General features: G+C 49.1%; 43 protein-coding genes (1 of these 43 only partly in view). 19 read left to right on the top strand and 24 right to left on the bottom strand.

Annotated elements, in window-relative coordinates:
- Positions 1–451: 451 nt before the first annotated feature.
- The 5 genes from PJI16_12750 to PJI16_12730 form a co-directional block, all read right to left on the bottom strand.
- Entirely contained in the window at positions 452–2047 is a 1596-nt protein-coding gene (locus tag PJI16_12750) for a DUF262 domain-containing protein (protein MDT3778430.1), read from the bottom strand.
- Positions 2048–2358: 311 nt separating this feature from the next.
- Positions 2359–3357, bottom strand: a complete 999-nt coding sequence (locus tag PJI16_12745; GenBank protein MDT3778429.1) for a hypothetical protein — start codon at positions 3355–3357, stop codon at positions 2359–2361.
- 221 nt (positions 3358–3578) lie between these two features.
- Positions 3579–4262 (bottom strand): DUF4145 domain-containing protein, encoded by a 684-nt coding sequence (locus PJI16_12740; GenBank protein MDT3778428.1) that lies wholly within the window; start codon positions 4260–4262, stop codon positions 3579–3581.
- A gap of 587 nt (positions 4263–4849) precedes the next feature.
- Entirely contained in the window at positions 4850–5131 is a 282-nt protein-coding gene (locus tag PJI16_12735; GenBank protein ID MDT3778427.1) for a hypothetical protein, read from the bottom strand.
- Positions 5132–5609: 478 nt separating this feature from the next.
- The gene (locus PJI16_12730) at positions 5610–6089 is read right to left on the bottom strand and encodes a hypothetical protein (protein ID MDT3778426.1); all 480 of its coding nucleotides are present in this window, start codon (positions 6087–6089) and stop codon (positions 5610–5612) included.
- Between the two features lie 333 nt (positions 6090–6422).
- Between PJI16_12730 and PJI16_12725 the strand changes: the two genes are divergently transcribed.
- From PJI16_12725 to PJI16_12715, 3 genes are all read left to right on the top strand, one after another.
- Entirely contained in the window at positions 6423–7292 is an 870-nt protein-coding gene (locus PJI16_12725) for an OmpA family protein (GenBank protein ID MDT3778425.1), read from the top strand.
- Positions 7293–7392: 100 nt separating this feature from the next.
- A complete protein-coding gene (locus tag PJI16_12720) occupies positions 7393–9510 on the top strand; it encodes a marine proteobacterial sortase target protein (GenBank protein ID MDT3778424.1) in 2118 nt (705 codons plus the stop codon).
- A complete protein-coding gene (locus PJI16_12715; protein MDT3778423.1) occupies positions 9480–10091 on the top strand; it encodes a class GN sortase in 612 nt (203 codons plus the stop codon). The genes PJI16_12720 and PJI16_12715 overlap by 31 nt, the downstream gene beginning before the upstream one ends.
- 155 nt (positions 10092–10246) lie before the next feature.
- Here the strand turns inward: PJI16_12715 and PJI16_12710 are convergent, their stop codons facing one another.
- The 5 genes from PJI16_12710 to PJI16_12690 all read right to left on the bottom strand — a co-directional run bounded on the left by PJI16_12710 (position 10247) and on the right by PJI16_12690 (position 16478).
- Positions 10247–10720 carry an isoprenylcysteine carboxylmethyltransferase family protein gene (locus PJI16_12710; protein MDT3778422.1) on the bottom strand — a complete coding sequence of 158 codons (474 nt, stop codon included), beginning with the start codon at positions 10718–10720 and terminating at the stop codon, positions 10247–10249.
- Between the two features lie 514 nt (positions 10721–11234).
- The gene (locus tag PJI16_12705; protein ID MDT3778421.1) at positions 11235–12368 is read right to left on the bottom strand and encodes an acyl-CoA desaturase; all 1134 of its coding nucleotides are present in this window, start codon (positions 12366–12368) and stop codon (positions 11235–11237) included.
- Positions 12369–12531: 163 nt separating this feature from the next.
- Complete coding sequence (locus PJI16_12700) at positions 12532–14121, bottom strand: radical SAM protein (GenBank protein ID MDT3778420.1); 1590 nt, start codon at positions 14119–14121, stop codon at positions 12532–12534.
- A gap of 289 nt (positions 14122–14410) precedes the next feature.
- Positions 14411–15808 (bottom strand): ATP-binding protein, encoded by a 1398-nt coding sequence (locus tag PJI16_12695; GenBank protein ID MDT3778419.1) that lies wholly within the window; start codon positions 15806–15808, stop codon positions 14411–14413.
- The gene (locus tag PJI16_12690) at positions 15801–16478 is read right to left on the bottom strand and encodes a response regulator transcription factor (GenBank protein ID MDT3778418.1); all 678 of its coding nucleotides are present in this window, start codon (positions 16476–16478) and stop codon (positions 15801–15803) included. The genes PJI16_12695 and PJI16_12690 overlap by 8 nt, the downstream gene beginning before the upstream one ends.
- 540 nt (positions 16479–17018) lie before the next feature.
- Between PJI16_12690 and typA the strand changes: the two genes are divergently transcribed.
- Together typA and dapF are read left to right on the top strand one after the other, a co-directional pair.
- The gene (typA, locus tag PJI16_12685; protein MDT3778417.1) at positions 17019–18857 is read left to right on the top strand and encodes a translational GTPase TypA; all 1839 of its coding nucleotides are present in this window, start codon (positions 17019–17021) and stop codon (positions 18855–18857) included.
- A 446-nt stretch (positions 18858–19303) separates the two neighbouring features.
- The gene (dapF, locus tag PJI16_12680) at positions 19304–20173 is read left to right on the top strand and encodes a diaminopimelate epimerase (GenBank protein MDT3778416.1); all 870 of its coding nucleotides are present in this window, start codon (positions 19304–19306) and stop codon (positions 20171–20173) included.
- Between the two features lie 418 nt (positions 20174–20591).
- Here the strand turns inward: dapF and PJI16_12675 are convergent, their stop codons facing one another.
- Positions 20592–21617 carry a cytochrome c peroxidase gene (locus PJI16_12675; GenBank protein MDT3778415.1) on the bottom strand — a complete coding sequence of 342 codons (1026 nt, stop codon included), beginning with the start codon at positions 21615–21617 and terminating at the stop codon, positions 20592–20594.
- Between the two features lie 306 nt (positions 21618–21923).
- Here PJI16_12675 and hrpB point away from each other — a divergent pair, with 306 nt between their 5' ends.
- Positions 21924–24446: an ATP-dependent helicase HrpB gene (gene hrpB, locus PJI16_12670; protein ID MDT3778414.1), complete on the top strand. Its 2523-nt coding sequence runs from the start codon at positions 21924–21926 to the stop codon at positions 24444–24446.
- Between the two features lie 173 nt (positions 24447–24619).
- Here the strand turns inward: hrpB and PJI16_12665 are convergent, their stop codons facing one another.
- On the bottom strand, positions 24620–25378 hold the full coding sequence (locus PJI16_12665) for a DUF547 domain-containing protein (protein MDT3778413.1): 759 nt from the start codon (positions 25376–25378) through the stop codon (positions 24620–24622).
- Between the two features lie 246 nt (positions 25379–25624).
- Here PJI16_12665 and PJI16_12660 point away from each other — a divergent pair, with 246 nt between their 5' ends.
- The 3 genes from PJI16_12660 to PJI16_12650 all read left to right on the top strand — a co-directional run bounded on the left by PJI16_12660 (position 25625) and on the right by PJI16_12650 (position 28263).
- On the top strand, positions 25625–26431 hold the full coding sequence (locus PJI16_12660; GenBank protein MDT3778412.1) for a hypothetical protein: 807 nt from the start codon (positions 25625–25627) through the stop codon (positions 26429–26431).
- Positions 26428–27441, top strand: coding sequence for a hypothetical protein (locus tag PJI16_12655; protein ID MDT3778411.1), 1014 nt, complete (start codon positions 26428–26430; stop codon positions 27439–27441). The genes PJI16_12660 and PJI16_12655 overlap by 4 nt, the downstream gene beginning before the upstream one ends.
- 255 nt (positions 27442–27696) lie before the next feature.
- Complete coding sequence (locus PJI16_12650) at positions 27697–28263, top strand: hypothetical protein (protein ID MDT3778410.1); 567 nt, start codon at positions 27697–27699, stop codon at positions 28261–28263.
- A gap of 82 nt (positions 28264–28345) precedes the next feature.
- Here PJI16_12650 and PJI16_12645 read toward each other — a convergent pair whose 3' ends face one another.
- The 6 genes from PJI16_12645 to PJI16_12620 all read right to left on the bottom strand — a co-directional run bounded on the left by PJI16_12645 (position 28346) and on the right by PJI16_12620 (position 37736).
- Entirely contained in the window at positions 28346–28738 is a 393-nt protein-coding gene (locus PJI16_12645) for a hypothetical protein (protein ID MDT3778409.1), read from the bottom strand.
- Positions 28739–29118: 380 nt separating this feature from the next.
- Positions 29119–29562, bottom strand: coding sequence for a response regulator (locus tag PJI16_12640; protein MDT3778408.1), 444 nt, complete (start codon positions 29560–29562; stop codon positions 29119–29121).
- Between the two features lie 20 nt (positions 29563–29582).
- Entirely contained in the window at positions 29583–31235 is a 1653-nt protein-coding gene (locus PJI16_12635) for an ATP-binding protein (GenBank protein ID MDT3778407.1), read from the bottom strand.
- Between the two features lie 744 nt (positions 31236–31979).
- Positions 31980–34304 carry a DUF2791 family P-loop domain-containing protein gene (locus PJI16_12630; protein MDT3778406.1) on the bottom strand — a complete coding sequence of 775 codons (2325 nt, stop codon included), beginning with the start codon at positions 34302–34304 and terminating at the stop codon, positions 31980–31982.
- 181 nt (positions 34305–34485) lie between these two features.
- Positions 34486–36762 carry a DUF2791 family P-loop domain-containing protein gene (locus tag PJI16_12625; GenBank protein MDT3778405.1) on the bottom strand — a complete coding sequence of 759 codons (2277 nt, stop codon included), beginning with the start codon at positions 36760–36762 and terminating at the stop codon, positions 34486–34488.
- Between the two features lie 80 nt (positions 36763–36842).
- Positions 36843–37736, bottom strand: a complete 894-nt coding sequence (locus tag PJI16_12620; GenBank protein MDT3778404.1) for a hypothetical protein — start codon at positions 37734–37736, stop codon at positions 36843–36845.
- A gap of 218 nt (positions 37737–37954) precedes the next feature.
- Between PJI16_12620 and PJI16_12615 the strand changes: the two genes are divergently transcribed.
- Both PJI16_12615 and PJI16_12610 read left to right on the top strand, forming a co-directional pair.
- The gene (locus PJI16_12615; GenBank protein ID MDT3778403.1) at positions 37955–38779 is read left to right on the top strand and encodes an SDR family oxidoreductase; all 825 of its coding nucleotides are present in this window, start codon (positions 37955–37957) and stop codon (positions 38777–38779) included.
- 34 nt (positions 38780–38813) lie between these two features.
- A complete protein-coding gene (locus PJI16_12610) occupies positions 38814–39245 on the top strand; it encodes a cell envelope biogenesis protein OmpA (protein ID MDT3778402.1) in 432 nt (143 codons plus the stop codon).
- A gap of 118 nt (positions 39246–39363) precedes the next feature.
- Here PJI16_12610 and PJI16_12605 read toward each other — a convergent pair whose 3' ends face one another.
- Positions 39364–40221: a hypothetical protein gene (locus PJI16_12605; GenBank protein ID MDT3778401.1), complete on the bottom strand. Its 858-nt coding sequence runs from the start codon at positions 40219–40221 to the stop codon at positions 39364–39366.
- Positions 40222–40422: 201 nt separating this feature from the next.
- Here PJI16_12605 and pyrE point away from each other — a divergent pair, with 201 nt between their 5' ends.
- Positions 40423–41016: an orotate phosphoribosyltransferase gene (gene pyrE / locus PJI16_12600; protein ID MDT3778400.1), complete on the top strand. Its 594-nt coding sequence runs from the start codon at positions 40423–40425 to the stop codon at positions 41014–41016.
- Between the two features lie 306 nt (positions 41017–41322).
- Positions 41323–41742: a rhodanese-like domain-containing protein gene (locus PJI16_12595; protein ID MDT3778399.1), complete on the top strand. Its 420-nt coding sequence runs from the start codon at positions 41323–41325 to the stop codon at positions 41740–41742.
- A 26-nt stretch (positions 41743–41768) separates the two neighbouring features.
- Here the strand turns inward: PJI16_12595 and PJI16_12590 are convergent, their stop codons facing one another.
- The 3 genes from PJI16_12590 to PJI16_12580 are packed head-to-tail and all read right to left on the bottom strand — an operon-like array spanning position 41769 to position 43952.
- Positions 41769–42644 (bottom strand): HD domain-containing protein, encoded by an 876-nt coding sequence (locus PJI16_12590; GenBank protein ID MDT3778398.1) that lies wholly within the window; start codon positions 42642–42644, stop codon positions 41769–41771.
- Positions 42641–43018: a response regulator gene (locus PJI16_12585; GenBank protein MDT3778397.1), complete on the bottom strand. Its 378-nt coding sequence runs from the start codon at positions 43016–43018 to the stop codon at positions 42641–42643. The genes PJI16_12590 and PJI16_12585 overlap by 4 nt, the downstream gene beginning before the upstream one ends.
- A gap of 34 nt (positions 43019–43052) precedes the next feature.
- A complete protein-coding gene (locus PJI16_12580) occupies positions 43053–43952 on the bottom strand; it encodes a tRNA (adenine-N1)-methyltransferase (protein MDT3778396.1) in 900 nt (299 codons plus the stop codon).
- 359 nt (positions 43953–44311) lie between these two features.
- Here PJI16_12580 and PJI16_12575 point away from each other — a divergent pair, with 359 nt between their 5' ends.
- The 4 genes from PJI16_12575 (at position 44312) to PJI16_12560 (ending at position 48880) form a co-directional block, all read left to right on the top strand.
- Positions 44312–45001, top strand: a complete 690-nt coding sequence (locus tag PJI16_12575) for a TrkA family potassium uptake protein (protein MDT3778395.1) — start codon at positions 44312–44314, stop codon at positions 44999–45001.
- Positions 45002–45414: 413 nt separating this feature from the next.
- A complete protein-coding gene (locus tag PJI16_12570; protein ID MDT3778394.1) occupies positions 45415–46554 on the top strand; it encodes a sigma-70 family RNA polymerase sigma factor in 1140 nt (379 codons plus the stop codon).
- Between the two features lie 706 nt (positions 46555–47260).
- Positions 47261–48211, top strand: coding sequence for a UDP-3-O-acyl-N-acetylglucosamine deacetylase (lpxC, locus tag PJI16_12565; protein MDT3778393.1), 951 nt, complete (start codon positions 47261–47263; stop codon positions 48209–48211).
- Positions 48212–48340: 129 nt separating this feature from the next.
- A complete protein-coding gene (locus PJI16_12560; protein ID MDT3778392.1) occupies positions 48341–48880 on the top strand; it encodes a hypothetical protein in 540 nt (179 codons plus the stop codon).
- 112 nt (positions 48881–48992) lie between these two features.
- Here the strand turns inward: PJI16_12560 and PJI16_12555 are convergent, their stop codons facing one another.
- Complete coding sequence (locus PJI16_12555) at positions 48993–50636, bottom strand: pyridoxal-dependent decarboxylase (GenBank protein ID MDT3778391.1); 1644 nt, start codon at positions 50634–50636, stop codon at positions 48993–48995.
- Between the two features lie 155 nt (positions 50637–50791).
- Here PJI16_12555 and PJI16_12550 point away from each other — a divergent pair, with 155 nt between their 5' ends.
- Entirely contained in the window at positions 50792–51565 is a 774-nt protein-coding gene (locus PJI16_12550) for a DUF6445 family protein (protein MDT3778390.1), read from the top strand.
- 412 nt (positions 51566–51977) lie between these two features.
- Here the strand turns inward: PJI16_12550 and PJI16_12545 are convergent, their stop codons facing one another.
- Positions 51978–53324: a POT family MFS transporter gene (locus tag PJI16_12545; GenBank protein MDT3778389.1), complete on the bottom strand. Its 1347-nt coding sequence runs from the start codon at positions 53322–53324 to the stop codon at positions 51978–51980.
- Between the two features lie 122 nt (positions 53325–53446).
- On the opposite strand from PJI16_12545, the gene PJI16_12540 reads away from it, so the two are divergent.
- Positions 53447–53814 carry the beginning of a TonB-dependent receptor gene (locus tag PJI16_12540; GenBank protein MDT3778388.1) on the top strand. Its footprint extends 1600 nt past the window's final position, so only the first 368 of its 1968 coding nucleotides appear in the window; its start codon is at positions 53447–53449; the stop codon falls past the right edge of the window.

Raw genomic sequence — 53814 nt, 5'->3', positions numbered from 1 at the left:
GGCAGCCGAGGTCCTTTTGTTTCGGCAAAAGGACCCAAAACCATTGACGCCCCGTTCCGCCTCACCAGATTGATCGGACGCGAAGGAGGGGGAGACGGGCTAACTCGCGGGGCTCACACAAGCCCGTCAAGAACAAGAGCGTCCGATTAGGGGCCGAACGGCAGGCGTCGGTCAGGGGAAGGGAGGGGGAGGGGAAATTAATTGGAATGCCTGAAACCCATCAAGGAAAGTTCCTGTATCCTCGATACATTCGTCATGGCTGACAGGTATTTTAATAACACAATTCTCATTCGGTTTAATTAATCTGCATATTTTATTATATTGCAAGACCCAATCTATTTAGGTTCGCGCCATGCTAGGCTACAAGCTTGTAGTTACCCAGAAACACTAGCTTGGCGTTAGCTGTTTGTATGAACTAAGGCAAGAGTTCGCCGTTATGCAGAGCCGATCATCACCCCGAGATCAGTCCAGCGACATAGTCGGATATGATCTTCCCTCGTGCTGCAAGGAAGTCGGAGTAATTCGCCTTTTTGTAACTGAAAGACGAGGGCTTCGGTAGGAGGTTTGAAGTGAAAACTTCGTCAGCGTCCTTGCCAAGCGCTGCGACAATTGTCGGAACATACTTCGAGGGGGGACTATCACTTATGGTCTTATTGGACGTAGAGGTGAGCATGACGATGTTTCCCAAGGCGTTAGACTCAAGCGTTTCTCCGATGGCTTTCAGATACGCTCTTGGGTAGATATGGTGGTACTCTTTCTTGTTGTATCCTGAAAGAGCACTTTGAACGTCAATGGACATACCATTGGTGAGGTTACGCGGGGGAGCAGATGCCAAAGCCAAGATGTATGCCCTTGACCTAGCCACATTGCTTTTAAACTGAGTATTTCCCCAATCATTGGGATTCGGCACACGGCCAAACTGTTCACCATCCCCTTCACCATTGAGGACGTACGTCTTGACAACCTCTAGGTCACGCGAAACAAAGTTCTCTCCGCCGATTTTATAACGTTCTCCGAACGAGGCCCGCCAGAACCATTGCTTCAGGCGATTGGCCTGCAACGCGGATAATTCCTTAGCATCTCTGAAAATGTATGTCGCTACAAGCAATACGGCTTCGTAGGACAAGAAATCCCAACTGTGAATTAGGAACTGGGTACTAAGTGCATCTACTGCAGACCTAAGTGCGGATTCGGTACGCGCTGCCAAGCTTTCAATCTGTGATGTCGAAAGGTTTCGAAGTTCGCGAAGCGATTTATCTTGAATAGATCCAGAATGTACGGCGGAGAGTGCCTTAAGGATTGTAGAGCGTTCCGTACTACCGTAACCCTTTGAATCAAGCGCAGATAGCACACCGGCTACCTTCTCGTTCAGGTCGAAGTCTTCAGCCCATGTGGCTGCAACCATGAGGTCGTATGTGGATAGTCTTGTACCTGAACTATTGATTCTTTCGAAGATTGGGCAAACCTCCTCAATGGTTAGATCCTTGAGTGTAACTACTGGAAGTTTGTACTGAGTGAATGCGGAAATAATATCGTCGAGTCGCTCTTGCAGGATGGCAGCATTGGGCAGATTTAACAACGAAGTTCGGTAGTTCAATAAGCTGGTGGTGTTGAACATCTTTCGGAGAGGAAATATGTCTGGTCTGGATATGGGCCCTTTGATTTCAATGAAAATTTCGCTTGTGAGATCATAAGCCGCGGTATAACCGCCTTCCTTTTCACTCGCTCCAAGGCACGAGTACATAACTGTTAACCTCTGTTGCCCGTCCAATACGTAATTCGTCGGCGTGATTTCGTCTGTGGTAGGCAAACGGAAGCTACCTATGTCCCTCGCTGCATTGAGCTTTTCAACAGTTTTCCAGAGCAGAACGCTGCCAATCGGATATCTATTTGCCACAGAATCGAGCAGGTCTAACGCTTGATCGTCTTTCCAGACGAACTTTCGTTGAAACTGAGGTATCTTGATTTCCCCCTTTTTGATGTCTGCGATTAGTTGTTGGAAGTAAGCTGTTTCGGTTGCTAGCTTTGTAGATATATCGGACTTCATGCTGTACCTTTATTCCTTGGGTTGTCACGTACAAACATTACTAGGGTTTCTAATGTTTCGAGACACAGGTATTTCGCCACCTAGCGTTAAGCATCAACGACACCCGGATTCATGCGAGTCTGCTGCATCCTGTTGTTATGCAAATCTGTCATTGTCACTGGATCAAGACGGGAGAAGTACCCCAAAATAAAGCTCTGATACTTTACCTTCGACTCTCAACAGCAGATTTAACCCGCTAATACACGCCAAAGTTCATCGTCGGTAATGGAGCACAGCGGAATTGTCGTCTGGTGCATTGCCATTTTGTGCAATCATCTAAAGGTATTCTTGCATTCTTTAAATAGCTTTTCCGCCTCAAATTCCGACAGTGTTACTAATGAATTCGGAAAATAGAAATCTCGCTGCAGAAGCTCTTTAATCGCACCAGGTGAAAGGCACGTAGTGATATCTGCTGTGGCAAGGTCAACGCCACATATAAAGTTGCTCAATTTAATGGATCTCTCCTCTTCTTGCAATTCGTCATTGTAGAATTCCTGTATTGTTGCTGTACCCCTTCCAACCCCAATAACTCCAAAGCCATTGTGATAAAGGAATATATACGACTTATTCATCCACGATCCGATAATACTACGGCGATCTCCATAAGTGGCCGCCTTCCGTCCCCTAACCATATCCAAATATGCCTTGGGGTTGTATTTCCTGTTGGTATTGATCCAACAATTGTAGGAATTTTTCTGGAACCACAGTTCATTTGATAGTTCAAAATACCTCTTTCCAGACACCTCATAGAACCGATAGAAGTATTCTTCTATATCGACACCCAATCCCTTCCAGTAGCTAGAAACCCTTCCCGTATCCTCTGACGACGAATGAGAAATTACAATGACCTTTTGTTTCTTGTTGAATTCCGTAGGATCGACCCGAAAACCGAAGTGATCCTCAAAGGCATCTATTAATTCGTTTCGCTCGGGATAGCATTTTTGGGAATGGTCGTTCATTTCTTTGTAGCGCCAGAATGAAAAATGCTGTGCATAATCCAACGCTTGATAAATTTTTCCGCGGTCATAGTGCCCTTTTACCTTAAGCTCAAAAATTACTAGGTCCCCGCTACTATTGACCGCAAACAGGTCTGCTTCCTTCTGAAAACTGCGTTCATTGCCAAACACCAGGTATTCTGGGAAAAGAAGGTCTCCAATGATCCCCTTTAGATAGTTTTCGAGGTCCTTCTCGTCCCCATCAAGCGAATCGACTATACTCATTCCAGTTACAGGCTTGAATCCTTTTACCTCTTCTTCCCATTCAAATAGCATATTTTCAATCCTTTACCGCATAACACTCAATGTTTAGGAGAATCCCCATAAGAATCGGATTTGCTCATTTCTTTCCGTAGAACACACCATAGATGATTTTTCTGAGCAAAAAACTTAATTTTGACCCCGATACAATGAGTTGCAGGTCGTAAGATCTGACTCCAAGCACAAGCTGGCCAAGCTGGTTGGTGGTAGAGTCCTGCTTATCGTGGGTAAAACATTTATTTCATAGGTGGCTTGCCAGCAGCAGCAAGTTTGACATTAAGTCGCTTTCGGAGTTCCTCTAGTCGCTTTGGTTGAACGAATACAAAATCGAACATGGCCTCAATTGTGCCAATAAGCCATTCTGCCTCTCCGGGTTCGACATCAATAATTTCTCCTGTGCTGGAGTCTTTCAAAGGATGTGCAGCAAAATTTCCGATGTTTCGAACAGCGTCAACTTGGGATGAGAGCGCTTGAGGAACTCCTGGTAGCTCTAGGAACAAATCGATTTCTTTGTCGAGGCTCCGAGCCTTCAGATTAAAATGGTTGTGCAGAATATCCTGAAGCAGTCGACGACTGAGGGCCGCGCTTGCCTTCGGACTGATCTCCTGTACCGCGCAGGCCTCAACGTATTCGTTTTTGAACCGTTCGGGTACTTCTGGATCCACGGGTTTAGAACGCCGAACCACAGGATAGAGAATCTCCTCGCTCTCTGAAAAAAGTTCCCGCGAACTCTCAAATTCGTCGTCGTGTTGCCAATAGGTGCCGTAACGTCGCAAAACAATGAGTTGTTCGCACTGCGGACAAAAACCGTGGGCAAGGTCAAAACCCCATTGTTTTTTAGCCTTGTGTTCAGCAGGATAAACATTACTTGTTCCACTGAAGTCAAGCTTTATGCCGGTTTCACAATGTGGACAAAGCATTATTGATCCCGCAATCTAAAAATAATTAGGCAGGTCCACAAAAGAGCCGAAACTGCCAGCTCTTGAATAAGATCAAATTTCTGACAACGCCTTCATAAGCCATTCAAGGCTCATTTAACGTCCCCGCCAGGAGATAATTTAATAATCGTCGAGATAAGTCAAGGAAAGATTCGTGTTTATTCGGAAATTATTCGAGGCCGAAACCAAAGACTCAAATCTACTCGGTCTCTTTTCAAGAACAAAAACAATCGTCGGGCTGGGCACAGATTCTTCGCCGGTGGCTCAGAATGACAATTCGGTTGAGAACTCCGACGCCTGCCGCCCGTCCCATGATCGGACGCTCTTCTTCTTGACGGGCTTGTGGGAGCCCCGCGAGTTAGCCCGTCTCCTCTCCTTCGCGTCCGATCAATGTGATGAGCCGGGCGGGGCGTCAATGGTTTTGCCCACTTTTGCCGAAACAAATGTGGGTCGGCCGCCGGGACGAACCCCGGCATTTATCGTTTTTAGGAGTCGGCAGGAATTTTTTCTAAGACTTCTTGAAAGAGGCGCTCCACCCGCTCACTGGGCAAGACAACTTCATAGGCCATCTAGACGTCCATTTTTTTGAAGAGGCGCTCGGCGGGTACGGCTTGGCCCTGAGCATAGTCTTTCCGGGCTTGTTCGATTTCCCCAAGGAGTTTTTTGTCCTTTAATTCGTCAAGCGTTTCGACAAGATCCACCATATCTGCATAGGGCACGAGGAACGAAACCGGTTTGCCATGGGAGAGGACCATGGAGGGAGACTTTGACTTGATCAGCTTGGATAATTGAGCTTGGGCTTCTCGCACATTGACAGGCTTGGCTTTTCGTAACAGGTTATTGACGCTCATGATGACTTCTCCTTATGTATGGCACTTGTATGTACATTAACGGAGGCCTTTTCCGATGACAAGGTAAGAGGCCTGGAGAACACCAATAAAAGATCGATTTATTCCGCGATCGCATCTATGTCATTAAAAGCAGATGGAGACCATATTACTTGACCCATTCTTGCAGACTCTGTTTGGCTGCTTCATGGGGAACCCCTTTTTCCTTCGCGGACTTCACGCTCAGCATGTTCAAATTTTGTTTTCACGTAAACGGCATGGATAACATCATCCATTGTGCCCTCATCAGGTAATGCGTCAGTCAATGACTTGTCTGGCAATATCTTTGACAGCCATTTCACTCCTCCTTTTTATAGGAATAGATGTAGATTTTATGCAAGAAAAAGTAGGACAGAGTGTAGGCCATGTCAACTAATGCCATACTACCTAAACACCATGGGTGGTCTGGGCACAGATTCTTCGCAAAACTCAGAATGACAATTCAGTTGAGAACTTCGACGCCTGCCACCCGTCCCATGATCGACGCTCTTTTTCTTGACGGGCTTGTTCGAGCCCCGCGAGTTAGCCCGCTTCTTCCTCCTCCTCGTCCGATCAATCCGATGCGGCCAGGCGGGGCGTCACTGGTTTTGCCCACTTTTGCCGAAACAAAAGTGGGTCGGCTGCCGGGACGAAACCCGGCATCACAGAACATCACGACAATGCCAACCCTGCAGTTATGACGAAGTCTCGACTGAGGTTGTTCCCTTGGTCCGACGCCTGCCGGCTGGCCCACGGGAGGACGCTCTGATTCCCTGGCGGACCTTGTTTGAGCCAGGTGAGTTGGTCCGCCCTCCTCAACCTGGCGTCCGTCCCCTCTCATGAGGCCAGACGGGGCGTCACTTGGTTTTGGGTCCTTTTGCCGAAACAAAAGGACCTCGGCTGCCGGGCCGAAACCCGGCATTACAAAAAATCGCAATAACACCCACCCTGCTGATACGGCGGAGAAATAACCCCAGAGCCTCCTCTCTCTTAATAGACGATGCGGGGATATCCCCGCATCCACTCATTCGTCCCCGCAATCCCCGCAAAACCACCACTCCCACATCACGCATAAACCACTGTTTTACAACATCTTTTTCTTTTCATCGTCATGGCAAGCCCCTTGCGATAGGACCTTTTCAACAATCGCATTCGCAACCGGAAAGGAGGTGAACAGTTACAGGGGCCAAAGGGCGGATTATCAAAAGAGATCGCGAAACAAAACGATCGGACATACCAACGACTACTTCTTAACGACTTAACCAAGGAGACAGACATGAACGTGAAAATTTCTCAGCCACCCGCATCACAGAAGCACACGGAAACCCCAAACCCTGAGACCGGAGCCGGTCCAACGGATACCAAGGAAATTGTCTATCTGGCCTCCGGCTTACTCATTCTGGTCATTGGTATAGGCGGCCTCTTGATGTATTCCGAGGATGTCCCGCTGCCTGCCACGGCTTCTCAGGGAATTGATAAAGGGCAAATGGCGGGTGCGTTTACCTCCACCGAACGGCAACCCGCTTCTTACGAACCGATGGCAGTGAGCCAGGCCTCGGGTGAAGAGCCGTTGACCGAGGAGATCACCCCGATCCCCGGACCGGGTGAGAACCCGCCGATGGCAGAGACGGATGTCTATTTCGCATTTAACGGATGGACCTTATCCGACGAGGCCAAGGACAATCTTAAAATCCAGATGGAGAGCAGGCCGGAAGGATGGAGCGGCACCCTTCAGATCGTGGGACATACTGACGCTCAGGGGCCGGATGTCTATAACCGTGCGTTGGGGCTCAAGCGAGCCCAGTCCGTGAAAACCTACCTGCTGTCGCTTGGCATTCCTGAGGACGACGTCCAGGTGGACACGTTGGGGAAAGACGGAGCGATCTGCCAGGAAGAGACGCCGGAATGTTTTGAACAAAACCGGCGGGCCCATGTGGCGTTACTCCCTGCTTCAACCACAGAAGGAGAAGAACTCCAACTGTCGATGATTCCTGCGGACACGGACAGCCCGGCTGCGGAAGAACTAGTTCTGACAACTGACGAACCACAAATCGCTTCTACGGACACCGAAGTCTCCTTGCCGGAAGACATTCAGGAGGAATTTGTCTCTTCCGATCCACTCATCACGGTCGAGTCCCTTCCCTAAGACTCTCACCCCGGGTTGGCCCACCACGCTGTGGGTCAGCCCGGGCCCGCCCTGACGGACAGTTTTCACAAGGACCTCTCACGACCATAAAGGAGCAGGTATGAATTACTGGAAGCAACTTCTTCTGCCTCTCGCGTTTTGGCTCACCGGCAGTGTGGTGGATTGCCTGGGCCTTCCTCCTGTTTTTGCTCAACCTCTGGAATCTCAAGTCACGGCACCAGCTCACAAGGCCGGACCGGACCTGCAACCGGGCTTGATGATTCGCCCGATGTCCGGGGAAACAACTCTCCCCGCCCCCACCGTCTCCACCCATGTCACCACCACCATCAGCGGGCTGATCGTGCGCACCACCGTCTCGCAAACCTTTCACAATCCCAGTGCGGAATGGGCCGAGGGCATCTATGTCTTTCCGTTACCCGAACAAGCGGCCGTCGATCACCTGCGTATGCGGATCGGCGACCGGGTGATTGAAGGAATCATTCAAGAACGGGCCGAAGCCAGGAAAACATTTGAACAGGCCAAGCGCAAGGGACAGCGCGCCAGTTTGCTGGAGCAGGAACGACCCAATGTGTTTACCGCATCCGTGGCAAATCTTGCACCGGGGGAACCCATCATTGTGGAGATTGAAATTCAGGATACGGTCCGGTACGACCAGGGCCGGTTTTCTCTCCGGTTTCCGATGGTGGTCGGGCCCCGCTATATCCCGGGCACTCCCCTGTCTATGGTCGAGGCACAACTGCATACAACCGGTTTGGGATGGGCCGTCAACACCGACCAGGTTCCCGATGCGTCACGGATTACGCCACCGGTCCAACATCCTGGCCAAGGCCCCATCAATCCCTTTACCCTTCATATCGATCTGGCACCCGGCTTCCTGCTTGATCAAGTGGAATCCCCGACTCACCCCATTCATATTGAAACCCATTCCAACGGACGCACGCACATAGAGTTGACCGACTCTTCCACATTTGCCGATCGCGACTTCGAATTAGCCTGGACCCCGCAAGCCACCCATGAAGCCCAAACCCAACTGTTTCTAGAGGAACACGACGGTGACACCTACGGTCTGGTGTTTTTCTTTCCCCCACAACTCATCGAAGACGGCCCGGATGAACTGAGCCGCGAAGTTATCTTTGTCATCGACACCTCAGGCTCCATGGCAGGCGCATCCCTTGTGCAGGCCAAAGCCGCACTCACCCTAGCCGTGTCTCGTCTGACGCCTAAGGACCGCTTCAACATCATTCAATTTAATTCCATCACAAAACATTTATTTCCGCAGGCCGTGCCGGCTGACACCCGCGCTATTCAACGCGCGATTTTGTATGTGAACAGCCTTCAAGCTGAGGGCGGGACGGAAATGCTTCCGGCTGTGGTTCAAGCATTGTCTCATCAAAAAGAAATACAGAAATCTCTCAGGCAGGTCATTTTTATCACCGACGGATTGATCGGCAATGAGGAGGAATTATTCGCGACCCTTCAACGTCTCCTCGGCCAGACCCGCTTGTTTACCGTCGGCATCGGCTCCGCACCCAACGGACATTTTATGCGGAAGGCCGCGCGACATGGCCGCGGCACCTTTACCTACATCGGCACCACGAAAGAGGTGCAAGACAAGATGCATCGCCTGTTTGTGAAACTCGAACAACCCGCATTTCTTAATCTCGCACTGGAAGGTTCCACCGATGGGGCATGGGATCTTCTTCCTGCTCCACTGCCGGATGTGTATGCCGGGGAACCGCTCATGGCCGCGTTTCGATCAAAAACCCCTCCCGCCCATCTGACCATTTCCGGGACGCACGGAACCGTTCCCTGGAAAAGAATTCTGCCTTTCACAGCCGGACTTTCCCGTTCAGGCATCGCGGTGCATTGGGCCAGGCAAAAAATATCCCAACTCATGGATCAACAGGCTTCATCGTTCCAACCTGATCAATCCGAACAGGAAACGGAACTCCGACAGGCCGTCATTGACCTGGCTCTCCGGCATCATCTCGTGAGCAAATACACAAGCCTGGTCGCCGTGGAAACCAATCCGGCGCGGCCTGAACATCGCCCACTCCAATCCCATGCGATGAAGACCAACCTTCCGCATGGCATGCAATACGAGGCAATCTTCGGCTGGCCACAAACAGCCACACCCTCCACACTTTATCTTCTGTTAGGAATCTTCATGGTCGGGATTGGATGGTTATGGACGCGACAACAAGCCGCACGGACGTAATACCGCGTGTGCGTCGAGTATTGGGAAGCCTGATGTTGGTCCTGGGAATCTGTTTGATCGGTCAGGGGCTGTGGATGCCCATGAAGGCTATTGCCGCACAATGGCTTTTGCAACAGGCGTGGAGTACGACTCTCAAGACACAGCAGCCAGCCAAGCCCTGGCCATGGGCCGACACCTGGCCGGTGGGACGACTGATTGTTCCGCGACATGGCATCGACCAGATTATCCTGGCCGATGCCAGCGGACCATCGTTAGCCTTTGGGCCTGGGCAGCTTTCCAAAAGTATAAAGCCTGGTGAACCTGGCAGCATCGTGGTGAGCGGACATCGCGATACACACTTTCAATTCTTACAATATCTTCTGGAAGACGATCTCATCTATGTGGAATGGCCGACCGGCCATCGATCGGCTTTTACCGTTCAGGAACTCACCGTGGTGGATAGTCGACACACTCGTCTTGGCAATTATGACCAGGCGGAAACTTTGATCTTAACGACCTGTTACCCCTTTGATGCCCTCATACCCGGAGGGCCGCTCCGGTATGTGGTGAAAGCAGAAAAAGCGTCAGCGGTAGAGAATTGAAATCGAGTAGGAGTATGAACAGTGAATTCTCATAACAGAATATGAAGCATAGCATGAGAAACAGACAGGTGTGGCAAACCTAACGGAAGTGTTCCAGCACATGACGTGGCGTAAAAACGGCGTAGAAAAAATCCTCACATCGCTCATCGATGAGATCACAGCCAGCGTCTGACGCTCGCTTTATACTGCACATAGGCCTCCCCGAATTTTTGTTCAAGATAGGCCTCTTCGCGTGCGATGACGAAATGGTAGAGCAACAGGGCTGCAGGGATCGCGCCGAACAACACCCACCAACTATGAAGAATCATGCCGGCACCGATACACATGGCACACAACGCCAGATAAATCGGATTGCGTGAGATACCAAAGAACCCGGTCGTGATGATCTTCGTAGTTGGCTTCCAGGGTTCAATGTGTATGTTCAGACGCCGGAATGACCTTGAGGTGATAACGATGAGTAAGAGTGAAATCCCGACCAATGCATACCCGGCAAAATCTAAAACCGATGACTGTGGAATCCTGAGGGGAACCACGTACTCCAGAGCATAGGCCAGAAGCAGGACGACTAGAACAATGAGTGGCGGCGGAACCTTGACCGCTGCACCTTTTTTGTCAGGCTCAGGGCTCATAACCACACTGAATATAATGTGGGTAAAGGATGTTGAAGCCTTTAGATGGTCTCCTCATGGATTTGAGGATGTCTTCACTCCTGGGGGCGGGAAAGCTATCAACCGTTCCTACCTCCCTTGGTCTCCTCTTACAAAGAAGGGATAATTGAAGAAGAGGAAAAGGGTAAAAGAATAATGCCAAAACTCAGCAGAAAATTAAAACGGACCAGTGTTTCCAATGGTGAATTTTTCTTTCAGGATCGATGTGGCTTCCCTCACGTTCAGGTCCTTCTGCAGCACTTGTGCGAATGATCGCATTTTTTAAGGGGCCTGGACTGTGCGTCTTCAACCTGTGCCCCTTCCCCCATTCCGTCCTTCATACATCCGCCACACAAAGATTCGGTGATTCCTTCTGGTTTTGGCGGGGTTACCCCAACACACCATCAAAATTTGTGACCCCATGATGCGTTCTTTCATCATCCTACTCCTACTCACCCATTAGGGACTGGATCTTTCAGGAAGAGGAGCTAGCTCTTTAAGGCACAGGATGAACACCCAAGCGGGGTAACTCACTCAACGCTTTCAATGTGCGAAAGTGACTCTTCAGTGCGGAAAGATAGGTGGGGCAATCATTATAAGGAATGTGGAACTCTGCGGCAGTTCGTCTGAGGATTTTGCTGATCTCCGGATAATGCGTGTGACTCACTTTAGGAAATAGATGATGCTCGATCTGGTAATTCAGGCACCCCGAAAACCATGTGAGGCATTGATTATTTCTTCCAAAATTTACTGTTGTGGCTAGCTGGAGGACTGCCCATTCGGATTCGACATTAGGCGGATTCTCTCCCCGCGATTTCGGATACGCGGATTTTTCCATGATATGAGCCAGATTGAAGATCAAGGTCACACTCAGACCTAGCGTGAGGTGGAAAATCACCAGACCTACGACACATTTCCAGAACGGCTGAAAAAGGAAAGGCGTGACGATGAACACGGAAAAATACATCGCCTTAAATGTCCAGAATTCGATTTCATCTCTGCTCGACATTGATGGATATTTCTGAAATTGATTGATCCTCATCGTGAAATAGTGGACAAAATCTTTTATGAAGATCCATTCGATCGTGGACAACGCATAGAGGAACCAGCAATACAGATGCTGATGCTTGAATTTTTTTTCCCAAGCCTGCCGAGGACTCATCCGCAGGGCCCCTCTTGTCTCCAAATCATCATCCCATTCCAGTATATTCGTATAACTATGGTGCAGAACATTGTGCTTATGGCGCCAGAAATACCGACTGACGCCTAACATGGCGCAGGAGCTCCGTGCAAGGAACAGGTTGACGGTGGGGTTGGCCGAAAAAGAATTATGGATCGAGTCATGGAAGATGTTGAATCCGACCCCACAGGCGGCGAAGGCCGTTGACACACAAAGAAGCAGTTGAAATGCACCGTTTGAGCTGGCCAACAGCATACCAAACGAGATAAAAAACCAGATAAGAACGATTGCTGATTTCAGATACAGGCGTAGATCATCACGGCGATTCCTGCCCGCGAAATGGTCATCAACACGGGCCCGAAGAACGCGAATAAAATTTCCACGACCCTTGTCGACAATCTTGGGCGTCTCGTTCCTGGCGATCACGATGGTATGGCCTCTTGACTTCATCTTTGAGAAACCTGCTTGAATTTTTCCCGATTATTAAGGTTGGCGATCTATTGGTCTGCTGAATGGGAAGGCTAAGTGGAAAATCCCAGAGTCACGCATAACCCCGAGTAGCCATCTGAAAGACTGAGGCTGAGGTATGCGATAATGCAGTCCTGACTTGTTCTTATATAGCCGCGCTTTCTACCTTGGGGAGTGGGCTTAATGCGACAAGAGGAGGAATCGGGTCCTGATAGGAATTAAGGTACGCATGATGATCATGCATCGTGGCCCCTTCAGGAAGCATGTCATAGAGCGAACCTAATTTTCCGCGGATTTTCCTGGCATAGAACATTGGAAGTTCTGATGTTTCCCCTTCCAGAAATTTTCGGAACGACACATTCGTATCCATCAGTCCTCTGATCTTGGTGTGATACTTGATCCGGCCAAACCCTTCACTCGACACCGACCGAATGAAATTAAACCATCTGGGAACCCAGCCACGATTCAGCATTACCCGCTTGGCAATCATCGGCCAGGAAAACGCATGCCGTGACAGATCCACGACATGATCATAAAATTCCGGCCAGGCATAATGTTTGGGCCGCACATTCATCGCATGATTATTATCCAGAAAATGAAAAGGGAACGGGAGCACCCGACCGTCCCGTTGCAATTCCCGATTAAACGGCGCGGCCTGGCCAAATGCCGTCAATAGGGAAAATGCCGGAAAGGCCCCGGGCGCTAAATCCAGAAATTTCCTGGTGAGTTCAAACGGTTCAGGTCCCTTGTCGGAATCCAAGCCCAACACAAAATTCACCTGGACATAGGGGATATAGCGGAGAATCAGATTGATATGATCGGCCACCTGCCTCACTTTGTCCTGTCCGGTGTGGCGACCGGTCCGTGACTTATCGCCCATGTCATACCACGACTCTATACCCGGCAAAATCGCCTTGAATCCATTTTGTTTTAAGCGTTTCAGGTGCGGTTCGGCCAGGAGCGACAGGGTACTTTCTGCAATGAAGTCAATACTATTGGGTGGAATCGCCGTTTCAATGGCATTCATATATTCCTGAAACCGCACCCCGAAATTTGGGTCGTGCCAGGCCACAATCGGTCGCTTCAACTTTGTCCGAAGAAATTTGAGATCCTCGCTAATCTGGTCAAACGACAAGGGCTGATAGTCGACATTGGCGTCCACACAAAATCCGCAGGTATAGGGACACCCCATGCTGCCGATCATCGGCACCACTTTAAATGACGTGGGCGCCTTGGCGATGGTTGGCTCAATAAATTTCCAGCGCTCCTTCGCTCCAGGCAACGCGGTCGGTTGCCGGGTTGCTGCGAGCTGAACTCCTAGAGGACGATGCTGCGCACAATCCGCCAGAATATCCTGAATGAGATTCTTGTCCGTAAACCCCACGACATAATCGAAGTACTTGGCCGCATCCTGCGGATAGCTCCGAGCATGAGGCCCGCCCAGTACCGTCACGGCCCCTCGAGCTCGAAACATGCTACTGATGGCATAGGCGGTCAGAGCGGACCGGGTAAAAGCCCCGATAAACACAATATCCGTCTCATCCAGCAATTCCCGGTGAAGATCTTCACGACCGGTATAGCAGACAAAGCGAACCTGATGGCCTAATTCTTCACACCACACCCCAACGACCTGCGGCATAATGCTCGCCAGGTTTTGATTCATGACCCGGGCATAGAGAGAATTGGTCGGTCCCTTCGTAACAAGATCCAATATCGTCACTCGACGTGGACGCATACATAACCTCCATACACTCAAGCGCTAAGGCAGGAACAGTTCCAGAATGGGGAAATAGGGTTTGTTAGCAGCCTATGCTGCCCGTGAAGTTTGAAATCGAATCCCGTTGATCGTTCGGAATTGGGGGGGGATGTCATTCTTGTTGGCACGAGGATTCATTCTGATCGTCATTCCGAAAGTTCTGCCCCATTTCGCCTTTGTGAAGCTCCGATCTTGTCCCAACGTAGAAAAATTTGAGAAGTAAAAGATCTGAACGGTTAATAATTTCCCAATTATACACGAATGAATCTTACCGAACCTGTTTTAAATTATTACGGATTGGTAAGGTTGCGGGTTTTTTGTACAACTGGGCATTGTGCATGGGAAATTCCAGTGTCACACGTAATCCTGGATGATTGTCGGAAAGACTGATACGGATTCCATGAAGATCCGCAATCGCCAAAACTAAACTAAGGCCAAGCCCGCTACCGGTTGACGTTCGACTGGTTTCCAGTCGATAAAAGCGTTGGAAAATTTTTTCTCGTTCGGATTCCGGAACGCCAGGTCCCGTATCGGTAATGACGGCCGTTACCCCGGATAGTCGTTGAGAAAGGATGAGAGAGATTCGGGCACCTGACGGGGAATGGCGAATGGCATTTTCCAAGAGGTTGACGAGCATTTGGGTGATCAGTCTGCTATCCCCATGGAACTGCAGATCCGGTTGGATGGTCGCAAAGAGAATTTGATGACGCTCCTCGGCAATCGGGGCGTAGGTTTCTTCAAGGATTTCAAAGATTTCACTGAGTGAGATCTCATGAAATTTCTGCCGGTAGGCACCAGAGCCCAACTGTGCGATTCCCAAAAGGGCACTGAACGTTTCCAGGATTTCATCATTTTGTTTGAGGGCCTGATCAATAGCCTGCTCATAATCCTCCAGAGAGGTCGCCCTGTTACGCGCTCCTTCCAGTTTCTGTCGCATCCGCGACAACGGCGTCCTCAAATCATGAGCCATATCTATTGAAACCTGGCGCAATCCTCCCATCAATTTTTCAATTTGTGCCAGCATCAGATTAATTTGGCGACTTAACCGATCAAATTCGTCATGGGTTCCCTTAAGAGAGATACGACGGTCAAAGTGCCCATTAATAATGTCCCCCACAGTGAGATTGATTTCTTCCACACGTCGCAAAGTAATGGCGCTCACAATCGCTCCACAGGCAAGCCCCAATATGAGAATAGCGGCTAACAACCAGCCAAACGCTTGCCGTAAAAATTCTTTCGCCGCTTCAAGATCTCTTAAATCCTGCCCGACCGTCAATTGGGTGCCATCCGGTAACAACACCGTCTGCGCGCGAAGTTTATGTGATGCATGATCAATCGGGATTTCTTTCGGTGGCAGCTCCTGAAACCATTTTCGGACAGGAGCCCCTGACGGCAAATTCTGAACAATTGATCTTCCGGCGCTATCCCGCAACAGAAGGTAAGTCCCCGGTTCCACCAGATCGGGATTCGCCGAATTAAGAGATCCGGCCTGATACTCCTTGACGAGCATCTGAATCTGCCAGGTGATTTCTCCGTCAACACGCTCAAGTAGATACCGGACGGCTATCCAATAGGAAACGACAAATGTGGTGATCACAAAAACCGCAAACAGGCACGCGGTGAAAAGGGTTAATCGGAAACTGGCCGTCCGTAGAAGCTTACGCATCGGCACTCATACGATAACCCGTGCCGCGGACGGTATGGATCAGTTGCTGTGTAAAGCCTTTATTGATTTTCATCCTCAGACGGCTGATATGCGTGTCGACCACGCTGGTCCGGGGATCAAAATAGAAATCCCATACATGCTCGAGCAGCATGGTGCGGGTCACCACCTGACCGGCATTTCGCATGAGATATTCGAGCAGGCGGAATTCCCGAGGCTGAAGCTCAATGCACACCTCTCCCCGTTTTACGATTCGGGTGAGTAAATCCATTTCAAGATCCCCGACGCGCAACCGTGTCTCAATCATTGACATGGGCGGACGACGACGCAGAGCCTCAACTCGAGCCTTTAATTCCGAAAAGGCAAAGGGTTTAGTGAGATAATCATCACCACCACATTGGAGTCCTTCGACTCGGTGATCAATCCCACCCAAGGCACTGAGAAAGAGTACTGGGGTTTTCACATTCGTAGTTCGCAGTCCTTTGACCAGGCTAATCCCGTCAAGACTGGGTAGCATCCGATCAACAATCAAGACTTCATACACCTCATCGATGGCCTTTTTAAACCCTTCCTTCCCATCCGTAGCAATATCGACCACGTATCCTTCCTCGATTAGACCACTGGCAATATAGGACGCCGTTTCCTGATCATCTTCCAGCACGAGGATCTTCATTACCCTACGCAAGCCTTTGTATTTGGGATGGGGATAACCTCAGCATAACATGGTAAAGGGCCCTGTCTCAGCTAAAATATCCTGGCCCAACACCTGGAGCGAACGGGAAAACCTCTTCCACCCTATCATGAGACCATTTTGCGTTTATCGGTTTTACCCGACGTAAGTCCATCGTCTTGAAACTCTAAAGCCCGCCTAATTCGCCCCGGTATATCGCCTTCGTTTAAATCGGAGGCTAAGTAGGTTCCGGTGAATCTCACCTTCAAGAATTTCCTTAGGAAAGGGGAAAGAATGGCCGTCAAACGTTGAGGGGGCTTTTTGAAATTTAAGGAAAGTCAAGGAAAACCAGTTGCATTAGAACTGATCTTCCTGTACGGTTTTGCAAGAATCGACCGTCTTGCAGGATCCAAGCCATTCTCCGGCTGTTCTGGCCGGTGCCGTAGCCCAAACCTCCTCAGACCGGCCTCGATACGCAACCTCAGCATAGAACAATGTCGTTCATGCTTCGTCTGGTTGTGCCCAACAAAGGAACCGACTCTCATGCTGAATCAAAAACGCCGAAAAGACCTTCGCAATGTCGCCATCATCGCTCACGTCGATCATGGCAAAACAACGTTAGTGGATGCCCTGCTCAGGCAAACCGGCGCGCATGTATTTAAAGAAGGCGAAGCGGTCATTATGGATTCAAATCCATTAGAAAAAGAACGTGGGATTACGATCTTTTCGAAAAATGCTTCCCTCCTCTTTAAAGATACCCGCATCAATCTCGTTGATACCCCCGGCCATGCTGACTTTGGTAGCGAGGTCGAGCGAATTCTGCGAATGGTGGACGGCGTGCTCCTGCTCGTGGACGCCTTTGATGGCCCGATGCCCCAAACCAAATTCGTCCTGAAAAAATCCTTGGAACTGCATCTCAAACCCATCGTGGTGATCAACAAAATCGATCGTCCCAGTGCAAGGCCCGAAGAAATCGTAAATCAGACATTTGATTTATTTTGTGAACTCAACGCGACCGACGAACAATTAGATTTCCCCATTGTGTACGCATCCGGAAAAGAAGGAAAGTCCACCCTGGATTTAAATGATCCTGCCGTCGACATGAAGCCTTTATTGGACACGATCATCCATCGGGTCTTGCCGCCAGTGGCTGATCCTGAGCAACCGTTTCAAATGCTGGTGACCATGTTGGAATATGATTCCTATATTGGACGTGTGGCTGTGGGACGGATTGTCCATGGCATGATTGAAGTCGGCAATCAAATCGTCGCCGTGAAACGGGATGGCACCATTTCTCGGGGTAAGGTCACCAAGCTTCTGGCCTATCAGGGTCTGACCCGGGTCGAAACCGGTTCCGCTCAAGCCGGAGACATTATTTCCCTTGCCGGGCATCAGGACGTTCGGGTGGGAGAAACCTTAGCCTCTCCTCAAAACCCGACTGCCTTACCGACCGTCAACGTGGATGAACCGACGATTTCCATGAACTTCTCTCATAACACCAGCCCCTTGGCCGGGAAGGACGGGGGGCGCTTTCTCACGTCCCGACACATTCGAGAGCGCCTGGCTCACGAAGCCATGATGAATGTCGGTATTAAAGTTGAGGAGGCCGACGGTGGCGAGCGATTTACCGTCTCGGGACGAGGCGAACTCCATTTGTCCATTTTAATCGAAACTATGCGTCGGGAAGGGTTTGAATTAGAGGTATCCCCGCCCAAAGTCATTTACAAGGAGGTGGACGGCGAAACCCTGGAACCCGTTGAACTCGTGGTCATTGAGGTAGACCCCGGTTATCAGGGTGCGGTTATCGAAGCGCTCGGCAGCCGGAAAGCCGAAATGAAAGACCTGCGAATCAGCGCGGTCGGCACCGTTCGCATGGAATTCCACATTGCCTCGCGTGCCCTTTTAGGATTTCGCGGTGAATTATTGAGGATGACCAGAGGAAGCGGAGTCATGTCACAAATTTTCTATGAATACCAGCCGTTTAAAGGAGAGATTCCTCATCGTTCGACCGGCGTGCTCATTGCTCATGGTCCTGGACAGGCCGTGGCCTATGGTCTCTGGGGTCTTCAAGACCGTGGAGAAATATTCCTCCATCCTGGAGTCGATATTTACGAGGGCATGCTGGTTGGGGTCAACAACAAAGGCAACGACCTGGTCGTGAATGCCCTTCGCGAGAAAAAACTCACCAATATTCGGGCGTCTGGAACCGATGAAGCCATTCACCTTATCCCGCCACGGGAAATGACCTTAGAATTCGCGTTGGAATTCATCGAAGATGATGAACTGGTCGAAGTGACTCCCAAAAATGTGCGCCTGCGTAAGCGCTACCTCACCGACAACGAACGCCGGTCGGCTCGTAACATGTCCAAGAAGGCTCAATGAGCTCCACCTTCTTCTCGTGATTGATCTGATATTTTGGCCTCGCTTTCACTAACCCGTGGCAGCGAGGCCCATGGCCCTTCCCTCCCATTCAACCCCTAAGGCTTGCGAGCAAATGGACTGTTCGATGTGCTCGGAAAAGCATTGAACCGATCTGAGGTGGGACACCGCCCCATTGTGACCTTTTTCCACCATACTTCTAATAAATGGCTTGCGCGAACTCCTGGTTGCATCCTCTCCATCATCAAGATAGACCGGCTCCTGTTCTTATCAGGCAAATGGTTGGCTAATTCGCTATAAGATTTTGCCTTCTTCGACGTTTTCTCCCCTTAAGTGCTTTCCTCTTTCAACATTTTTACGTATAATTCAGGCCCTACCGTCCAGCCGGGAAAAAGCCTTGTAGGCAGGGCCGATCACCCGATAGCAGTCCATTCCATTGTGGAGCAGGCATGAACAACACTTTTTTCAAAGGACATGGCTTGGGGAATGACTATATTGCCCTCGACCCGGCCAAAATGTCTTTTAAACTCACACCGCGGACCATCCGGGCTCTTTGTGATCGGCATTGGGGAGTAGGAAGTGACGGCATTCTGGCGCTCGGCCCTTCCAAAAAAGCCGACTTTGGTCTGCGCATTTACAACCCTGACGGCAGTGAGGCGGAAAAGTCCGGTAATGGACTGCGGATTTTCGGTTGCTATCTGTACCACACCAAGCAAACGAGGAAAAAACACTTTACCGTCGAAACCAAGGGCGGCCTGGTTGAGATTCATCTGGACCTCAACGGTCATGGGTTCGTGAATGGGGCCACCGTTGACATGGGACGAGCATCGTTTCAACCCATCTCCCTCCCCTGCACCTTACGGGTGCCTGAGTTGATTCAGCAGCCGGTCAAGGCTGCAGGGCAATCTCTTCGGTTTACAGGCGTCAGCGTCGGAAATCCGCATTGCGTGGTGTATAAGAAACAGGAAGAACAATGGACCCGCCAGGACCTTCTTGAGATCGGCCCTGAACTGGAAAATCATATTATTTTCCCGAAACGAACCAATGTCCAACTTGCCATACCCACCGGGCCGCGAGCCATTTCTATCTTGATTTGGGAACGGGGTGCCGGGGAAACACAAGCCTCCGGATCATCGGCCTGTGCGGCAGCCTCTGCAGGAGTCCGATTGGGCTTAGTCAAAAGCCCCGTAAGGGTGAAAGCCCAGGGGGGTACTCTAGATATTACCGTTGATTCTCAATACAACATTACGATGAAAGGCCCTGTGACCGAAGTGGCCAGAGGGGAAATTAGTCAATCATTTATAAATGGACTGCGCTAAACAACGTGTTAGCTCCTCCCCACCCACTAGGCCGTTCTCCGAGTTTCCTTCACCCGTTGAATGATCTCTCAAACCCTCGCGGATAAGCGAGGACATTCCGTTTGAACGGCCAGAATCACTCTCCCTTCCAGCAGGGCATGGTGTTCCCCGACTCTCTCTCTCGGATACTTTTAAACAATTTTCTTCTGTTTTTTTCTAGAATATTTCGGAGGAAATGTCGGCGGGCATGGGCGTCAAACTTCCCGCCACGGGACGATTACCCAGACCTTTCGCCCCGTGACAATTCAGACAATAGGTCTCCCTGCTCCCCAATTTCTGTGGGATCATCTGCCAACACCTTTCCCACAAGCAGGATGATATATACGATTACGGTACCAACTTAGAAACGAATATCCACCGATTTTCCTTTTAATCCGCTTTACTCTGGTAACGTTGGAAACTCAAATGGAATCGGTTCGCCGGTCAATGCCTGCATGAAAGCAATAAGGTCGGTTTTCTCCTGCGGTGTCAATCCCAGGGGTTTCATCAACGGACTCAACTGAGGATTCGCCTTCCCACCTTCATCGAAAAAGTCGACAACTTCCTCTAAGGTTTTAAAAGCGCCGTCATGCATATACGGGGCGGATTCAGTAATGCTTCGAAGCGTTGGAGTTTTGAATGCGCCTTTATCGCGTTCTCGAAGAGTCACATAATACCGGCCCAAATCTTCTTTCATCGGTCCGACTTGTGGCACGCCGAGGTTGTGAAACTGATTATCCGTAAAATTAGAACCGTTATGACACAGAATGCACCGGCCTTTTCCTTTAAACACGTCCATCCCACGTTTGGCGTCTTCGCCCATCGCTTTGGGATCACCTAAAACAAATTTATCAAAAGTCGAATCGGTGGAAATGATGGTGCGTTCATAGGCGGCTATCGCTTCCGCGATTCCCTGCAAACTGACACCGGTTCCAAATACTTTCTGGAACTCTTCCTCATAGCCTTTTATTTTCGCAATTTTAGGAACGACACTTTCATGGGTCTCGGCCATCTCAACGGGATTATGAATAGGACCAATGGCCTGTTCTTCCAGAGAGCCGGCTCGACCGTCCCAAAATTGGAAGGGATTAAATGCGGTATTGTAGACAGTCGGCGATTGCCGGCCTCCCCGCAGTCCTCCAACTCCCGCCGAAGTTTGATTGGGATCGGCAAATCCCGTGACAGGGTTATGACAGAAAGCACAGGAGATCGCATTGTTTTTGGATAACCGTCCATCAAAATACAGTTGTTTGCCCAAGGAAATTTTTGCGGCATAATTCAGATTTGTCGGTGGTGTGGGGACCACCGTCGGAAGGGGGCCAATATCCGGAACCACATGACCATCCACTGTGAGCATTCCCTTTGAGGAATCAAATCCAGGCTCACTCCCCATCGCGAGTGAGGCAATCATGAACAGTCCCATCATCCCGCAAACACCTGCGAAAACTTTCCCCTTCCTACCTGTCCTCATTGGTTCATTTCCTCCTGATTTAATTGGTCACATTCACAGCAATTTGTTCAGTCAATAGCATCCCGGACATCTGACACCTGAGAGCAATTTTTTTCAATAATTCAGTGTACCTCGAATGTTCGCAATATGGTAAGACCATGCATCTAAATGTGAAAGAGATGCTCCCCCTTGGTCTTTTCAGGTAAGTTCCTTGTCAACATGAGAGCGTTGCGACTTATTCAGAAACCATGGGTCCATATTCCCACCTTCGCATAATCCTCCATGAAGCGCCCATCCTATCCTATTGATGCCGTCGTTCCCCAATTACGACAGACGCTGAACCAACAGCCCATCGTCCTTCTCACCGCACAGCCGGGCGCCGGAAAAACGACACAGATCCCGCTGGCTCTTCTCCAGGAACCGTGGCTGACTCCCAAAACCATCATCATGCTGGAACCCCGACGGTTGGCTGCGCGCGCAGCGGCACGCCGCATGTCTGATCTCCTGGGTGAAGCCGTTGGCACCACTGTCGGGTACCGAACCCGGTTGGATACCAAAATTAGCCCGAATACCAAACTGGAAGTGGTGACCGAAGGCATTCTCACAAGAATACTTCAACACGATCCATCATTAGAGAGCTATGGCCTGGTCATCTTTGATGAATTCCATGAACGCAGTCTGCAAGCCGATCTGGGGCTGGCCCTATGTCTGGAATCCCGGAAGGTCTTTCGAGAAGACCTTCGACTCTTGATCATGTCCGCCACACTGGACATTGCAGCCATTTCGCAACAATTAAAACAGGCTCCGGTGATCACCTGCGAGGGAACCATGTTTCCCGTTGAAACCCGCTACGTCGGAAAACCGGATGGCAAAAATTTTGCTATTCAAGTGGCACAGACCATTCATCGCCTGCTGAAGACCGAACCGGGCAACCTTTTGGTCTTTCTTCCGGGAGCCAGAGAAATCCGACGAATAGAGCAAATCTTGGCGGACCTTCCGCTTGGCTCACACATCCTTATCGCTCCGCTCTATGGTGATTTGTCCGCCCAGGCCCAGGACCAGGCCATTCTTCCGCCGCCTCCCGGATGGCGCAAAGTGGTATTAGCCACCAACATTGCCGAATCCAGTCTGACCATTGAAGGCATTCGCCTGGTCATCGATACCGGACTCATGCGCATCCCACGGTTTGATTCACGCAGCGGTATGAGCCGGCTGACAACCCTCACGGTCTCACAACAATCTGCCGAACAGCGTCGCGGGCGGGCAGGACGTCTGGAACCCGGTCTGTGTATGCGGCTCTGGTCTGAGGCTGAACAGCGTACCTTCACCCCGCGCACCGCACCGGAAATTCTGGATGCAGACCTGACCTCTCTTGCGTTGGAATTGGCACAATGGGGCATTCAGGATCCACAGAAATTGCTCTGGCTGGATTCTCCTCCTTCGGGGGCCATGGCTCAGGCACGACAACTTCTTCACTCCCTTGGCGCATTCGATGCCCAAGGCCACATTACCGATCATGGCCGGTCTATGGCCGAGCTCCCCATGCACCCGCGGCTTGCGCATATGGTCCTGAAGGGGAAGGAGCTGGACTCAGGAGCCTTGGCCTGTGATCTCGCCGCATCCTTAAGTGAACGGGACCTGTTCAAGGGATCCACGGCACGAGAGCATGCCGATCTTCGCGCCAGGTTTGATGTGCTTTATGGTAGCGCCCATGCCCAGAGGGATACCGGATTCTTTGATAGGGGAACCCTCCAACGTATTCGCCAAGTCTCTCAGGCATGGCAACGAACACTTCACATCACGACTCCCCGGCATGTCCCCAAGCAGCAGATTGATCAGATGGGTGTACTCCTGGCGCTGGCCTACCCCGACCGTATTGCGCAACGACAATCCGATGAGGCCAGACGATACCGCCTAGCCAATGGACGAAGCGCGCGATTTCATCACCCCGATCCATTGGAGCATGAAGAATGGCTCGTTATCGCAGACCTTAATGGAGCGCCAGCGACGGCACTCATCTATATGGCTGTCCCGATTTCACGTGAAGATCTGATTACTCATTGCGGGGATCTCATACAGTCAACGGATTCTGTAATGTGGGATGGATCAACGCAAGTGGTCAGGTCCATCCGGCAACGACGATTGGGAGAACTCATTCTGGAGGAAAGCCGCCTTCCCGATCCCGATCCTGATTTGGTGTTGACCGTCCTTCTTGAAGGCCTTCGAAACACGGGCCTCCCCTGTTTGCCCTGGACCCCCACCCTCAGAAACTGGCAGGCGCGCGTCCAATTTCTGCGACGCGTCACGGAACCGGGATCTACCTGGCCGGACGTCTCGGATGACACACTTCTTCACACATTGGACCAGTGGCTTGGCCCCTATCTCACCAATCTCTCAAGTCTCAATCAGCTGAAACGGATCGATCTGGCCTGGCCGCTTCAAGCACTCCTCTCCCCAGAACAACGGCAAACACTCGACACCCTGGCGCCCACCCATCTCACCGTGCCGACAGGATCCCACATTCCCTTGGATTATCTGTCAGGTGAGATTCCCGTTCTGGCTGTCCGACTCCAGGAAATATTTGGACAATGCGACACGCCCCGCCTGGTCAACGGCAAAGTCCCCGTTCTCATTCATCTCCTCTCTCCGGCCAGACGCCCCGTTCAGGTCACACAGGACCTCACGAGTTTTTGGGCCACCGGTTATCAAGCGGTTAAAAAGGAATTGAAGGGCCGCTACCCCAAACACTTCTGGCCCGATGACCCTCTCCAAGCCCCGCCTACTCGCGGCATCAAAAAGCGATAAACAGGTGATGAATAATTACCGGCCACATGGTTCCCATGAGGCTTTACATTTGAATGGGACCTTTCATGCAACCATCGAACCGAGGTCCATGTTTATATCCCCCCACAAGGGATTGGCTTCAGGCCTACCTTCCAAGCTTATTTGAATGCATTGAGATTCCAATTGTAGTCCAATTACCTCAATCTGAATGTTTCGTTTTTTAAATAGGCAGAAACCCGTTCAGGGACATACATGGCTAAAAACGGACGCACGCCTCCCTTGGACTCAAAATCCTCAGCAAACCATTTAAAGATGGAGGAGAGATACAGGCGATGATTGGATTCCTCCACCTGCAATCCTTTGTTCGGATTCGCTAAAAATGCCTTCATCTGGTCATCCAGTTGCTCATGCAATCGCTCTGACGTATAGGCTTCCGGCCGTATGTCAGGGCAACTCAAGGAGGCGCAAACGATCGCCACATGGATCCGGGGTTCCCCCATTTTGCGTAATATGTCATGTTCAATTTCATTGAGTGTTCGTGCCTTCCCGCGAACCGTTCCCACGTTGAGTTTCCAAACCGAAGAAAATAATCCTCCGGCATCTTTGATGCTTTTTAGTGGATAATGATCCAACACCATTTTGACGGCCATGATGTTGTAGGCGTTGATCCAAAAAGCCAACTTCTCTTCCTGTGTGCTGAAGCCCTCCACTGGTGCCTTCTCCAGATCGGCAATGACTCTTCTGTATAGCGGATCATGACCAAGTGCCTGGTAATTCACGGCATACAGCGTTATCCCTTCGATAGTCTTGGAGGCCACATACTTTTTGAGTAAGGCATCCCAATTTAAAAATTCATTCGCCTGGACAGTCTGTCCAAATCCCAAAAATCCACTTATTAAAAACACGCTTACCAAATACCGTGTCATTCGTATGCCCAGAACAAGGTGCTTCATGCATGCCTCCGTAGGTGAAAACTTTCTACTCCTGAGGTCCCGAACCGCCATTTGGAATAGAGTCATATGAGTTCAGCGTTCATTACAACCCTGACCAAACCACATCAACGCTTCGAATATCTTCCTTGGCACCTTCCAGGTGATTGTCCTGCCTCTCTTGCTTTTATTACACAGAATTCTTAAGGTCATCCTGTTTGATCAATGCTGACACAGGTCTTTTCATTCTCGACCTAGAGAGCCAGCCTCATGAAGGCAAATTTGACTTCGCAAATCATTATGGTGGCCGGTTGGGTCCTTGGCAGCTTTTTTCTGGGCTGTTCCAGCGTCGAACTGACAAAGGTTCCCAAAAAACCCCTGCCCTTCCATCCCCCTCCACTGGTAGAATTACCATTGGAATTACCACCAGAAGGCGGTCCGCGACGCCCCGTCGATGCCATGTCTCCTACGACCCTATCTGCTCCCGGACCGGAGATTATCATTGTCGATTCCAACCAATCTGGCTTACGTGCCACAGCAGAACGGGATCCGGACGTGAAGACCCAATTGGGCGAGCGATTTGCCTACATCAATACCGAGAAAGTCCCTGCCGACCAATGCCTGGTAATCCTACAGGGAGACGACTCAAGTAACTCTCGAACGACCGAACGGGCATCGAATTCCGATGCCTCGGCCTATCGGTTAACCTACTACAGTTACACCCACAATGTGGCCGTGCATGTCTGCATGGAAAACGACCGAATGTCTTCTGTCCAGCAGGATCCGCGTGAAGGCTACCAACCCGAAGAAGGTGAAGAAGAAATCACCGCCGCTATTGAACTGGCACGAGCAGATCAACGAATTTCCCAAGAGATTCAGCATCTGCACGGACATGCCATTCTCACCTCACCTGAAGAATACCGGTATTTCTGGGTGAGCGATGAAGCGGGATTTGGGGACCGCGTGTTGTGGGTCACATTTTCTGAAATGCCGGAGAGTTCGGCACTCTACTTTGCCCGAGTTGACCTCACTTCTCAGACCGTCTTGGACGCAGGCAAGGAGGCAGGACTCCAATGACTATTCCCAAACAAGAAGTCGGTCGCATGGCATCATTTCGATATTTCATCGTCGGTGTCGCATTGACCAGTGTCTTGGCTGTCAGCCCCGCCTTGGCTGACTGGGAATCCAAACCGTTTACGTGGGGACCGTGGGACCTACATCTTGAGATGAAGGATGCTGCTGGCCTCGGGCTACGCAATGTGTCTTATGAAGGCAAACAGATTTTAGGTAAAGCCGATTTGCCGGTGATCCGGGTCAAGTATGTTCGGGAGTGGCCGGCCTGGCATCCGTTTAGTTGGTTTGGGCTTGGGCGGGCCAGTGGCCGATGCGGACCATTCGAAGACCGGATCAGCCCACCGCGCCTTAAAAAGAATCCTAACTGCGATGGCAAACAGCTGTGTCAGGCCGAACATACCATCCAAGGGGTCAAGTGGTTGGAATTAGGTGTCTATGCCAAAATTGGTCAATACCATCTGTATCAAGCCTGGTATTTGAGCGAAGACGGTCGTTTATATCCCATTGTTCAGAGCTGGAATCTCTCCTGTAATACCGACCATGATCACCATGCCTACTGGCGCCTGGATTTTGATATTGGCGGATCCGATCAGGATCAGGTCTTTGTCCTGGACCGGAATTCTACAAACGACAACGGTTGGGGGTCGGGGTGGGAAAAATACCTGGTTGAGGAGGATGCCAAGAAACCCGCCAGCAATAACCAGGATCGCGTCTGGTTTGTGCGGGATTATCCCACCGGACAGGGTGTCTGGATTATTCCAGGTCCTTTTGATGGCCATTCGAATAATTTTTCAAATCGTGATGTCTCGATTCGAAAATTCTACCGGGATGAAGATACCGGCTGGCCATTCGGCGCACGTGGGGATTTGGAATCCAAAAGTGATGAAAGCGTCCAAGAGACCAATGTGGTCTTTTGGTATGTCGCCCATCTTCCTCATAAGGCAGCTGAAGGGGACCGACCCATGCGCTATTGGATGGGGCCACTTCTCCAGATTTATCAGGAATCTCCCTAAAACTACTCAGGCCAGCGGTAATCAATACCCGAAACTTAAAAAAAGCCGCAATTCTCACGGCCCCCGCTCAACAATTTCTTTTCTGAGTACCCCAAAAAAGACTATTGCCTCAATCTGTTAGTCCTCGTGCAGTGCCTCATCGCCTTTTTCCGGAAAGGTTTGTTATGGTGAACCACCCATGCAAATCAGCCTAAATCCCCTAGATCGGCCTTTTTTCTTTAATTTTCTATCTTCACCATTAAGGAACCTTCAGTCATGAAACTACTTTCCCGCATCCTCTGCATACGCGCCTGCTCACTCCTCGCCTATTCCTCCATCCTTCTTTTTGGACCTCTAGGGTTGGCAGAGCCCGGAATTGATGGCTTCCGCGATTTAAAATTTGGCATGACGGAACAAGACGTATCCGCTTTACCTGCCTGCAAAAGTTCGACGGAATGCCTCTATGAATTGACCGATAAAAATCGATATTTGGAGTTAACCTACTTACCCGACACAGTTCCAGGCACACCCGAACCGGTCCGGAAACTGGCAAAAATTACCATCGATATGGGGCAATTCACGGAGGACTGGTTCGAGCAGTTACAAATAATCTTAGGAGATAGTTATCACCTCACACAGGACCTCACCGAACCGACCAAGCAATCGTTTCTTGCTGGAAAACAAAACGAGCTGAATTTGGGGTTTGAAGAGGGACAGGTATTATTGAAGGTCGTACGCCGTCCGTTCGGGAACCTGGCGTTGAAGGTTGTGTATCAAAATGCGGCCCTTGCGAAAGGATTCATTCAACAGAGCCAAGTTGCGGCGACTGCCTCGTCTAACTGAACTTCCTGCCAGGAGTCCAAGTGCCACATATCATTGCGGATGAGGCGATTCCCCTCTCCCTCAGCCTTCTTCGTGTTGAGGATTAGGAAGCTTGTTTGGGCACAGAAGCAATTGTAGGCACCAGCAAGCGAGGTCGGAGACTTTCCTCTTTCACAAAGAAGGAAATGGGCAGTGTCACCACCCCCGTTTTTCGTTGTTGATGCATCAACTTCCGCCAACAGCGCCGACACAGATCATGATCCTTTAACGAAACCGCACGTCCTAATTTACTGGAATGGGGATTGCGTCTGGGAGAAACAAAGACTTTGACCTCACTGCCACATTTGGCACAACAGGTTATACCGATCCCACTGCCTCTTGACGCCCGGTGGGTCACCAGCCCAACGCTTTCGGCTATATATTTTCGTTTTGGATTCCATGCTTGATCTTGTGTCATCACGGATTCAGGTATATCCCATGTGAGCATTCGTCTCATGGCCCCCTCCTTGGAAAGATTGGTAGGAAGATTCGTATCTATTACCCGGAGCAAGGGATATGCCGGGGGCCAAACTGCATAAGATAGAGAAGAGAAAACCTTATGAAAACAAAAGATAAGAGATTCAAGATCCGGAAGGCTGGACTCAGGAAGCTAGGCAGATTGCGCGGTGAACGGGCATTTCTTTCTTATTTGATGTCACTGAAAAGTTGACACCTGTTGGAACCTTTGACAGACAGAATGGGAGCGGGAATAATCCAAATCTCATGAAAAGGTTGTTCAATATACGCGACCAGGAATGACTGCACCATCCCTCGGATCCTCGCAAAGCAACCAGACGCCCCCCAACCAGGTTAGTAACCCTATGGACCTCACATGTATCACACCCTTTCCGGTGCCGATTCATTTAAAATCAGCCAATAGAGCCCAAGGTTTTGAACCGCCTGAGAGAACTCTTGAAAGTCCACTGGCTTACGAACATAACTATTGGCACCAAGTTGATAGCTTTTCACAATGTCCTGCTCTTCCTTGGACGACGTGAGCACAACCACCGGGAGAAACTTTGTCCGATCATCAGCTCGCAACCGTCGAAGCACTTCCAGCCCGTCAATCTTGGGAAGCTTGAGGTCCAACAGGATTATTTGAGGCATGTTACTTAAATCCCGACCGGCATGAGCTCCGGTTCCAAATAAATATTCCAACGCCTCTACACCATCACGGGCCACCACGACTTCATTTTTTATATTGTTTTTCTTGAGCGCCCGCATCGTCAGTTCTTCATCATCGGGATGATCTTCTACTAACAAAATTGCTTTGTTCGTCATCGTCTCCTCCTTCGTTTCCCTTACAACGTAAAATGAAAGGTTGCGCCCTTGCCTACGACTCCCTCTGCCCAAATCTGACCGCCATGCCGTTGAATTATCCGATGCACCGTCGCCAGTCCCACACCCACTCCCGGATATTCAGTATAGGCATGAAGCCGTTGAAACGCCCCGAAGAGTTTATGCACATAGGTCATATCAAAACCCGCCCCATTGTCGGTGACGAAGTAGGCGGCCTGCCCTTTGTATTGCCCATAACCGAATTCGATACGAGGGTGAGCTTGTTGCTGGGTAAACTTCCACGCGTTACCTAACAAATTTTCTAGAACCGCCCGGAGTAATTGCGGATCAGCGGTGGCGAATACATCATTGGCCACAATACATTCTACCTGCCGGTCCGGCTCCACCTTCTGCAAGTCGTCAAGAATCCCCCGAACTACGGCGCTCATATCAAAGGTCTGTGTATGAATTTCAGCCCGAGTCAATCTGGCAAGATTGAGCATGGCATCTATTAGCTGAGACATTCGTTGACTGGCAGTCCGCACCCGACGCAAATAACTTCGCCCTGACTCATCAAGCTTTTCATCATAGTCTTCCAGTACCGCCTGGCTAAACCCATCAATGCCCCGCAAGGGGGCCCGCAAGTCATGCGAGACCGAATAACTAAATGCCTCAAGTTCTTTATTACTCGCCTCAAGTTGCGCCGAACGCTGAACCAACTGGGAATTGAGTTTGCGTATGTCCTCCTCGGCCCGCTTCCGCTCTGCCACCTCCCGAATGAGTTCCGCATTTGAGGCAGCCAACTTTCCCGTTCGCTCCTGGACTCGCTTTTCCAGATTATCTTTCGCCTGCCGAAGGGTATCTTCGGCCAATTGGCGATCATGAATCTCTAATTCCAAATGTTTGTTGACACTTTGCAGCGCGCCGGTTCGGTCTCGAACCTCCTCTTCCAATTCGCTTGCTACCCGTCCGAGCTTTAAGACGACTAACCAGAATCCTCCCATCCAAATAACGACCAACATCCCCATCAATCCATAAGTTCCGAGCCAACTCATGCCCATGATTGTCTCTACCGAATTAATGGGATAGACAACCTCCAACAAGCCGCCCACTTGCCCGATCTGCCAATCACGCTTCGGACTATCCGGATGTCTGTTATGACACTCCACACATTCCTTCTGCATTCGATCGGCTTTCGCAAAACGGAGGGACTCACGCCCATCGACTTGTTCAAACCGATAGAATGGCTCATCAGAATCAGGATGTTGCGTGAAAAATTCCCAGGCCTCTCCCTGGAAGCTATCCATAAGTCCCCCTGATTTCACTCTATTTTGAAACGGATAGGGGCTCATTAACTTCAATTGTTCGCCTGGTCGCCCGGCCACCAATCGACGACCCAGATCCCGGCTTAGAGTCGCAGGGAGAGGGATTTCGCCCTGATGGTCTCGATACCCTTCCGAGGCTTCGATTCCCTGAGCATGAAGACGTTGAACAACCTCGACGGTGTACCATATCCGCATCTCATTCAACGCTCTGGTATAGATCTCGGATCCCCGAAAGGCCATAACCGTCACCATTTGAGATTTCAATTGGGAAATATGCAAATAAATCACGATAAGGCAAAGTCCAAAGAGCACGGATAACAGCAAAATCGTATGCTGGTGTAAGAGCTCCATGGCTCCCATGATCCTGTTCACACAGATGCGCCACAGTCTCAAAACCGACAATGGCAATTCTTTACGAGGCGTCAACTCAGATACAGACAAAGGTCTTTCCTATTCTCAATTCAGGCTTTTCAAACCCCTCCCTCTTCGAGGGCGGTCCTCTGCCTTACGCTATCGGATCATTACCAACTAAATTGAGCCTCGCTCCAATTTTGAGCCTTCCCTCAACTCCATGGCCCCGATAATGTTGGCTTGCGATTTCTTCCAAGGGATTGCGCCTGAATCGGCCGCCATATGTAGATCAAACTGTTCAAATCATTAACATCCGATCATTGATATGATTCCGTACCTTCAATGTGAGAGCGGAAAGGAGGGGAAGCACATCAGAAGCCACCGATGGGTCTCATCTGGGCTCCTGTATCATGACCGTTCTCCACCAATAACCTGGGACTGCCATCCTATTGTTCCCGGTGAAAATTTGGAATTTGCACCGCCAGTCTTGACTGGCACGTCAACTAATCAGACCTGATTACGTCTGGAAGGGATGGAGGGGAAGAAGGGAATCCCAATTGGGTAAAATTGCTCACGAGGTATTGCACTGGGAGCTAACATCCATCGCAAAGAATGCCACCGAAGCAGAAGCCAGCCGATTGGAAGACAATCCGACCCTCACGCTACTAAATTAAGCCACTCATTCCCCGACGATAGGATGGCCGCTACGCATTTCGGTCGACCCTTCCCGGCTGGCCCCCTTACTCACACGGGAGCTTGATTTTGTAAGGCGACTGCCATCAAGCATTCTTCAGACTCTGATATCTTTCTAGGGTCAGTGTCATCACCCATACTGGGCTCCAGTTCCTGATCCTCGTCATACGTTTGCCGCACATCAAGAATTTCAATGTCCAACTGGGCATCAGGGTACAATCGTCGCAAGTCCCATTCGGTAATCCACCCTCGCACATACTCGCGCATCCGGGTACTGGATAATTTTTCTACAGCGGAAACGGGTGGCGGTGTCCAGCTATAGGCGGACCCATGAAGCGTCCGAAGCCGCTCATATAACGCATCTACCATTGATTCATAGGGACGAACTAATGGTTCGCCCTCCTGTTCAATAAGCCGGATACCCTGGACCGCCTGCAAGGCTTGCATATGAGCTTCATCCGTCGATTCCTCCTGACACATCTGCTCAATTTTCTGAGAATCCTGTTTTTCTTCCAAGACCACACTTTGAAAATCATCGGTCAAAGCCACAATGGCCCCAATAGCCGGACAGGAATGATCGGCTAGCACCCCCATCCACCGCGCCACCTCCATATAAGACTTAGTCCGTTGCTTAAAGGAATACCGACCAATGATCTCCGCTTCATCAATTAACAGGATCCACCCTTTATAGCCGGCAGCGACCATCAAGCGCGAAACAAATTGAAACCGGTCCAAGGCCAAATCCTGACTGGACATTTTATTAAACACATACGGGTTTTCCGGCGGACACCCCTGAAGGTATTTATTGAGTTGGCTATTACTTATAGGATCTCCTGACCAATACCGGATCATACGATGACTCAGCTCTGGATCATTGATCATTCGCTCATAGAGATACAGGCTGGCAGCAAATCGGGAATCGCAGACCCGGTCCTTCCGATGCACCCAATCAAATAAATCGGCATACTGCGGGCTTTGGAAATTCAGTTCACCGGCTATTTCGGTTAGAGCATCGCCATGTTTACCGGGAACAACGGCATTGTTCATGGCTGCACGAAAGAAGGGCACTCCATTGTACAATGGAGTTTCCTTACTGATTACAATGGGACTACAGACAAAGTTCTGCTCCAGCGCCACCTGTTGCAACGCATGAAGAAGATGGGACTTTCCACTCCCAAACCCTCCTTCAATCACGATACCCTTTGTAGGCATTTCATGAGGAACGTTTGCCTCCATCTGTTGAATCAGCCGTCTGAATTTTCCCTCCAGGTCCGGTTGGTGGCTTCCAAGTACCTGCACCACATCACGATTCGGCACCCCGGATCGCAAGGCTTCCATGGCGCGTTGATGTCCAACATCACCATTGGCCATGGCAGGCCGATCAGTGTATTCCCTCTTTCCGGTATCGTGGGCGTCCCCGGGCTGTTGAGATCCCACACGAATCAAAGCCCCTAATGGGTTTTGGTATTGACGATCACGGACTTCGTCCCAAATACGCAACTTCAGCGCCTCATACCGATTGAGCCCCCGACGCTCATCTGTCAGAAATTCTTGCGGTACGTGGACCACCAGCAGAAAACTTTCCAATTCATCCGTCCCATCAATAAACTGGCGAAGCATTTCGTAGGCATCTAACGTGGCTGAAACGCCATAATATAAGCCTTCAGGAGAGTCCGGTTTCTTACTGAGCAAACATCGACTCAAGTCCAGGGACACGACTAACCCTGTTCTTCCTACTAATCGTAACCAACGGCATAACGAAACAAACATATATCGAGCATTCGTCCGATTAATTTTCTGAAAAATAAGGGCTTCTTTGAGAGCTGAAATCTGACGAATCTCCCCGCCCAGCCAGGACTTAACCGGTTCGGTCATAAAGGGGACTTCCGAGCCAGAGTCCATTTGGCCCAAACACAATCGGATCATGGCCATACGAAATTCCTGGCACATCTGCGTATCTCGATAGATGGCCCGCTCTAACCAACTATTTAAATCTCGTCGCAATAAGGGTTCCGCCCTTTCATTCATCCGGGCGACTCCAGCCATGCAAAACTCTTCTTTGTTCTCCGGGATTTGGTACCCATTTTCTTGAAGAAGTCGCCGAACGAATTGTGAAGCCAGGTCATCCCATGGAATTCGCCGAGCAATTTGATGAAAGAACTTATCCATCATATGAATTTTGGTGTCTTTGGCATCAACCGAAATGCACGCATACCCTTCCTGCTGAGCCAAGACCGCCAATTGATTTTGGATGTCTACTCTATCCCGATCAGAGTCTGTCACCACAAACTTGACCGATGAGCCTCCTTGCCCAATAAATCGTTGAAGGTATTCTTGCCGAAGTGTATGAAACCATTCTTGAGGCCGTAACTCCATTGGTCGTTTCCTTCACAGGTTAGAAAGTCACATGCGAACGCGGGTTGGTTTTTACAGGCTGAGGAGAAGACCAAGATCTATGATGAAGAAACGTGTTCTCCGTCCTCAAAAATTTCGATTTGAACACCTTGCTCGTCATATTCAAAAATCCTGATGACGGCGATTTTGGTCAAACCCCAGATTAAATGGACTCGGAGAGTGCCGGGTGAAGCATACCTTCCTGATCACCTTCTAATTCACGATCTTCTGAATAATCTTGTCGAATTTCCGTTAGTTCAATTTCGACTTTTTGTGTTGGATCAAGACGCGTTAAATCCCATTCGGTAATCCAACCTTTGACATATTCACGCATCCGGGTGCTGGATAACCGCTCAATCGTGGGGACCTGAGGTGGTTCCCACCCATACGCCGCACCATGAATGGAACGAATTTTATGGTAGATTTCCTCCACCAGCTGATCATAGGGACCAACCAAGGGTATGCGCTCGCATTCGATGAGTCGCATGCCCTGTTCCGCTTGGCGGGACAGCACTAAATCGGTTTCTGATCCTGTTTCACGCAGTTTTTCTGGCACTTTTTCCCGATCACCTTTTTCATCCAGAATCGCACTTTGAAAATCATCGGTTAGCGCCATCACCGCCGCCAATCCGGATTTATAGCCAAGATCCGCAAAGCTGGAAGCTTCCAGTCTACCCAGCCACCTGGCTAATTCCGCATAGGATTGGGCTCGCTGCTTAAAGGAGTACCGTCCAATAATTTCCGCTTCGTCGATCAGTAAAATCCAACCAGAATATCCAGCCGCAATCATGAGTCGTGAAACAAATTTAAACCGTTGCAACGCCATCTCCATTGGCGAGACCCGTTCAAATCGATAAGAGACATTGGCATCGCAGGATTTGAGATATCGCTTGATTTCAGCATCGGTCAAGGGGTCCCCTGCCCAAAACCGAATGATCCGATGACTGAGTTCCGGGTCATTGACCATGCGTTCGTACAAAAATACCGTGGCAGCAAAGCGCCCATCAATTTCCCCGCCTTGACGATGCACCCATTCGTAAAAATTTGCATACTGAGGACTCTTGAAATTCAAATCTGCTGCCACCTCCGCCAAGACATCTCCTCGCTTTTCGGGGATTTCAGCAGACTCAATGGCAGATCGAAACATCAATGCGGGACTATACAGAGGTGTTTCCTTACTGATCACGACCTTGCTACATACAAATCTGGAATCCAAGGCCATGTGGCTTAAGGATTCCAGTAGGTGGGATTTTCCCGTTCCAAATCCTCCTTCAATCAACATCCCTTTTGTAGTCCAACCCTTATGTATGCTGGCCTGGGCATCCTGTAACATCTGTTGAAATTTGGATTTGACCATCGGTTGTGGACAGCCTAACGCCTTGACGACGCCCGGACTCGGTACACCCGCCCGCAAGGATTCAATGACCCGTTGATGCTGTACATCTTCTTTTCGGCTTCCCACTCTTGCCAGGAGACTGCCCTGGGTAAATTTTTCGGTCTGGTCGGTCAGTCTGACCATGGGCGCAAAAGGATTTTGACGGGTTTTATCCCGGACATCATCCCAGATTCGAAGCTTTAAGGCTTCATACCGATTCAGCCCCACCCGTTGATCCGAGAGAAAGGCTTGTGAGGTGACAACCACGACCAACAACCCTTCGATTTCATCACTGCCATCAATGAATTGTCTCAGCATTTCATAGGCATCCATGACCGCAGAGGGCGAATAATTCAAAGAGTTGGCCCCGACATCCTTCCCGCCTGTAAAGGCTGAAATATCGATGGTCAGAACCATACCGGGTTTTCCCGCCAGGCGGGTCCAATGGGACAAGGACGCAATGAGGTCACGCGCATTACTGCGGGTGACCTTTTCAAATATTAATAACTTTTTGAGAGTAGCCATTTGCTTCAGTTCGCCTCGAAGCCAGGCCCTGATCGCTGCCGGCTCTTTAGACGGACTGTCAGGTAATTCCAGCTGGGCTAAGCACAACTGAATCATGGCCAATCGAAATTCCCGACTCATGTGAAAATCCTGAAACAAGGCCCCTTCCAACCAGGCATTCATTTCTCGCTTCATCATGGATTCATCGCAACTATTGAGAGTGGCAACAGAAGACCAGCAACATTCCTCCCTCCGTTCAGGAATCTTCCATTGATGTTCTCGAAACAGCTTTTGGACATATTCAAATGCCAAGGCATCCCAATCGATTTGTCTGGCCATTTCCTTAAACAGAAGATCAATGAGTTGAACTTTCGTACAACAAGAATCTGCGTGAATCGTGACAAAGCCCTGCTCTCGTGACAGGTCCCCCACCTCCATGCTCACAGACTTGGTGTTCTGAGCCTCCTCCACCACCGCAAATTTGACGGCCGATCCTCCCCGACGAATAAACCCTTGGAGATAGGCGGATTTCAGAACGTTCAACCATTCCTGTGGAGACATAAATTTTTCCTCAATATCCTGTTAATCTAGTTCGTCTTCTCGGCTCACCCTAGGGAAACTTAAATACCATCCCGACCCGCTTATCCCGCCTGGACAAAGGAAATTCCATAATAAGTTTTCTCCCGTCCCCCTTGCGCAATCACGGTTAACGTCTTGGTGGCATCCCGCACCCCGGTACTCGCATGAAAGTTTGCCCGATGATTGTTTTTGGTGGTAATGGTTCCACTTTTATCCAGTAAATAGACGTCCCGCCCAAATTCTTGTCTCGTGTATTCACTGGCCTGCCAAGGAAGGAGCGTAAGAAGTTGATAGAGTTCCAAAAGTGGAATCACCGTTCCTTTACCAATGAGATGCTTCCCTCGGCCCGCCACCACGATGGAATAGGCCGTAAAAACCATCTCGAGAAACGTTTGTGGTTTAAATCGAAGGGGTTTATTTTGAACTTCCTTTAATCGTTTGACTAAGACCGAAGGACGAAGCCGATTTTCCCGCATTCGGTCAATGGCGACCGCCCGTTCTTTATGAAGTATGCGCAATAAGACTGGATAGGAAAACAAATACCCATCGTGTTCATAGAGATTGACACCCATTTGCTGTGCAGTCGTGAGAAGTTCCTGGCGAAACGCTTTGCCCTCCAGGTACCCGGCTTCATCAAAGTTCAGACGTTCCTGGGTTTTCACAAAGTCACAACCCAAACTCAGCGTCACCTCTTTCCCTTCCTCTAATAATTTTCGAAGATTGATCAAATCCCCCACTTTTGCGGCATCTTTAATTTTTTTAAACGAGGCCATCACCTGCTTTGTCGTCTTTACTAATCCTCCGGCTTGTTCTTCAATATCAGCCAGGGCCTGCTCTAAATTGACGTTTTTTATGACAGCCTTTGATGGTGTGGCGGCATCAGGCAACTCAAGCACACCAATCGCCGAGCTCGACCCGCAGGCTTTCAACCTATTGTCAATTCCGTCGGCACTCATATCGGTTATCGAGTCCTCTGGTTTGTGGTGAATTCAGGCAATCGGCTTCAAATAACCGATTGATCGGCGCATACCGGTTTTATTCGGCACATCCTCGATAATTCTTAATAATTTCCGGCTTATTTCATGATCATGCTTTGTTTAAAACCCATAACGACTTTTTTATGCTCAGCGCTTAACATTCAATCCAGAGTTGACCTGTAGGAAGAAAGCCTTTTATGGTTGAACGATTTATTCAGATTTTTTCCATGGAAAATATCACGCCATTTGCTGTCATCACAGGAGCTTCACGAGGGATTGGAGCCGAATATGCCAGAGCCTTAGCAACTCAAGGTTTTGACCTTCTTTTGGTTGCCCGGGACCAAAACCGTCTACTTGAATTATCCAAGGAGATTCAACAGACCACTTCTATTCAGGTCTGGACAGAAACACTGGATTTGGCCAGACCTCACGCGGCGGAAATCCTTTACAGTTTGGCTCAATCATTTCGGCCTCATGTGTCATTGCTTGTCAACAATGCCGGTTTTGGCCTGTATAGTTTATTTGCAGACATGTCACTCCCAACTATTCAAGACATGCTACAGGTCCATATCCATGTGACCACAGAAAGCACAAGACTCTTCCTACCCGATATGATGAATCGACGGCAGGGTGCAATTATCAATGTGGCGTCCGTAGCAGGATTTTTCCCAATTCCCTATATGGCGGAATATGCCGCCACCAAAGCCTTTATCATATCTTTTTCTGAAGCCGTGGCGATGGAGGCCAGGGAAAGGGGGGTGACCATCCAGGTGTGCTGTCCCGGCTATACCGAAACCGATTTCCATAAAACGGCAGGACATTGTCCACGCCACATGGCTTCCCCTCACACTCCACGGGACGTCGTACAAAAATCATTAAAGGCCCTAAAATCCAAGCAATCCCTCGTGACTATTGGGTGGCAAGGACTGGCAACACACTGGATCACTCCATTCATTCCTAAAAAATGGCTCATGCGTCTAAGCGCCAGATTTGTTCGGCCACCAAACACCCTCTCTCATTAAACACACGATTTCCTATATTAAAGGAGCACAGAGCATGCCCCATTCCCATTTTCAGTCCTTTATTGTCTCTCTTAGCATCTCTAGTGTCTGCATTCTAGGCTTTGGGTGTTCTGGCCCTCGCCCGGTCCTCTATCCCAACGATCATCTTCAACAAGTTGGCCCCGATCGAGCTGAACAGGACATTGAGGAATGCAAACAGCTTGCAGAGGATTATGTCCCAGAACACGAAGCCTCGACAGTGGCCGGGAATACTGCCGTTGGGGCGGGAGCAGGGGGTGCCGTCGGAGCAGTCAGTGGCGCCCTTCGAGGAGGAGTGGGTATTGGAGCAGCCATAGGTGCCGCGACAGGTGCGACCATTGGCTTTATTCGTGGCTTATTCCAGGCTTCGCAACCCACACCAGCCCACCAGGCGTTCGTCAACCGATGTCTTTCGGAACGAGGTTACGATTCGATTGGTTGGGAATAGATCAGGGAAGGAACATGAAGGAAATGGCGTGAGGACAGCTCAAGACGCTATCCTTGGAGGTTATCACCTTGAGCAAATCCGGTATTGGAACTTGCCCCACAGGAAAATCAAGGAACATTTAGAATGAGGGGTTTTCTGCACGACGAAGCGCTCGCATCAACACGGGATCTTGATAAGCCACTTCACTTAAGGCGTCCAACATATGAAGGCCTTTTTCCTTGGCGAGAGCTTTGGCTTTACTGAATTGGCGTGAATTAAAGCGAGCCACGGATGGCTGGCCATTGATAATCTGACAGGCAAGGCCCCCACCATCTTTCAGCGCAAGAGTCCCCCCGTGATCGAACAACGCACGGGTCTCCTCTATGCTGATGCCATGCAGTTGCGCAAAATCATGGAGCCCACTGATCTCAATCAATCGTCCATCAGGCATGACACATTTTCGTTTAAAATGAGGAGACCAATCTTTTCGAAAATCAATAAATTGAATGTCTCCACCACACGAGATACCCGAGTCGACTTTTGTCAAATCAATTCCTAAATTTTTTTGCCGCAACCGATCCTGCAATTCCTGAGGAAGTCCTCGATAAAAAACCCGCTCCATGGCTTCTTCCAACGTCACACCATAACTTTGACGCATGCGCTCCGCCGCCGCATATTGCTCAAGATCCATGACCCACGTGTGTTTCGGATCTTTGCCAAGAGGATCCACGCGACACACGAATGCGCCTTTTGTAACCAGCGTACCTTCATGCGGATAGAGATAAACCCCCCCGTCTTGAAGCACGCCCGTTATGTCTTCAAGAGGAATATCATAACTTTCAGACAGGACTCGTGCATGCATCTCCAGATCTTCGGGTTCCGTCATTCCGCACACCATTACATTTCCAGGGGGATCATAATCCGTATAGTTCTCTAGAATATTATAAAGAACCGGAGGCTTTTCTTTTTTCAATGGACGTTTTTTTACTTTAAACATTCGATACACTCCTTCACGCTGAGTTCTTTTTTGGCCTTGGAGTTCTTAACGCTCAAGGGGGGAGGAGGCAAGATTCGCCCAACACCATCGCATTCCGATTTCACTCGAACATTCCCCTTATATCACCATAATCTTTTCCGCGCCCTGTTGCAGATCTTGAAGTCGTAATGGTAGAAGGAATTCGCCTATGACTCAACCATAATGTCCTATAAACTTCCTATGCCCAAAAATGCCCTCATTCAGGCCTTCCATCAGCTGGAAGCCTTCAAATGGAATCAGCAAGAAGGCTTTCGCCTCGCCTCAGGGAAAACCAGCCCCTATTATGTTGACTGTCGTATTGTATTGGCTCATCCGCACTCACGTCATCTTGTGGCTCAATTAGCCTATCACCGGCTTAAATCCTTAGATTTCACGCTTATTGGCGGGTTGGAAATCGGAGCGATTCCCCTGGCCACCTGCATTTCGGATTTTGGCTATAGAGCCGATCCACAGCGGGAATGGCGAACGTTCGTCGTACGCAAACAACCTAAGGATCATGGATTGGGCAAATTAATTGAAGGCACTATTCATCCCGGGGAAACAGCTTTAGTGGTCGACGATGTCTTAACAACAGGCGGATCATTGGTAAAGGCCGCAGAATCAGCTCGCGCTCAGGGCTTAATTGTGACACATGGGTTAGTAGTTGTGGATCGATCCGGAAATGAAGGGAAAAGCCATCTGGCCCACATGGGCATTCAATTGCTCCCCCTTCTCACCTTGGAAGATTTAAGACAAACTTCTCCTTCCACCCGGTAAGTCCTCAAACTATTCCCCCCACGGTTGGACACCTCAGCCAATCCTTACAGCCTCAACGGGTAGGCATCCTATTTTTCTAACACGATCCATCTCAAATTAATCGATGATGCCCTTTTCAATTTCATAACCTTGGCGGGACTCTTCTATTCGGGATAACTCGCTTGACCGTCCCTCCTAACCAACCATACAATTTTAAAACAATCGCTCAACAATATCCTGCTCAATTTCCTTTTCAAATGGGACAATGCCATTTTCCTTAACTTCTTCAAAACAAGAAAGCCATTCCCAATACTATGGAGGATAACCATGAAACGTTTATTTTTCTCCCTAACAATCGCTCTTCTTTTCTCGGGATGGTGGAATCTCCCCATCGTTACTGCTGAGCCCTATCTTTTAACAGTTCAGCAACTTAAAGCAGGACTTGAAAAGTCTTCCCAGTCCAAACAAAAAGGATTTGTGCTCATCGACGTTCGGAGTCCGGACGAACATATGAGTGGCTTCATTCCCGGAACGGATTTCAATATCGATTTTCGAGAAATGCAAGGACGACACCGAGAGCTCAACGCGAAACTGGATCAGCACATCGTGGTGTACTGCCAATCCGGACACCGCAGCAATATTGCTGCCGAAACCTTAATGGGGTTGGGCTATCAGAATGTCTATAATGTGGAAGGAAGTATGAATGCCTGGACAGAAGCTGGATATTCTATTGAACACCCCAAGTAATCAATGACAGCCTGCTGCAAAGTACATTAGTTTTCCGCCACGGTGGAATAGATGCCGTTAAAGTTCTGGTGCATCTCCCGAAAGGCTTCCAAAAGAAGTGGATCAAAATGTGTCGGCTTTGTACGGTCGTTCCCGTTCAAAATGATGTCGCATGTCTTCGCATGGGTAAACGCTGCTTTGTACGGTCGTCGACTCCGTAAAGCATCGTAAAGGTCACACAGCATCACAATCCGCCCGGTTAGGGGAATCTGTGTTCCCTTTAGACCTCGAGGATATCCACTTCCATCCCAACGTTCATGGTGAGTCAGCGCGACTTCTTTAGCCATCTCTAGCAAGGGAGACGTCGAGCCATCCAATAGACTCGCTCCCAACAAAGGATGTTGCTTAATCGATTGCCATTCTTCTTCCGTCAATGGCCCCTGCTTGCCAAGCACAGCATCTGGCACCCCAATTTTCCCAACATCATGCATTGGAGCAACCGCAAATAAGCAACGAGCGCGTGGCTGATCCCAGCCAATAGCCAACGCAAGCGAATGCGAGTAATGGCTTAATCGTTCAATATGCGCACCGGTTTCCTCATCTTTATAGCGTGACGCACGGGCTAAGCGAAGAATAGTATCGGCATAGGCCTGCTCCAATTCACTATTCTTCCGTTGTTCTGCTTCCAATGACAGTTTAAGGTCCCTGGCGTAGGCAAGCATTTGGGCATGAGCTTTTTTAAGCTGTTGGGTTTTCTGACCTTCCTGTTCCAACATCTGCTTGAGATCTTTGGCATAGGCCATGAGCTGCAAGCGAGCCGCCTGAAGTTTCCCTGTGGCAGATTCTTGGGAAGCTTCGTCCTTTGAATGACCCATTAAGGATGAAGAAGGAATCCCATCCTCCGCGGGCTTACCCTTCCTCATGAGGCAAGTACCTCGCGAACTTTTTGAATCAACTCTAATGGGCTGAATGGCTTGACCAAATAGCCTGCAAGGTTAAGGGAAGCCATCTGCTCACGTGCATCTATCCCATCTTTCGCGGTTAACATAACAATTGGAATTCTGGCCGTATCGGAGCGTAAGCGAATGTTTCGCACCACCTCACACCCATCGAGACCCGGCATCATCCAATCGAGAATCAACAGATCGGGTATGTGAGTGCAAACTGCATCCATGGCTGCACAACCATCAACTGCGGTGAGAATCCGATAGGAGGGGTTTTCAAGGGTGACTTGGACCAACAGCCTAAGATCTTCCTCATCATCGGCAATGATGATCGTTTTTACGGGACCCACCATGGTAATGATTTCCTGCTGGTTGGCCCATTAGGGCTCAGGGAGTATCTAATCCATTGCCGGCATATTCATCCTCCTTGATGAGTTGATCCTCTGACTGGGATTCAGGTTCGATAGTATTCGATTGCTCCGTTTGCCAAATATTTTTTTCGACTTTTCTGGCCACGGTGATAAAACCTGAATGGGCAACCATACGATGGTCAGGCCGGACACTTCGGCCTTTAATGTTCCAAGTCCGCAATAACGTTTCAAAATTTTGAACCATGGTAAAAACCCGGCTCTGCTCCAAAGCCTGTACCGTTTGCATGACCTGCGGCACCGTCGGGACATAACTCAGATACAGCCCCCCCGAACGTAATGCCCTGGCGGCATGAGGAACTACCCTCCATGGCTCTGGAAGATCCAACACGACCCGATCAAACCTCCAGGAAGACGTCCCTTCCCCAATTTCGATACCTTCATAGGCATCACGAATCTGAAGAAAATGGTTGGGAACCTTTCCCATAAACCGTTCGATATTTTTCGTAGCGGTAGCCGCAAAATCCTCCCGCATTTCATAGCTCACCACACACCCCCGATCCCCCACCGCACGCAGAAGGGCCATGGTTAAGGCTCCCGATCCTACACCAGCTTCAAAGACCCTGGCGCCTGGATAAATATCAGCCCACATTGGGATGACGGCCAAGTCTTTGGGATAAATCACCTGAGCTCCTCGAGGCATTTTCAAGGTATACTCAGCTAATGTTGGATGAACGGCAACCATTAACTTTCCATTGGAAAACTGGACCACAGTACCATCCGGTTTTCCAATAATGTCATCATGGGCAATCCGGTCTCCACTATGTTGGAAGATTTCTCCGGCTTTCAGTGTGACGGCATACGGCCGTTCTTTCTTGTCGATTAAATGAACCCGTTCCCCAGATTGAAAAATTTTCATAAGGCACGCATCTTAGCAAGGCTTTTCTTCAATTTGATACCCATCATAATGATGGAGACTTCATGAAAAGTTTGACGCGACAACCCGTCGACATTTCAATTTGAAAATTCTTGACACCCTCCTCATTCAGACGTATGATTGAGTAACTTCAGTCGTGACATCCCTACGCTACGAATTTTTCCAATTGACCAGATTCTTTAACCTTGAAAGTGCCCCCCTTGTGCGTATGTTCTCAACATGCAAAATACCGAACCGCCGCTCTAAAACGGATCAGAAGGATTCCCTTCCACAGCAATTTTTGCTGCTCTTAAAACAGGAATAGTCGCGTGGCGAGAACAGTAGTCGTGACCTAATCTATTATGAAACGCCTTTTCACAGTCATTGGCCTTGGGCGCTTCGGCTATAGCGTTGCACAAGGATTGGTTACCAAAGGATGCGAAGTACTTGCCATCGACAAGGATGAGGAAAAAATCCAGGCGATCAGTGACATTGCCACCTTCGCTGTCCAATGCGATGCGACTGATGAACGAGCGTTAAAAGCGGTAAGCGCGCAAAACGTCGATGTCGCAGTCGTCAGTATCGGTGAAAACATTGAGGCTAGCATCCTTATTGTTCAAACACTCAAGGAAATGGGGGTAAAATCTATTGTGGCCAAAGCCGTGGCCCCAATTCAGGGAAAAATTCTAATGAATCTGGGGGTTGATGAGGTTATCTATCCCGAACGGGATGCGGCCGTCCGTCTCGCCCACCGCCTGGTTTCCCCCAGCGTACTTGAATACTTAGAGTTGGCTCCGGGCTTCAGTGTGGAGGAAGTGTCCGTTTCAGAGAGCTTGTCCGGATTAAGTCTCGAGGATGTTAAATTACGCGGACAGCATAACTTGAATGTGATTGGGATAAAAAAACAAGTTACCAGGATGGTCAAAGGACGTATGATGAAAGAAGAAATCTTTAATTTCACTCCCAAACCGGATGACGTCATTGAAAAAGGTGATGTGCTGGTTATGATTGGCCGGGAAGAAGATTTAGACCGTTTTTGCAATAACGTGTAAGAAATATAACAGTTCTGTCAATTAGCTCTGCACTTTTTCCTTCCGCATCTTCCACCATCTTGAAACTTGTTAGTCTTTCCCCTTTCGCACTATCCAGGGAATTGGATGGGCTACCGATTTCTTTAATAGCTAAAATACCATCTTATAATTCTGGAAAAATTCCACGGATGTCAGTTTTATCCTTTTGTTTCAAATTGTTTTACATTTCATGAAATGAGAGGCTTTTGCCAAACTGTCACAATGAAGGAAACCCAACATTTCAAAATATGGCATTGAGTTGCTTTGCATTGATGGGTGGAAGGTTTAAAACCTAACATTGGCGTGTTTTTTGCTTTGAAAGAATTTATCAACTGTTCAACTTGTTGCTGAACTAAATAGGTCACCTGAAAACATAAACCCACAGGGAAACTATTATGGAAAACCAAACCGTTTTGGATGAGCCCACAGAGATCGAACTCACTACCGTAAAAACTGAGGGGATCAAGCCTTCGGGATTCGGGCCAGCTCTCGAATCACTATACTTCCGATCATTTGGCAGTCGGCCTCTTCTTAATAAGGATTCTGAAATCGAATTGGCGAAGGAAATTGATCAGGCGTCCAGAGCAATCCGGCTCATTATCAAGCAGAGCCTTCATCTCACACAGCCTTTAAAAAAGGGACCACAAAGGGATGGGACCATTGCTCTGCTTAAGGAAACATTTGCCTTAAGCGGCCTTTCGGCTCCAGCAATTGAAAAACTAAAATCTGTCTTGTTGGACTTAGGCCAAACCTATCCCTCAGTACACCCATCCATTCAGGATCTCTGTCAGCAACTTCAAAAAGCCAAATTCCAACTAGAAAAAGCGAAATCCGAACTCGTTCAGCGAAATCTTCGCCTGGTTGTCGACATCGCGAAACGCTATACGGGTCATGGCCTAGCCTTTCTGGACTTAGTCCAAGAAGGCAATATTGGGCTTATGAAGGCGGCAGAACGATTTCAATATCGCAAAGGATTTAAGTTCAGCACCTACGCCACGTGGTGGATTCGACAAGGGATTACCCGATCACTCGCTGACCAATCCAGAACCATTCGCGTTCCTGTCCATTTAAATGAAATCTCCAACAAGATAGCTCGCGCCTCAAAACGATTGACCCAACAGTATGCCCGCCCGGTTCAGTTGGATGACATTGGAGAAGCACTCAAATTGAGTGTGGAAAAAGTTCATGACACCATTCAAGCATTTCAGGATCCTATATCGCTAGAGACTCCGGTTGGAGATGGAGAAACCTTTCTCACAGACTTCATTCCTGATATGGGAACTTTGACGCCCGATGGACCTGTCTCGCGCCAGGAAACGAACCAACAAGTCGAACGGATCTTGGATTCCCTGACTCCAAGGGAACAAATGGTGATTCGCCTCCGTTTTGGCATTGGCCAGGACGAACCCTGGACCCTTGAAGAGGTCGGCCAAAGTATGTCCGTTACCCGTGAACGTGTCCGCCAAATTGAAGCCAAAGCCCTTCAAAAGTTAAAGGAACCTGCTATGAAGGATTTGTTATTTTCCATTAAGTAAATAATTGTTGCGAACTTTTTCTACTTACCCATGTATTCTGAGACCTCCTGCTTTGAATCTGTTATTTCAAGCAAGGACTTGTCAATCGACCATTCACCGCTTTAACATCGGATAATTCAACTCCTGTTTCATCTATGTGTAAAGACTAGCGCCCTTGTTGCCATCAGACTCTATTTTCAAACTTCGACAAGAATTCAGAAGCCACCTTCAAGAATTCTACACTCATCTCAATTTGGCTCCTCCTTATCACAGCATAGAAAAAGCAGTCCAGCATTTTTCCAATACTCTCAGGACAAGACCTGAAGAATTCTGTCAGGGACTGTTACAAGATACGTCAAAAAAGTGGGCAGTTTTTCAGGAAATTTTCCTAGCCTCTGGCTTACAAAAAAAGCACCGAGGAATCATTGAACAATTAGCTCTTTCTCCTTATTCGGCTGTAGCTGAAGCCCCTGAATCGCGTCGCTTCCTTGAAAATTTCTCAACAAATCCACACGAATCCACTTCTTAACCAACAATTCCCACACGACACTCCAACTCCTCCTCCTTTAATCATTAAACCCTAATTAGTGGAAAAGTATACATTTGTTTGGTTTCTGCAACACATCAGAAACAAAATGATTATTTTGTCCCTAAAAACACTGCCTTTATATAAATCCTCAATTAGTATAAATTTTGCACATTGAATACTTAAGATTACCGGTCTCTTATGCGTCATCAACAAACTCTCGAAACATCATCTTTTGTATCTGGCATTGGTCTGCATTCTGGCAACCCTGCCTCAATTGCCATTCACCCGGCTCCGGTTAACACCGGGGTGGTCTTTGTCATGAAGCATAATGCTGATCAAATTCAATCATGCCCTGCTGGCATTTCATTTTTGGGCCAGACAGATCATTGCACCACACTTCAAGCTGGTGATTTTGGCATACAGACGGTTGAGCATGTGTTAAGTGCACTAGCCGGCCTGGAAATCGATAATGCTTACGTGGAATTGCTTGGCACCGAAATCCCGGCAGCAGATGGAAGCGCCACACCATTTGTGGACATGGTTTACCAAAGCGGTATCCTCACTCAGGATGTATCACGCAAATACCTTAAAATTGTTCAACCAATCACTGTGGAAGACGATCACCGATCCATCAGTGTCCTTCCCTCGGCACTTCCCCAAATAACCTATAACATTGATTTCCCTCATCCCCTTATACAACAACAAGAATATCACCATTTTTGTACGCCTCATGAGTATAGTAAAAATATTGCCGGAGCCCGTACCTTTGCCTTTCAAAAAGAAGTCGAATTTTTATGGTCCCGAGGACTGGGGCTCGGGGGGTCACTACACAATACGGTCGTTTTTTCTGATACCGGATTGGTCAATGATGAGGACCTACGCTTTTCGGACGAATGCGTTCGCCATAAAATTCTCGATCTCATTGGCGACCTGTCGCTATTAGGAATTCCGGTTATTGGTCATTTCATTGCAAAATGCGCGGGACACGCGCTCCATACCCAATTGGTCCAAGCCATCATGCATAACCCTGACAAGTGGATTATGTTAAATGCTGGAGAAACCGGAAAGGATGGCATCTTCAACGGAAAGAATTCCTCCAATTCAACGATTCACCTACCGGAACTCCAACCTGCTTTTCATGCGTTCTGATTCCGTCTCCCATTTGCCATGGTATGCCCTTAACAATCCTTGCGTTTGATATCTGCTCATCAACAAATAGGAAGAAATCATTTTCTCCATTGTCTTCATCCCCTGCGCGTGGTAGCGTCTGGGATGACCATGAGTCTCCAATCATTTACCCGCCCCTATCCTACAATCAGCCTTAGAATACTTTTCATAATTTGCTTCTGCCAGTTCCCGTGGACACCCGCCTTAAGTGCTACGCCAATTGAAAATGATCCCAAAGGGTTTTTCGGCAGCCTCTGGGGCCATTCTCTTCGGGAACGCTCAGATCTTAAGCAAATCGACTCACTTAATTCCTTGCAAATCTATACAATTAAACTCGGAGCACCCCAGCTCGGATCCATTGAGTTGGAATCCGTCAAACTCTATACAATAGATGGAAAGTATGTTCGAGCCCTCTTCCATTACAAAGGAGAAGCTACCCATAATTCCCTCTTGCAGTATCTGGAAAATGAATTTGGAAAATCTAACGATCCCTATGGATCCATGATCCGTGCTCAACAGTACAACTGGCGGGGTCCAGATACCGAAATCGCGCTTACCTATCATGGGTTTCGAGATCGGGGAATATTAGCTGTCGAGAGCAGAATTTACGCACCGTTGCTTCTTGACTCACTCTCTAGCGGTACTCTTTAGCACCTCAATTTTCTCTCCCATTAACAAAAAATCATCAAATTTGGCACTCATTAGCCTTCGCATACCTCACACAGAGCCAAGCATGTGAAATTCCGTCTACCTCTCACCTCATTTAGGACAACGTCAGCAACTTTCTGGCCTCTAACACCTTATTAACCACCGCTTCCACATTGTTTTCATCCACAAAGGGCGAAAGAATAAATGATTTCAAGGCCACGATTGGTTCCCCATAATCGGTATGACGGTAGCAATCTGTCAATGAGAGGATTACTCCACGCCCGGCCATGCCTTCCTGATGCACAAAATCAAAAACCTTTCGATTGAACGCATTGTGTTCCAACAGAATGTCACGGAACGCGACATCATGCATCTCCGCTTCCTTTATCTGGAATGTGTCCACCCCTTCGGGATACACCCGAAAGAGAGTGACGGGGCCAAAGTTATCCCGGTTGACCACCGTCATACATTCATGACTCTCCAGGTGCTCCCTCAAAAGTTGCGCCATTTCTACAATATGGCCAATGATGACTCGCAGCCCTTCTTTCCCAAACAATTTTAAGTTTGCCAGGGCAGCAAGCACTCCCCCACCCGATCGTGATGTCTCCAAGGTATACATGCCGGGCCGCTGTTCACCAAATTGGTACAGATAGGGCATCTGATCCGGGGGACGTTGTAGCAAATCGAGATCTTCTTTTTGCCGAACGAGAATTAAGCTTGAAATATAGGGGACAAACCCTGGCTTATGAAAATCAATTCCAATTGAATCTGCCAAAGAGAGATGTCGAATTTTTTTGCAGGCTCCAGCCAAGGCCCGCACAGTCCGAGGACGGAACCCTAACGGATTCGCTTCAAAGGGATAGTCGGTAAAGACGGACCATGCCCATCCAATGACTGCATCCGCATGAATATGGGGACAATAAGGCAGAGAAAACTCCTGGACGAGTTCATTCCGCAACGTCACCATACCTTGGAGATCATCCAGCCCGAATGCATCCGTTGTCCCCAGCGTGGCGATCATGCCGACAATTTTTCGACCCGATTGTAAGGCCTGTACAGCTTGCTCCCGAAGCACCTTGAGATTGATCTCATTGTGAATAGTGGTAGGAATGGTTATAAGATTATGACTCCCCAACCCCAACCACCCTGCAATATTGTAACGACAATAATGACTACTATCGCTTGCAAACACCACCGCATCTTCACGAATCCCATGCTCCATGGAACCAGGGAGTGATTTTTCCAAGCCTAATTTCATGCCGTACAGCGTGGTTCCCGTTCCGCCAAAAGTAAACATCCCCCCGGCTAGCTCAGAATCATAGCCTAATAATTGAGCCATCATCCCGACCACTTCTACTTCAGCTAAACCCACCCGATGACTATATTCATCCCACGCCAAATTCGGGTTATAGAGTGAAGCGAGCAACACACCAATTAGAGAAGAGATCGTGACGGGGGGAACAACATTTTGCTGTGTCCGGGGGTGCCCCCAGACAGTGAGCCCCGAACAATACTGCACCAACTCCTGGGTGACAGCCTCAACACTGCTGCCCTTTTCAGCTAACCGGCTAAGCCGAGCCGTGTGATAATCCAATTCACCACGCTCACCGAGAATCGGTCGCTCACTCTTCATGGCATCCACTGCTTCAACGGCCCTCATGATGCTATGAACAAAATAGGAATCATGGACTCGGTCAGACACCGGCTGAGGAAAGGCCATGCGAATCTGCTCTAAGACGTTTCTATATATAGCTCCCATGTCTCCAGACTCCTCTCAATGCCTTGCTGGCCTCATAGGGTGATCGTTCTCTCTCCAGGCCAATTTTACGTAACCCCCTTGACTCCTCTTGAAACAAGGTTCACTATAGGCCCGTTTTTTTAACGTCATCCTAGTCGAATACCAATAGGGACTCCATGTCCAATTACATTCGCTCGGATCTTCTGGCCCTCAATCCACACCAAACAGTATCAATTCAACGCGTTGGACTGGGACAACATCAGGTCGTGATCGTAGATGATTTCTATCAATATCCTGAAGAAATCCTCAAAATCGCGTTAAACCTCCCCTATACGGACCGTTTCGAACTCGTAGGGAATTTTCCTGGAGTTCGAGCACGACTCAATTATGAGCACCGAAAATTGGTAGAATCGCTAAGCGCCCTTTGGGGATGCCCTCTCTTCACATTTTTTTCTCCCCAACCAGTCGTCTTTCAAGGTATCAAGACTGACAACTACCGACTAAACGTCGGGCAACGACAACCTCACATCGATCAGGATGTCACCGCCATGGTCTATCTTAATCCTGTAGATTCTTGTGCGGGTGGAACCGGGTTATATCGCCATCGACCGACAGGACTCGAACGGGTACCTCCGATACCGGACGCGACGATCCGACAGCTTGCGAACCAACTGGAACTGAGCGACGAATTTTTTACCAGCCCGGAAGGGTATGAAAACTTCCAAAACAGCATGATTTTCAATCCACTCTTCGCTTGTCGGGACAATAGGTATATCAACGACGGAAATGAATATTGGGAATTGCTGAAACTCATCGAAATGCGCCCAAACAGGTTGATGATGTTTGATGGTCGATGTTTTCATTCTCAGTATATCCAATCCGGCCACTACAACCAGGCCTTTCGGGTGAATCAAGTTCTGTATCTTAGTCAAAAAAGAAAATTGCCTTGATTCTTCAATGACCTGTCTTCGGTTTTTCTCCCGTTTTTTTGTAGATTTCCCCTCTTCCTTATAAAGCTTGTATCTCCATCAGATGGTTATAGGGTTGTTCGTAGGGCCCTGGTTTACAGGAAGGGGCTGTTGAAAAAAGCCGCCAGCGGCGTTCTCGCCATTTTTCCGTGCTCACGTACTGGAAGTACGCTCTGCGCGCAAAAATGACTGCGACCTTGCTGGACGACTTTTTTGAACCGTCCCGAGGCCTCTAATATGCAACGTGCCTGTGGGTCAATATGCCATTGGAAATTATAATTTTTCAACATTCACAGGAAGGGAAAGAATATTCCCCTACTCCTCACGGTTATAAGGAAGGATCGTGAGGATTATTAATGTCTGGATGGGCGAGAAACTTGAATCTCCGGTCAGATCATCCCTGTCCTGTTCCCTGCAAATACGTTTCTTCCTCGTAACCTTTTACCACCAAAAGAAACAAGCAGGCCACAAGAAACATGACGCCCGCAAAAAACCAATAGTAGTCGGGACCGGTCAACGCAACAGTCCCATCTGCATTCTGAATCCAGAAATTCACAAAGGAGGTAAACCCGTTTCCTAAAGACACCGAAAGCAAAAACAAGCCCATGAGAAGCGATTTGAGTTTAAGTGGAGCCTGGGTATAGGAAAATTCGAGACAGGTAATAGACACCATGACTTCCGCAGCCGTAATCACCACGAAGGCCAATAACTGCCAGCCAATTGCTGGCTTCATCCCCAATTCAATCTGTTGCTCAATATAGGCTGAGATCAGAAAAGCCCCAGCCGTCATAAAAAAGCCCAAGGCCATCTTTCTCAATGATGTGAGGAGGACTATTCTATTCAAAACCGGATAGACCACATAGGTAAACAAAGGAATAAACAGAATGATCAAGACGGGATTCACTGCCTGAATTTGGGAAGGCAACCATTCAATACCCATCCAAACACGGTTCATGTGTTGGGCCTGAAGAACCCATGCTGAAGCCGTTTGGTCATAGAGAGACCAAAAAAATGCGACAAACACATAAATCCCCGCCAACTTTCCAATCGCTCGCCAGACCTGTGGGCTTGAAAGCGCTTGAAGCACCCCTGCCCGGTCCGGAGAAATATGGACATAGTGAGTCCGGCCAGACCAAAAAATGATGGTGGCCACAAACATCAAGATGCCAGGCACCCCAAAGGCTAGACCCGGGCCATAATGCTCCAAAAGCCATGGGGTCAGCATTACAGACCCAAAAGCTCCGACGTTGATGGCGAAGTAAAACCAGGCAAAAGCCTTGGTTAAAAGATGCGCATTGGCAATACCAAACTGATCCCCCAGATTCGCTGATACACAGGGCTTAATGCCCCCGGAGCCGATCGCAATCAAAATCAACCCAAGAAGTAGGCCGAATCGGGTGTGATCGAGAGCCAAAACGACGTGCCCCCCACAATACACCAAAGAAAGAAGAATGATCGTTTTATATTTCCCCAAAAAGGCATCGGCCAAGATCGCTCCCAAAAACGGGAAAAAGTACACTGCCGAGGCAAACAGATGGAAATAACTTTTTGCTTCAGCCTCGCCCATGGGATCCAGGCTTCCCTGGGTATTCAGTAACATCCCGGTCATAAACACGACCAGAATGGAACGCATGCCATAGTAACTAAATCGCTCAGCGCCTTCATTGACAACTAAATGCAGGACCCCCGATGGCATGGAAGCCGTGGTCATGGGTTCTGTTCGATATTCATGTTTTTTCATGAACCAACTTTCATCTGTAAGAAGTGGACAACCATTGAAAATTCGTATAGATCCTATCCGGTGAGAACGGCTGTGTCAGTCCGCCAGGCAAACCTCCGTCCCCACCGGAATGTCATTCTATAATGCCGACCCCATTTCTGCCATTCCCAGGCAAAATTCTCTTGGTCAGTCTTTCAGTTATAAGGATATGGCTTCCCACGCCGGTACAGTCCGGGGAATCATCGGTTCCGACTCTTGATACGATGATTGTCACAGGTTCCGCCCAACCCACCCAATCTCACCAATCAACTCAAAGCATTACGACCCTCAATGCCGAACAGATTGCCCCCCTTCAGCCCAATCGGGTAACGACCATCCTCCAGCAAGTCCCAGGACTCCATACCGATGAGATGAGCGGGAGAAGTGGAATCAGCTCAGTGTATCTCCGAGGGGCCGATCCCAACTTCACCTTGATTATGCTGGATGGGGTCCCCATGAATGACTCAACCAA

Origin of the sequence: Nitrospira sp. MA-1, assembly GCA_032139905.1 — a bacterium.
Lineage (GTDB): Bacteria > Nitrospirota > Nitrospiria > Nitrospirales > UBA8639 > Nitrospira_E.
This window is presented reverse-complemented; position numbering and strand designations above follow the sequence as displayed.

What these genes read in the sequence shown, in the direction of transcription:
- PJI16_12750 (MDT3778430.1), bottom strand. Translation starts at nt 2,047, where the DNA reads ATGAAGTCCGATATATCTACAAAGCTAGCAACCGAAACAGCTTACTTC.
- PJI16_12745 (MDT3778429.1), bottom strand. Translation starts at nt 3,357, where the DNA reads ATGCTATTTGAATGGGAAGAAGAGGTAAAAGGATTCAAGCCTGTAACT.
- PJI16_12740 (MDT3778428.1), bottom strand. Translation starts at nt 4,262, where the DNA reads ATGCTTTGTCCACATTGTGAAACCGGCATAAAGCTTGACTTCAGTGGA.
- PJI16_12735 (MDT3778427.1), bottom strand. Translation starts at nt 5,131, where the DNA reads ATGAGCGTCAATAACCTGTTACGAAAAGCCAAGCCTGTCAATGTGCGA.
- PJI16_12725 (MDT3778425.1), top strand. Translation starts at nt 6,423, where the DNA reads ATGAACGTGAAAATTTCTCAGCCACCCGCATCACAGAAGCACACGGAA.
- PJI16_12720 (MDT3778424.1), top strand. Translation starts at nt 7,393, where the DNA reads ATGAATTACTGGAAGCAACTTCTTCTGCCTCTCGCGTTTTGGCTCACC.
- PJI16_12715 (MDT3778423.1), top strand. Translation starts at nt 9,480, where the DNA reads ATGGACGCGACAACAAGCCGCACGGACGTAATACCGCGTGTGCGTCGA.
- PJI16_12710 (MDT3778422.1), bottom strand. Translation starts at nt 10,720, where the DNA reads ATGAGCCCTGAGCCTGACAAAAAAGGTGCAGCGGTCAAGGTTCCGCCG.
- PJI16_12705 (MDT3778421.1), bottom strand. Translation starts at nt 12,368, where the DNA reads ATGAAGTCAAGAGGCCATACCATCGTGATCGCCAGGAACGAGACGCCC.
- PJI16_12700 (MDT3778420.1), bottom strand. Translation starts at nt 14,121, where the DNA reads ATGCGTCCACGTCGAGTGACGATATTGGATCTTGTTACGAAGGGACCG.
- PJI16_12695 (MDT3778419.1), bottom strand. Translation starts at nt 15,808, where the DNA reads ATGCGTAAGCTTCTACGGACGGCCAGTTTCCGATTAACCCTTTTCACC.
- PJI16_12690 (MDT3778418.1), bottom strand. Translation starts at nt 16,478, where the DNA reads ATGAAGATCCTCGTGCTGGAAGATGATCAGGAAACGGCGTCCTATATT.
- typA (MDT3778417.1), top strand. Translation starts at nt 17,019, where the DNA reads ATGCTGAATCAAAAACGCCGAAAAGACCTTCGCAATGTCGCCATCATC.
- dapF (MDT3778416.1), top strand. Translation starts at nt 19,304, where the DNA reads ATGAACAACACTTTTTTCAAAGGACATGGCTTGGGGAATGACTATATT.
- PJI16_12675 (MDT3778415.1), bottom strand. Translation starts at nt 21,617, where the DNA reads ATGATGGGACTGTTCATGATTGCCTCACTCGCGATGGGGAGTGAGCCT.
- hrpB (MDT3778414.1), top strand. Translation starts at nt 21,924, where the DNA reads ATGAAGCGCCCATCCTATCCTATTGATGCCGTCGTTCCCCAATTACGA.
- PJI16_12665 (MDT3778413.1), bottom strand. Translation starts at nt 25,378, where the DNA reads ATGAAGCACCTTGTTCTGGGCATACGAATGACACGGTATTTGGTAAGC.
- PJI16_12660 (MDT3778412.1), top strand. Translation starts at nt 25,625, where the DNA reads ATGAAGGCAAATTTGACTTCGCAAATCATTATGGTGGCCGGTTGGGTC.
- PJI16_12655 (MDT3778411.1), top strand. Translation starts at nt 26,428, where the DNA reads ATGACTATTCCCAAACAAGAAGTCGGTCGCATGGCATCATTTCGATAT.
- PJI16_12650 (MDT3778410.1), top strand. Translation starts at nt 27,697, where the DNA reads ATGAAACTACTTTCCCGCATCCTCTGCATACGCGCCTGCTCACTCCTC.
- PJI16_12645 (MDT3778409.1), bottom strand. Translation starts at nt 28,738, where the DNA reads ATGAGACGAATGCTCACATGGGATATACCTGAATCCGTGATGACACAA.
- PJI16_12640 (MDT3778408.1), bottom strand. Translation starts at nt 29,562, where the DNA reads ATGACGAACAAAGCAATTTTGTTAGTAGAAGATCATCCCGATGATGAA.
- PJI16_12635 (MDT3778407.1), bottom strand. Translation starts at nt 31,235, where the DNA reads ATGGAGCTCTTACACCAGCATACGATTTTGCTGTTATCCGTGCTCTTT.
- PJI16_12630 (MDT3778406.1), bottom strand. Translation starts at nt 34,304, where the DNA reads ATGGAGTTACGGCCTCAAGAATGGTTTCATACACTTCGGCAAGAATAC.
- PJI16_12625 (MDT3778405.1), bottom strand. Translation starts at nt 36,762, where the DNA reads ATGTCTCCACAGGAATGGTTGAACGTTCTGAAATCCGCCTATCTCCAA.
- PJI16_12620 (MDT3778404.1), bottom strand. Translation starts at nt 37,736, where the DNA reads ATGAGTGCCGACGGAATTGACAATAGGTTGAAAGCCTGCGGGTCGAGC.
- PJI16_12615 (MDT3778403.1), top strand. Translation starts at nt 37,955, where the DNA reads ATGGTTGAACGATTTATTCAGATTTTTTCCATGGAAAATATCACGCCA.
- PJI16_12610 (MDT3778402.1), top strand. Translation starts at nt 38,814, where the DNA reads ATGCCCCATTCCCATTTTCAGTCCTTTATTGTCTCTCTTAGCATCTCT.
- PJI16_12605 (MDT3778401.1), bottom strand. Translation starts at nt 40,221, where the DNA reads ATGTTTAAAGTAAAAAAACGTCCATTGAAAAAAGAAAAGCCTCCGGTT.
- pyrE (MDT3778400.1), top strand. Translation starts at nt 40,423, where the DNA reads ATGTCCTATAAACTTCCTATGCCCAAAAATGCCCTCATTCAGGCCTTC.
- PJI16_12595 (MDT3778399.1), top strand. Translation starts at nt 41,323, where the DNA reads ATGAAACGTTTATTTTTCTCCCTAACAATCGCTCTTCTTTTCTCGGGA.
- PJI16_12590 (MDT3778398.1), bottom strand. Translation starts at nt 42,644, where the DNA reads ATGAGGAAGGGTAAGCCCGCGGAGGATGGGATTCCTTCTTCATCCTTA.
- PJI16_12585 (MDT3778397.1), bottom strand. Translation starts at nt 43,018, where the DNA reads ATGGTGGGTCCCGTAAAAACGATCATCATTGCCGATGATGAGGAAGAT.
- PJI16_12580 (MDT3778396.1), bottom strand. Translation starts at nt 43,952, where the DNA reads ATGAAAATTTTTCAATCTGGGGAACGGGTTCATTTAATCGACAAGAAA.
- PJI16_12575 (MDT3778395.1), top strand. Translation starts at nt 44,312, where the DNA reads ATGAAACGCCTTTTCACAGTCATTGGCCTTGGGCGCTTCGGCTATAGC.
- PJI16_12570 (MDT3778394.1), top strand. Translation starts at nt 45,415, where the DNA reads ATGGAAAACCAAACCGTTTTGGATGAGCCCACAGAGATCGAACTCACT.
- lpxC (MDT3778393.1), top strand. Translation starts at nt 47,261, where the DNA reads ATGCGTCATCAACAAACTCTCGAAACATCATCTTTTGTATCTGGCATT.
- PJI16_12560 (MDT3778392.1), top strand. Translation starts at nt 48,341, where the DNA reads ATGAGTCTCCAATCATTTACCCGCCCCTATCCTACAATCAGCCTTAGA.
- PJI16_12555 (MDT3778391.1), bottom strand. Translation starts at nt 50,636, where the DNA reads ATGGGAGCTATATATAGAAACGTCTTAGAGCAGATTCGCATGGCCTTT.
- PJI16_12550 (MDT3778390.1), top strand. Translation starts at nt 50,792, where the DNA reads ATGTCCAATTACATTCGCTCGGATCTTCTGGCCCTCAATCCACACCAA.
- PJI16_12545 (MDT3778389.1), bottom strand. Translation starts at nt 53,324, where the DNA reads ATGAAAAAACATGAATATCGAACAGAACCCATGACCACGGCTTCCATG.